Here is a 54655-nt window from a genome sequence, read left to right on the forward strand (position 1 = left end):
TGGTGGGGGACAACTTCGACCTCGCCGTGCGCATCGCCGACCTCGCCGACTCGAGCCTCGTCGCCAAGCGCCTCGCGCCCAACCACCGCCTGCTCTGCGCCACGCCCGGCTATCTCGCCAAGCGCGGCGTGCCGAAGACGATCGAGGATCTCGCCCGCCACACACTCATCGCCCACAACACCGACCACTGGCGGCTCGAAGGCCCCTCCGGGCCGGAGACCGTGCGCATCGAGGCGCCGCTGCGCACCAATTCCAGCGAAGTGGTGCGCGAGGCCGTGCTCGCCGGCATCGGCATCGCCCTGCGCTCGACCTGGGACATCGGACCTGAGCTGCAGGCGGGGCGGCTCGCGGTCGTGCTGCCGGGCTACGGCGGCTCGCGCCGCCTCGGTGTCTATGCCGTCTATCCGAGCCGCCGCCATCTCGAGCAGAAGGTGCGCGCCTTCGTCGACTTCCTCGCCGCCCTCTACGGCCCGACACCTTACTGGGACGCCGGCCTCAAGCTTGCGGCCGGTGCGTGAAGCACACGGGCGGATACGCCGGGTGGAGGCCTATTCCGCCGTGTGATGCTTGCGGATCCGCCGCACCACCAGCCAGACGAAGAGCACCGCGAGGGGGACGGCGAGCGCCGTGCCGAGCGAGGGATCGAGCGGCGCACCGGCATCCTTGGCGCCTTTCAGCACATAGCCCGCGAGGCCGACGACGTAGTAGCTGATCGCTGCCACCGACAGCCCCTCGACCGTCTGCTGCAGACGCAGCTGCAGGCGCGTGCGCTCGTTCATGGCGGCGAGCAGGTCGCGGTTCTGGTGCTCGATGGCGACATCGACGCGCGTCCGCAGGAGGTTGGCCGCACGCGTCAGCTTGCGTGACAGGTTGGCCTGCCGCTCCTCCAGCATGAGGCAGGTGCGCATGGCCGGCGCCATGCGCCGCGCCAGGAAGGCCGCGAGCGTCGGATGACCGCCGAAGGGCTGCTCATGGATGGCGACGAGCCGCTGCTGCACGATACCGTCGTAGGCGCGCGCCGCGCCGAAGCGATAGCTCGATGCCGCGGCGTCCGCCTCGAGCCTGGCGGCGAGCGCCGTCAGCTCGTCGAGGAGCCGCGCGTCAGCCATTACCCCCTCGCCCTGCGTCATCGCCCCTGCAATCCGGGTGAGCGCGTCCTCGATCGCCTTCACCGCGGGCCCGAGGCGCTGTGCCTCGGGCAGGCCGAGCAGGGCGAGCGTGCGGTAGGTCTCAACTTCGAGGAGCCGCTGGGTCAGGGCGCCGGCGCGGGCCGGGCCGAGGGCGCGGTCGAGCACGAGGAGGCGCACGAAGCCGTCCCCGCCCACGCGGAAATCCGTCGCCGCCACCGCCGCGCCGTCATCCACGAGCGAGGCGGCGAGCGAGGCCGGATCGAAGAGATCCTCCAGTGCCTGCCCTTCCGCTTCCGCAATGAGCTGCAGGTCGGCCGCCACGAGGAGCGGCCCGGGCTGCGACAGCGCGAACATGGGCGCGGCAAGCCCGGCGGCCCACCGCTCGAAGGGCGCCCGGTCGCGCCCACCGACGTCCCAGGTGTAGGTCGTGAATTCGCTGTGCTGCTCCCAACGCAGCGCGCCGCCGGGCAGCACGACGTGATGATGCTTCGCCTCCGGCAGAGGGCCGGGCCTGCCATGCGCGGCGCAGAGCGCGCCGAGCCGGGCGCGGTCCCCGGCGGCAGCAGCCACATCCGTCATGAAAGCAAAGTGCAGGAGCCGTGCCGGTGTCGCCACCGGCAGGAATGGACGGGCGTGCACCTCGCCGAGCACGGCCTCGCGCAGCGGATGCGCCGCGAGCGAGGCGACCGAGGGCGTCAGCGGCCGGTTCGTCTCGTTCATCGCCGTGCCCTCCCCCCGGAGCTCGAGACGCCCACCCGCAACCCGCCCCGCATCCGCGCATGGTGCGAGGCCTCGGAGGATCCGGGGACGAACTGGATAAAAAAGTTGACCACTTTTGGGGCGCTCTTTAGAAGGGCTCCACATGACGTTCCGCGAGATCGCCCACGAAAGCAAGGCTGAGGCCGTGGCGCACCAGATCGAGGCGCTGATCCTCGAAGGCGTGCTGCGCCCGCGCGAGCGCCTGCCGGGCGAGCGCGAGCTCGCCGAGCGCCTCGACGTCTCGCGGCCCATCCTGCGCGAGGCGCTGAAGCTGCTCGAGGCGCGCGGGCTGACCACCGCCCAGCACGGCGGCGGCACCTTCGTCGCCGACGTGGTCGGGCCCATGTTCGGCGAGCCCATGTTCGGCCTCTTCCGCACCCATGCGAAGGCGAAGGCCGACTACGTCGAGTTCCGCCGCGACATCGAGGCCGTGGTCGCGACCTATGCGGCCGAACGCGCGACCGAGGCCGATCGGCTCATCCTGACCGACATCCTCGCCGCGATGGTCGAGGCGCACGACGCCGGCGACCTGCGGCGCGAGGCAGAGCTCGACGTGGAGCTGCACTCGGCCATCGCCGAGGCGACGCACAACGTCGTCTTCATGCATGTGATGCGCGCCTGCTACCGGCTGCTCGCCGACGGCATCTTCTACTCGCGCGAGCGCTTCTATCAGCTTCCGGGCGCGCGCGACGCACTCCTCGCCCAGCACCGCGCCCTCGTCGAGGCGGTCCTGGCGCGCGATGCGGCCGCGGCCGGCGCCGCGGCGCGCGCCCACATCGACTATGTGCGTGCCTCGCTCGCCGAGGCCGAGCGCATCGCCGCACGCGAGAGCGTGGCGCAGCTGCGCCTCGAACGCCATGCCGAGCGCGGCCACCCCGGCGCGCGGCAACGACAGTCTTCAGCCGTGCGCGGGACAAGCCGCGCCACCACCGGGACGTGACGATGTCCGAAGAAGCTGCCACCGATCAGACACAACGAAGCGACGCGCCGACCAGCGAGCGGAAGGTCCGCGTCGGCCTCTTCGTCACCTGCCTCGTCGACCTGATGCGCCCGTCCGTCGGCTTCGCGGCGGTGAAGCTCCTCGAGGAAGCGGGCTGCATCGTGGAGGTGCCGGTCCAGACCTGCTGCGGCCAGCCCGCCTACAACTCCGGTGATCGCAATACGACACGCGCCGTCGCCGAGCAGGTGATCGACGCCTTCCTGCCCTACGACTACGTCGTGGCTCCCTCCGGCTCCTGCGCCGGCATGATCAGGGCGCATTATCCCGAGCTCTTCCACGACGATCCCAACTGGCTGCCGAAGGCCGACCGGCTCGCCGCCAAGACGCACGAGCTCACGAGCTTCCTCGTCGACGTGCTCGGCGTCTCCAAGGTCGCCACCCGCTATGAGGGCCGCGTCACCTACCACGACAGCTGCTCGGGCCTGCGCGAGCTCGGCGTGCAGCGCCAGCCGCGCACGCTCCTTGCCAGCGTCGAGGGCCTGACTCTCGTCGAGATGGCGGAGAACGACGTCTGCTGCGGTTTCGGCGGCACCTTCTCGGTCAAGTACGGCGACATCTCCAACGCCATCGTCGAGAAGAAGGCCGAGAACATCGAGAACAGCGGTGCCGACACCCTGCTCGCCGGAGACCTCGGCTGTCTGATGAACATGGCGGGCAAGCTGTCCCGACGGGGCAAGACCGTCGCGGTGCGCCACGTGGCGGAGGTGCTCGCCGGCATGACCGACGAGCCACCCATCGGCGTGCCGGCGGCGAAGGCCCGCTGACCCCCATTCTTCGACATGCCCCTGCGAGTCCTCGCTGTGCCCTCTCCTCCGCTCCCCCCGACGAAAGCCCAATTGCTGGGCATCGACGTCCGTGCTGCATCCATGATGGGCAGTTCTGACGCAACGGACACGCGCATCCGGCAGCCGACGCTGATACCTGCGCCTGGCACGGAGATTGCGTTAGCTTTCGGTGTGATCGTTGCGAGCCGCCCGACGGGCCGGCCGCGCACCGGATGCGAGATCAGAGGGGGAGCGGCAAACCGCCTCCAAGGCCGACGGGCAGCGACCTTGAGCAAGGTCGCTGCCCGTTCCTTTTCCCGCCTCGTCACCGGAGCGCACCTGCCATGACGCTCGTCGCCACCTCCCCGAAGTTCAAGGAAAATGCCGCACGCGCCCTCGCCGATGCGCAACTGCAGAAGGCGCTCGGCAATGTGCGCGTCGGCTTCATCGAGAAGCGGCTGAAGGCGGCCGAGCGGCTGCCGGAGTTCGAAGCGCTGCGCGATTCCGCGCGCGACATCAAGAACCACACGCTCGCCCACCTCGACCTCTATCTGGAGCGCTACGAGAAGGCGGTGACGGCGGCGGGCGGCCACGTGCATTTCGCCCGCACCGCCGAGGAGGCGCGCGACGTCATCGCCGCCATCTGCACGCGCCTTCAGGCGAAGACCGTCACCAAGGGCAAGTCCATGATCGCCGAGGAGATCGGGCTCAACGCCCATCTCGAGGCGCTCGGCATGGAGCCGGTGGAGACCGACCTCGGCGAATATATCATCCAGCTCAGGAACGAGCCGCCCTCGCACATCATCGCGCCGGCGGTGCATCTCACCAAGGAACAGGTGGCGGAGGACTTCCGCCGCGTGCACACCGGCCTCGACAAGAGCCGCGACCTCTCCGAGCCGGTGACACTGCTCGGCGAGGCCCGCCAGGTGTTGCGCCGGCGCTTCCTCGAGGCCGACGTCGGCATCACGGGTGCGAACTTCCTCGTCGCCGAGACCGGCACCTCCATCATCGTCACCAACGAGGGCAACGGCGACCTGACGCAGACGCTGCCCAAGGCGCACATCGTCCTCGCGTCGCTCGAGAAGCTCGTCCCGACGCTCGAGGACGTGAGCCAGATCCTGCGCGTGCTCGCCCGCTCGGCGACGGGCCAGGACATGTCGGTCTACACCACCTTCTCCACCGGCCCGCGCCGACCGGGAGACCCGGACGGGCCGGGCGAGTACCACGTCGTCCTCATCGACAACGGCCGCTCGGCCATGCTCGGCACGAGCTTCCAGGACATGCTGCGCTGCATCCGCTGCGGCGCCTGCATGAACCACTGCCCGGTCTATCACGCCGTCGGCGGCCATGCTTACGGCTGGGTCTATCCCGGCCCCATGGGCGCGGTGCTGACGCCGACGCTCATCGGCGTCGACAAGGCCGGCCACCTGCCCAACGCCTCGACCTTCTGCGGCCGCTGCGAGAGCGTCTGCCCCGTCCGCATTCCGCTGCCGAAGATGATGCGGCACTGGCGCGAGCGCGAATTCGAGCGGCACCTGACGCCGGCAACCGTGCGCTCGGGCATGGCGTTCTGGGGCTATTTCGCCCGTCACCCGCGGCTCTACGGCCTCGCGACCAGCCTCGCCATGCACGGCCTCGCCCTCATGGGCCGCGCCAAGGGCCGCTTCCGCTGGCTGCCGGGGGCGAGCGGCTGGACGAAGCACCGCGATTTCCCCGCGCCCCAGGGCGCCACCTTCCAGGAGCGCTGGCGCAAGGAGCGCCGCACGAGGCGGGCGAGCTAGTCTTCGCTCCGCCGGTGTCCATCATCGGATTGACCCGAACCCTCGACCCGAGCAAAGCGACATGACTTCCGCGCGTGACGAGATCCTCGCCAATATCCGCCGCTCGCTCGGCGTCACCGGCCGCGAGGCCCCGCGCATCGCCGCCGTCGACGAGCGCATCGAGCGGGCGCCCAGGGGCGTCGTTCCCAAGCGCGGGCAGCTGCCGCCGGAGGAGCGCGTCACACTCTTCAAGGCCATGGCCGAAGCCGCGCAAGCCACCGTCGAGGCTGTCCCCTCGGCCGCCGACGTCCCGGCCGCAGTCGCCGCCTATCTGCGCCGCCACAACCTGCCCGCGACCCTGCGCCGGGGTGCCGACGCACGCCTCGCCGCCATGCCGTGGGGCGAGACGGCGCTCGAAATCTCCGTCGGCCCGAGCGACGGGCACGACCTGAACGGCGTCAGCCACGCCTTCGCCGGCGTGGCCGAGTCGGGCACGCTGGTGCTGGTCTCGTGCGAGGACAACCCGACGACGCTCAACTTCCTGCCCGACAACCACATCGTCGTCGTCTCCGCGAAGGACGTGATCGGCGACTACGAGGAGGTGTGGAGCCGCGTGCGCTTCAAGGAAGGCAAGGGCCTCATGCCGCGCACGGTCAACATGATCACCGGCCCCTCACGCTCCGGCGACATCGAGCAGGTGCTCCTCCTCGGCGCGCACGGGCCGCGCCGCCTGCACATCGTCGTCGTGGACGAATGACCGCCCGGCGGGCGCCGCGGCTCGCCCGATGTTTTGGGGGACGTTAACCATTCTCGTGAGGGAATCTGTGGACGGCGGCGGCAGGTGCCGCCCTGCGTTGCGTCGCGTCCCGCGTTCCGGTCGATCTGTGATGGTCCCTGCGTCCCGCCCCATCCTCCTCGGCGCTGCCCTCCTGATCGCAGGCGGGTTCGCCCTCGCGACTGCCCAGGACGCGCCGCCGACCGGGATCGTCGAACCGGCGACCGCGCCATCGCCGAGCAACGGCGCACCGACCAACACCGCACCAGCCAACGCTGCATCGGCCAGGCCCGCATCGGCTCGGCAATTCCGACCCGTGGCTGCCTCCGCCGGCGGTTCTGCCGGTGGCATCGCGCAGGGTGCCGTGCCGGCGGGCGCTGCAGCGACGGTGCGCGAGACGACGCTGATCACGCAGGATCCGCAGCCGACATTCTCGCCGCACACCGCCGCCCTGACGGCGGCGGCGGCCGAGAAATATCTCGCGATCGTCGAGGCGGGCGGCTGGCCCTTGGTGCCCGCCGGCACCCGGCTGGCACCGGGTGCCTCGGGGCCGGCGGTCGAGGTGCTCAAGCGGCGCCTCGCGGTCACCGGGGACCTGCCGCCCGACGTGCTCGCGGGTGATGCTTACGACGGCGCAGTGGAAGCGGCGGTAAAGCACTTCCAGATGCGTCACGGGCTCGAACAGACCGGCGCGGTCGGCCCCCTGACGCTGCAGGCGCTCAACGTCGCGGCCATCGTGCGCTACGGTGAGCTCAACGCCTCCGCTGTGCGCGCGGCGAACACGGCCTTCGGCTTCGGCCAGCGCCACGTCGTCGTCAACATTCCCGGCGCGGCGGTCGAGGCGATCGAGGGCGGGCGCGTCTCGCGCCGCTACCTCGCCGTCGTCGGCAAGCCGGACCGGCCCTCGCCGACCCTCGAGACGCGCATCACCGCGGTCAATCTCAATCCGACCTGGACGGTGCCGTCCTCCATCGTCAGGAAGGATATCATCCCGAAGATGCAGGGCGATCCCGCCTATCTCGCCAAGGCGAAGATCCGCATCCTCGACCAGGACGGCAGGGAGATCGATCCCGCCGCGATCGACTGGAGCACGACGCAGGCGGCGGCCTTCACGCTCCGCCAGGATGCGGGCGCGCAGAATTCGCTCGGCAGCCTGCGCATCGACATGCCGAACAGCCGTTCGGTCTACATGCACGACACGCCGTCGAAGGGCCTGTTCAGCGCGAGCCTGCGATTCGCCTCCTCGGGCTGCGTGCGCGTCTCCGATGTCCGGGACTTCGCCACCTGGCTCCTCGCCGGCAACGGGCCGGAGGACATGCAGGCCTGGGACCGGTCCGCGATCGACGCCGCCATAGCCATCGGCAAGCGGCTCGACGTACGGCTCGCCAAGCCCGTGCCGGTGGCGTGGGTCTATCTGACCGCCTACGCCACGCCGGACGGGCTCGTGCATTTCCGCCCGGACGTCTACGACCTCGACAGCGGCGCCGAGCTCACCGCCTCGGTCTCTCCGGCGTCGACGGTCCTGCCGCCACGGCGGCCGAACGCCGCAGACCTCGCCCCGCTTCCGCCGGCACGACAGGTGGAACGCGCCGCTTCGACCGCTACGGTCGCCGTGCGCTGAGCCCGAGGCGGCAGCGGATGGACGTTGATGAAGCGAGACGCGCATCGGGAGGGCGCATGTCCGACAAGGTCGGTTCGATACCCTAAGACGAGGCTCCCGACGCCCTGCGGCGCGAGATCGCGCTCATGCAGCAGCGCGCAGCCCGAGGCCAGCCCCGAGCCGACCGAGATGCTGCCGCCGCTGCACGATGCAGCCCTCGATGCCCCGTCGTTCTTCGTCCGCGTCGACGGCGGGCTGGTGCTACGCAGGCGTGGTGCGCACGACCATCCGGCACGCCGGGCAGAGCTTCGCCATTGCCGGGCCGAGCTGCGTCGCGACCGATCCCGCCTATCGCGGCCGCGGTTTCGCGACGCGCGCGGTGGCCGCCGCCACGCGCTCGATCGAGCACAGCGACAGGGATGTCGGCATCTTCACCTGTGATCCTCCGCTCGCCCGCTTCTACGCGCGGGCGGGCGCATGGCCGGTCGTCCCGCATGTCGTGCTCGTCGGCAGCCGCGACGAAGGTGCCCTCGACAGCACGCCCCTGGGGAAGGCCGGACTCATGCGCCTGTTCTCGGCGAAGGCCCGCGCAGCGGCCGAGGAGCTTTCCCACACGACGATCGACCTCGGCCTCCCGGTCGGCCAGTTTCTCTGGGGCCCCGGTGTGAGGCCCCGGTGTGAGGCCCCGGCGCCGGACCGCGCCGCCGGCGCTACGCCGCCGCCGTCACGAGCTTCAGGCCGACGATTCCGGCGACGATGAGCCCGACGCAGGCCATGCGCACGGCATCCGCCGGCTCGCCGAGGGCGACGATGCCGAAGATCACCGTGCCGACGGTGCCGATGCCGGTCCACACGGCATAGGCCGTGCCGAGCGGCAGGCTGCGCAGGGCGAGCCCGAGCAGCGCGAGGCTCAGGACCATCGACAGCACTGTGAGAAGCGTCGGCAGCGGGCGCGTGAAGCCGTCCGTGTATTTGAGGCCGACGGCCCAGCCGATTTCGCTCGCGCCGGCGAGAAGAAGATAGATCCAGGCCATGGGACGACCCCTTGAGGTTTGCCGGGACCTCAAGTCCCGGGAAAGTGGCAGGGTCGTCCCGGCCGGAGGGCGCGGCGGCAATCGCCGCGTGGGGTCGTCCCCACGGCCCCTCTAGGTGGGGCATCGGACGGGAAGGTCAAGAGCCGCGGGCGCATTCGGCCCGCCGAGGCTCCGCTTTCGGGTGGCGCCGGCGACGGCCGGGCGGCAGGATGGGCCATGCCGCTCGAAAACCGCGTGACCCCCTTCGGCGATCTCGTCGCGAGCCCCGCCCGCGGGCTTTTCCTCGGCAATCGCGGCGGACGCATCCATGATCCGGCGACGCGCCGTCTCACCGGCCGGCGCTGGGCGTCGCATCACTGGATCACCTGCGTCCTCGCCTTCAAGAATCGGCACCGCAGGGTCTGGGGCCGCGGCTATACGGAACTCTTCTTCTGCGACGAGGTGACGGCGCTCGCCGCCGGTCATCGGCCATGCATGGAATGTCGCCGCACCAATGCCGTCGTCTTCCGCGCCGCGGTCGCCGGCGGCCTCGGCCTTGGCGCACCGCCGTCCTGCGATGGGCTCGACCGCCTGTTGCATGCCGAGCGCCTCGACGGACGGGTCAAGCGCCTGCACTGCCGGGAGGCCGATACACTTCCCGACGGTGCGGTGATCGTCGGGGAGGACGGGGCCGCGCTCGCGCTCCTCGCAGCGCGCGCCCTGCCGTGGACGCCCGCGGGCTACGCAACGCCGAGACCCCGCCCGTCCGGACCGGTTATGGTGCTTACGCCGCCGGCGACGCTCGCGGCACTCGCCGCCGGCTACCGGCCGCATTGGCATCCGAGCGCAGCGCGCGACGGCTGATCGTCGGGTACGCGTCAGGCGATGCCGCGCCGCGCGCGCAGGAGCCAGACGGCAAAGGCGCCGCCGAAGGCGGAGGTGAGGATCCCGAGCGGCAGCTCCTGCGGCGCCGTCAGCGTGCGTGCCAAGGCGTCGACGCCAACCAGGAAGCAGGCGCCCATCAGCGCCGCGGCAACGAGCAGGCGCGAGGAAAGGGGGCCGACGAGTATGCGCGCGACATGCGGGATCATCAGGCCCACGAAGCCGATGGCGCCCGTGAGGGAGACGAGCACGCCGCTGACCAGCGCCGCGCCGGCAAAGAGAATGAGCCGCAGGCGTCCCGGCGAGACGCCGAGCGTCTTCGCCGTCTCCTCCCCCAGGAGCAGCGCATCGAGCGAGCGCGCCTGGGCGAGGAAGAGGACAAGCCCGGCCGCCGTGGCAGCGACGGCGATCCAGATATTGTCCCAGCGCGCGAGGCCGAGGCCGCCGAGCATCCAGAAGACGACCGAATGCGCCGCCCGATGGTCGCCGATGAAGATGAGGGCGTTGGTTGCCGCCATCAGCATGAAGGAGACGGCCACGCCGGCGAGCACCAGCCGGTCCGGACGGCGCTCCTCGTCCGTGCCGCTGACCGCGAGCACCAGCACGAAGGAAAGCGCCGCGCCCAGGAAGGCCGCAAGCGGCAGCGTGGCGATGCCGATGACATCGCCGATGCGCGTGATGACGGTGACGGCGCCAAGGGCGGCGCCGGCCGAGATGCCGAAGAGATAGGGGTCGGCCAGCGCGTTGCGCGTCGTGCCCTGCAACACCGCGCCCACCGCCGCAAGGCCGGCGCCCGTCACCGCCGCAAGCAGCGCCCTCGGAAAGCGGATGTCCCAGACGATGCGCGCCACGCCCTCCGGCCAGTCGCGCGCCACCAGGCCGGGCGAGAGGCGCTCGAGCGCGACGCCCCAGACAGTCCGCAGCGGAATGGGCACCGCCCCGACCGACACGGCGACGGTGACGAGCGCGACGAGCAGGACGAGGAGGCCCCCGACGAGCAGCACCGCAGGCGGCCGCGCCGAGACGTGCAGGGGCTCGTTCATCGGCTGCCCGCCGCGTGCAGGGCCTCAGCGAGCTTCTCGACGGCGCCGACATTGGCCGGGCCCGGCGTGATCTCGGTATAGAGCAGTGGCAGGAAGCGCCTGTTCTTCACCGCGTCGGTCGTCGCCATCGCCGGGTGCTTCTCGAGCACCTCCCACAGCCGCTTCCACCCCGCCTCGTCCTGATAGTCGAGAAGGATGATGAACTCGGGATTGCGCGCCGCCACCGTCTCCCACGAGACCTTGCCCCAGCTCGTCTCGAGGTCGTCCATCACGTTGCGGCCGCCGGCGGCCTCGATGAGCGCCGTCGGCATGGCGAACCTGCCGCCGGTCAGGGGCACCTCCTCGCCCGAGTCATAGAGGAAGACGCGCGGCGCGGGCTTGCCCTTCACCGCCTCCGCCACCTTGGCGAGCCGCTCGCGCCAGCCGTGCACCAGCGCCTGCGCTTCCTCTTCCTTGCCGAAGATGGCGCCGAGGTTGCGGATGTCGGTGTAGAGGAGGTCCATGCTGGCGCGCGGGCGCATCTTGTCCACGCGGATGCAGGACTCGGTGAGCACGTAAGTCTTGATGCCATGCACGGCGAGCGTGTCGGGCGTCACCTCGCCGCCAGGCTGCATGCCATAGCTCCAGCCCGCGAAGAAGAAATCCGGCTCGGCGGCGATGAGCACCTCCATCGACGGGTTCTTCGGCGCGAGCTCCGGCAGCGATCCCATCGCGGCCTTGAAGCGCGGCGTCATCTTGTACCAGCCGGTGATGCCCGTGATGCCCACCATGCGTGGCTGCAGCCCGAGCGCGAACATCATCTCGCTGATGTTCTGGTCGTGCGACACGGCGCGGCTCGGGGGCCGGTCGAAGGTGATGTGGCGGCCGCAATTGTCGATCGTGACCGGAAAGGCCGATGCGCTCGCCGCCGCAGCGAGGGCGGCCACCAGGGCCAGGCCAAACAGGACGTGTCGGTGCCGGACGGATCCAAGGGTCATGCGGTCGATCTCCTCAAACGATCGGGGAAGCAAGACGGAAGCGATAGGGAAAGGGGCGGGCGGCCGGGTCGTCCCGCACGGCCTCCACACCGAAGGCGGCCGTCAAGAGCGCAGGCCGCAGCACCTCGGCCGGCGTTCCCTGGGCGACGAGACGTCCGCCCTGCATCAGCGCGAGTTGGTCGCAGGCCTCCGCCGCGAGCGCGAGATCGTGCAGGGTGACGAGGATCGTCTTGCCGTGCCCCTCCGCCAGGCGGCGCATGAGCGCGGCGAGCTCGAGCTGGTGGCGGATGTCGAGATGGTTGGTGGGCTCGTCGAGGACGAGCAGGTCCGGCTCCTGCGCCAGTGCACGGGCGATGGCGATGCGCTGGCGCTCGCCTCCGGAGAGCCGCGCCACCGGCCGCTCGGCGAGATGAATCGCATCGACCGCTGCAAGGGAGGCCTCGATCGCGTCGGCGTCGCGCCGGCCGGATCTGGCGAAGCGACCGCGATGCGGCGTGCGGCCCAGCGCCACAACCTCGCGGGCAGGCAGATCCGGTGGCGCCGCACCGTCCTGGACGACTGCGGCGATGCGGCACGCCGCCTCGCGCGGCGTCAGGGTCCACACATCCCGCCCGCCGAGGCGGACCACGCCGGTGCGCGGTCGCAATACCCGGTAGACGCAGCGCAGGAGGGTGGACTTGCCGGCGCCGTTGGGACCGACGATGCCCTGCACCACTCCGGCCGGCACGGTGAAGGATAGGCCTTGAATCACGGGCGCCGCCCCTGGCGGCCCCCAGGTGAGCGCGTCGACGGCCAGATGCGTCATGCAGCACACCGCGCCGCCGAAGGACAGCAGTCACGACAATGGCGAGACTCGAACGGCCGACGACGCAGAACGTCGGGTTCCATGCTCTTCTCCCTCACGCGCCCACCGCGCGCCGGATGCGAATGCCATCACGAGGGAGAAGACGGCCCGCCCGCAGAGTGCAGGCGAGCAGCCGGTCGCCCTCCGCGACGGCGGTTGATGCGCGGGCAGGTTTCCTGGCTCGCGGATCTTCGCGCCGGTCGAACCTTCCCGGTTTCCCAGTGGCCATGCATGACCGGCGCTCACCGCTCACAGTTGCGGGGGCAGCCACGGCTGACGGCGATGCCGCTTCCGTGTTCCCTTTTAACCCGACTCGCCGTCGGGCACCCGAGCCCACCCACGCTGGCATTGCGCGGTGCATCTTTCAAGTCGCCTCGTGTCCCATTTAATATGCAATGTTGTAACATTACATATCTGGATTGCGTCACGCCGCAACGACCGCTTGCCAGAGCACGTTCCACGCTTATCCACAGGCGATATCCGGCAACCGCATCCATGCACTACCCCGCCACCATGCGACCTTCGATGCCTTGAAGGGCCCGCTTTCCGCATGTAAGTTCTTGATAAGAAAGGTATTTTTGAATCTCTCTAAACTGGCTCGCGCATGATCGTCTGCTCCTGCAACGTCCTCTCGGACAGGCAGATCCTCTCGACTCTCGACAGCGAGGAGGCCGGCAAGCCCCGCTCACCGGCCCAGGCCTACCGCTGTCTCGGCTGCAGCCCCGACTGTGGCCGCTGCCTCGTGACCGTGCGGCGCCTCCTCGCCGACGCACGTGGCGCCGCCTGCGATCTCGGCTGCCCGATCTGCCCGAGCGCGCCAGACGAGGTGCCTGGCGAAGCGCGCCTGGCCGCGGTAATCTCCCGATCAGAGCCGGCGAACGTGGACCTTCAGCCTCTGATGGCGGCCGAATAACGTCGGGTCAGCCCACCTCTGGACGTCTTGCCCGCGAGCTGCGAGCCTGCAGCCAGGGGCGGAAGTTGTATCGCATGGGCCCTCTCGTGCAGCACGGCCCGGCCCACGCTGGCGTATGGCGGTAGTGGTTGCCTCTTGATCCGACCGACACTCAGTTTATAATTATTCTAATTCCGCAGCCGGAATCGGACAGGAGCGATTGCCATGAAGGGGGACGCGAAGGTCATCGAGTATCTTAACCGCGGCCTGCGCAGCGAGTTGACTGCCATCAACCAGTACTGGCTGCATTATCGCATGCTGGACAACTGGGGCTACAAGGACCTTGCCAAGAAGTGGCGCGAGGAGTCGATCGAGGAGATGCGCCACGCCGACCGCTTCGTGGACCGCATTCTGTTCCTCGAGGGGCATCCGAACCTCCAGGTGCTCGACCCGCTGCGCATCGGCGAGAGCGTCAAGGAAGTGATCGAATGCGACCTCGCCGCCGAGGTTGATGCGCGCGCCCTCTACCAGGAGGCGGCGACCTACTGCCATTCGGTGAAGGACTATCCGTCCCGCGACCTCTTCGAGGAGCTGATGACGGACGAGGAGGGCCACATCGACTTCCTCGAAACCCAGCTCGATCTCATCAAGCAGCTCGGGCCGCAGCTCTACGCGCAGCACCACATCGGCAAGCTCGAAGACTGAGCGGCGGCGGCATGATGCCAAGCCAGGCGGCCGGCGTTACGCCGGCCGTTCGCATTTCGGCCGTACACAGCCTTGCGCTACCAGCGCAGCACGCGGCGGCCGATGGCGGCGCCTGCGACGACGACGAGGGCGACGGCCAGCGTGTACCAGGTGGCCACGAAGAGCGGCGAGTCGTCGGTGCAGTGCGCGGCATAGAGTGTTGCCCCGATGCCGCCAGCCGCGAGCCCGGCAACCGCGCCTGCGACGCCGGGCGCAGTTGGCGCGCCGTGCCGCAGGGCGACCAGCAGCGCGGCGAGCGGCGCGAGCGAGAGCGCGGGAATGCTCACGAGACAGACGGCCAGGTTGCGTCCGACGAGCCTTGGCCACCATTCCGCCGCCGGCAGGAGGATGAGCTCCGTGGCGACGGCCCCCGCGAGCAGGAGCGGCGCAAGCAGCAGCACCCTCCCCCGCCCGCGCAGGTCCCGCCCCGGCTGCGCAAGCCTCGGCAGCAGGGCGAGCGCCGTGACGGTGAGACCGAACGCGACGACGAACTTGAAGAGGAAGCGCGGTGTTTCCGCAGCCGCAGCAATGTCCGGCCGCGGCCCGAGCGCCATCATGAAGAGCACCGTCGCGGTCACGACGGCGGGCACCAGGGCCACCGCGCAGACGGTGGCGACCGGAGGGGAGCGCGTCGCCTGATCCTGGACGAGGGCGTCGATCAATTGCGTCGTCTTCATTCCCCCACCCTCCCGAAGCGCGCCGCCAGCGCCTTGAGCCCCCGGTGCAGGGCGACGCGCACGGCGCCGTCGCTCATGCCGAGGCGCCGCGCCGTTTCCTGAATGCTCGCGCCCTCGACGGAAACCGCGCGGACCACGGCCCGCTGCCCCTCGCTCAGAACGGCCAGGAGGCGATCGATCTCGCGCCCTGACAGTTCCTCCCCCTTGGCGCCGTCCGGCAGGCTGTCGGCGACTTCCTCGATGGGAACTTCAACACCCTGCTTGCGGCGGCGCAGGTTGTCGATGAGCTTGTTGCGAGCGATGGCGGCGACCCAGGGCCCGATCGGGGCGGAGGGATCCCATGTGTGCCGCTTGATGTGGATCGCCAGAAGCGCCTCCTGCACGACATCCTCCACCTCGCCTGCCGAGGTCATCCCGACACGTGCGAACCCGCGGCGGACGATGCTGCGCAGAACCGGCGCGAGCCCCTGCAGCAATCGGCGATAGGCGGCCGGATCGCCCACGTTCGCCGCGCGCATCAGCGCCGCCCATTCGTCCTCGCGGTCTTGCACGATCCCTCTGTATCCTTGTTCGGCACGCCGCAGCTTGCTGTTACGCCGATGTGAGATCAATCACACAGCCGTGAGACGCAAAACCCGCCCGGACACAGCTGCGTGAGCGGCGTAACGGCGCGTCCCCTCCCCGCGAAGAAGTGGACATGGGCTGCAGTCGCGGTCCGCATCAGGGAGACAGGACGATGAATCGCCGCTCAGTCACCATTGCCCTCGCCGGCTCCATCGCAACCGCACTCGCCATGATCGGCGCACCGGCGCGGGCGCAGGATGCCGCGATGGAGAAAATGATGAGGGACACCGGAGAGGCCATAAAGGCCGGCAAGGTTGAGAAGTGTTACGGCATCGCCCTCAAGGGGCAGAACGACTGCAAGGCGGGAGCCGGGACCACCTGCGCTGCGACCAGCAAGGTCGACTACCAGGGCGACGCCTTCAAGATCGTGCCCAGGGGAACCTGCGTGACCGTCCAGACGCCGCACGGCCCCGGATCGCTCGAGCCGATCAAGCGGCCCTCGTGACACACGCCCCGCCGACCACCCCGCAACCGCAAGCGTCCGGGAAACGCTCCATGATCAAGTCTGCCACCGCCCTCGCGCTGGCCAGCGCCGTCACCGCCATGCTCGCCGCCGCTGCGTCCAGCTCCGGCGCCGCCGAAGGGAAGGAGAAGTGCTATGGCGTCGCCCTCAAGGGGCAGAACGATTGCGCAGCCGGGCCCGGCACGACATGCGCCGGGACGGCGAGGATCGACTACCAGGGCAACGCCTGGAAGTACGTCGCCAAGGGCACGTGCGTGACGATGGAGCTGCCGGGCGGCCGCAAGGGCGCGCTCGAGGCACTGAAGCGCGACCTGCCCAAGGTCTGAGACGCCGCTCCCTTCCCCCCGCATCCTGAGGCGAGGGGAAGGGCCCGTCGGATCGAAGGAGATGCCGCCATGCTGCCGACCTCGATTGCCGCGGCCATTCCCGCCCGCGCCGGCGTGGGGCTGAAGCCCGAGCACTATCGTGCCATCCTCGAGAGCGCGCCGGATGTCGCTTTCTTCGAGATCCATGCCGAGAACTACATGGGCGCAGGCGGGCCGCCGCACCGCTATCTCGAAGCGATCCGCGCCCGCTATCCGATCTCGCTGCACGGGGTTGGCCTGTCGATCGGCGCCGACCGCGCCCTTGATCGCGAGCACCTGGCGCGGCTGCGCGGCCTCGTCGAGCGCTACGAGCCCGGCCTGTTCTCCGAGCACCTCGCCTGGTCGACGCACGACACGGGATTCCTCAACGACCTTCTGCCCGTGCCCTACACGAGGGCGACGCTCGAACGCGTCTGCGACCACGTGGACGAGGCGCAGGAGGCCGTCGGGCGGCGCATGCTGCTCGAGAATCCGTCGACCTATCTGGTCTTCGCCGAAAGCACGATCCCCGAGGTCGATTTCCTCGCCGAGGTCGCCGCCCGCACCGGTTGCGGCCTGCTCCTCGACGTCAACAACGTCGAGGTCTCGGCGACCAACCATGGCTACGACCCGACGGCCTATCTCGATGCCTTTCCCGCCGAGCATGTCGGCGAGATCCACCTCGGGGGCTTTGCCGCGACCACCGACGACAGGGGCGCGCGCCTGCTCATCGACGCGCATGGCTCGCCGGTCGACGACAGGGTCTGGGCGCTCTATCGCCATGCCCTCGGCCTCTGCGGCGCCGTGCCCACCTTGATCGAATGGGACAACGATGTGCCCGCCTGGCCGATCCTCCACGCCGAGGCACGCCGGGCGGACGCATTGCTCGCGCGGGTGGCGGCGCGGCCGCACGGCGAGCGTCGGGCAGCGGAGGATCTCCATGGCACCCACGCTCTCTGAGATCCAGGCGGCCTTCGCCGCAGCCCTCGTCGATCCCGCATTGCCGGTGCCGGACGGGCTCTGTGGCCCCGGCGGCGGGCCGGCCGCGCGCCGCTTCGCCGTCTATCGCAACAATGTCGTGGTCGGGCTGACGGAGGCACTGCGCGCGCGCTTTCCCGTGACCGACCGTCTCGTCGGGCCGGAGTTCTTCGGCGCAATGGCGCGAGCCTATGTCGCGGCTCACAAGCCGGCGTCGCCGCTGCTCATGCACTACGGCGACGACCTTCCCGACTTCATCGCCGCCTTCGAGCCGGCGGCCATCATCGTCTATCTCGCCGATGTCGCACGGCTCGAAGCGGCCTGGTCGCAGGCCTACCATGCGGCCGAGGCGGTCCCGATCGGAATCGCGGCGCTCGCGGCGATCCCCACGGACGAACTCGCATCCGTTCACCTGACACTCCACCCTTCGCTGCGCCTCTTGCATTCCGCGCATCCCGTGGCCTCAATCTGGGCCGCCCACCAGACGGATGGGCCGGTCATGCCGCCCGAACCGTGGGAGCCGGAGGACGTCCTCGTGGTGCGGCCGGAGGCGGAGGTGCTGGTCCATCGCCTGCCCGCGGGCGGTCTCGCCTTCCTCGCGGCGCTCGAGGCCGGCGCGCCCCTTGGTGTCGCGGTCGAAAGGGCGACTGCCGCCGCACCGGCCTTCGACCTCCCCCGCAATCTCGCCGGCGCCTTCGAAGCCGGCGCAGTGATCGCCGCCAGCATCAGCGCTGCTGTGCAAGCCCTTGCGGAGACATGTCCATGACAGATGCCATTGATCAGGCGACGCACCGTTCGGCCGCCGACGCGGTGGCTCGGTTCATCGCCCGTGCCGACGTGCTTCTCGGGCGTTTCCCGGCGGCGCTCGTGCAGCTCGTCCTGCGTTTCACCGTCGCCCTTCCCTTCTGGCGATCCGGCCTGACCAAGTGGGACGGCTTCCTTGAGCTGTCGGACGGCGCCGTCTTCCTCTTCCAGGAGGAGTTCCGGCTGCACATCCTCGGCAGCACCTACCCCTTCCCCTTCCCGACCGCGGTCGCCTTCGTCGCAGGTTGCGTGGAGATCGTGCTCCCCATCCTGCTCGTCCTCGGCCTCGGGACACGCTTCGCCGCCCTCGGCCTCCTGGTGATGACCGGCGTGATCCAGCTCACCGTGCCTGACGGATGGGCGACCTATCACCTCCCCTGGGCGGCGATGCTGCTGGCACTTGTCGCCTATGGCGCGGGGAAGGTCTCGCTCGACCATTGGATCGGCGCCCGGCGCATGAAGGCGGCGGCCGACCGCAGCGGACCGGCCTGACCGCCGCGTCACTCCAGGTGAAGCGTCACGACGCGGATGTCCGGGTCCTCGGGATCGAGCGAGATGCGGAAGCCGAGCTTCTCGCACATGGCGAGCATCATCGTGTTCTCGCGCAGCACCTGCCCCTCGATGATCTTGAGCCCCTCCGCCCGGGCATAGTCGATCATCATCTCCATCAGCACCCAGCCGAGACCGCGGCCCTTCAGGTCCGAGCGCACCATGATGCCGTACTCGCCCTTGTCGTAGTTGGCATCGGCGTGGAGGCGCACCGCGCCCAGCATTTCGCCGCTCGCCTCCTCGATGGCGACGAAGGCCATGGCGCGGGCATAGTCGAGCTGGGTCAGGCGGGCGATGAAGGAATGGCTGAACTCCTTCACGGGCGCAAAGAAGCGCAGGCGCAGGTCCTCGTCGGTCTGACGCCCGAAGAAGGCGCGGAACATGTCTTCGTCTTCCGGCCGCACGGGCCGGATGAACACGGATGCACCGTCGTTGAGCGCCGTGCGCCGTTCCCATTCCGCCGGATAGGGGCGGATGGCGAAGCGCGGATGGCCGGCCGGCCCCTTGCGACCGGCGGCGACCGGCGCGACGACGACGCGCGCATCGACGGCAATGACGCCGTCCTTGTCGGCGAGCAGGGGGTTGATGTCGAGCTCGCGCACCTCAGGCAGGTCGGCGGCGAGCTGCGCGAGCTTGACGAGCACCAGCCTGATCGCGTGCTCGTCGGCCGCCGGCACGTCGCGATAGGCCTTGAGGACGCGCGAGACGCGCGTGCGCGCGATCAGCGTCTCCGCGAGCTTGAGGTCGAGAGGCGGCAGCGCCAGCGCCTTGTCGTTGATGACCTCGACCGCCGTGCCGCCCCGCCCGAAGACCACCACCGGCCCGAAGGTCGGATCGTCGGCAAGGCCGGCAATCAGCTCGCGCGCCTTGGGCCGGAGGATCATCGGGTGGACGGTGAGACCGGTGATGCGCGCGTCCGGCCTCGCCTCACGCGCACGAGCAAGGATCCCGGCCGCGGCCTCGCGCACCGCCTTCTCGCTCGTGAGGTTGAGCCGCACGCCGCCGACGTCCGATTTGTGCACGATGTCGGGTGACAGGATCTTCACGGCGACAGGAACGCCTTCGGCAAGGAACGGCGCGGCAGCCACCGCCGCCTCATCCGTGTCGCGCGCGAGAACCGTCGGCGTGATCGGGATCTGATAGGCGGCAAAGAGCCGGTCGATCTCGACGGGATCGAGCCAGGTCCGCCCCTCCGCCACGGCGGTCTCGACGATTGCTTTGGCCGCGGGCACATCCGGCACGAAGTCCTTCGGCAGGCTGGGCGGCGTCTCCATGGAGAGATCGCGCGCCTCGCGATAGCGGACGAGATGCATGAAGCCCTGCACCGCATCCGCCTCGGTGGCGAAATGCGGAATGGCGGCGGTCTCGAACAGATCGGACGCCGCTCCGTCCTCGCCGATCCATACGGCGAAGACCGGTTTCGACCGGAAGGATTTCTGCCGCTCGCGGCGCGTCGCCTCGACGACGGCCTCCGCCGCCTCGACCGAGGAGGCAAGAGCCGTGGGCACGTTCATCACCAGGATGGCGTCGTTCTCCGGATCGGCGAAGAGGGCCTCCAGGGCGAGCCCGTAGCGCCCCGCATCGGCGTCGCCGACGATGTCGATGGGATTGGCCCCCGACCAGGTGGGCGGCAGCACGGCGTCGAGGCGCGCGCGCGTTTCGTCGGAGAGCGTCGCGAGCGCCCCGCCGAGGTCGATCAGGCGGTCGACGGCCAGCACACCGACCCCGCCGCCGTTGGTGAGGATGGCGAGCCGCCCGCCCGGGAAGGGCTTCAGGCGGCCGAGGGTTTCGGCCGCGGAGAAGAGCTCGTCGAGATCAAGGACGCGCAGAAGGCCGGCGCGTCGGAACGCGGCATCGTAGACCGCGTCGGAACCGGCGAGAGCGCCGGTGTGCGTCATCGCCGCCTTCGCCCCCTGGGCATGGCGCCCCGACTTGACGACGACGACCGGCTTGGCACGCGCGGCGGCGCGCGCCGCCGACATGAACTTGCGCGCGTCGTTGATCGACTCGACATAGAGCAGGATGGCGCGCGTGCCGCGGTCGAGGGCGAAATGGTCGAGCAGGTCGCCGAAATCGACGTCGAGCTTGTCCCCCAGCGACACGACCGCCGAAAAGCCGACGGAGCGCGCCGCCGCCCATTCGACGAGCCCCGCGGCGATGGCGCCGGACTGCGACACGAGTGCGAGATCGCCGGCCCGCGGCATGCGTGCGGCAAAGCTCGCGTTCAGCCTGGCGGCTGGCGCCATCACGCCGAGACAGTTGGGGCCGACGAGGCGCAGGCCGTGTGCGCGCGCAGCCTTCTCCGCCTCCGCCGCCAGCGATCCCGGCCCGTGCCCGAGGCCGGCGGTGATGACGACAGCGGCAGCCGCCCCCTTGGCGCCCGCCCGGGCCAGGATCCCCGGAACGCTGTGCGGCGGCGTGGCGACGATGACGACGTCCGGCGCCTCGGGCAGCGCCTCGATGTCCGGCACCGCTGCGCAACCGTCGAGTTCCGTGTAGCGCGGATTGACGAGACGGATCGTGCCGGCGAAGCCACCCTGGCGCAGGTTCTGCAAGACGGTGCGGCCAAGCGAGCCCGGCCGGGGACTTGCGCCGACGAGGGCGACCGAACGGGGGGCGAAGAGCTTGTCGAGGCGATAGGTGCTCATGGTGTCGGCGGCCTCCGGGCGGTGGCAGAATTGAAGGAGGTTGCGTCGCGTCTCATGAGTGACCGTATCTGGTGACGCCACCATGATCGAGCGCAAGGACGCGCTCGCGGGGATCGGCGACGCTCGAGCTCTCTCCCCTGCGACACGCGCGACGGAGGTGGCGGCCGCGAGCTCATTCGGCGTCCTGCCAGTTCGCGGTGACGCATATGCCCTTGCAATTGCCACGCTCTGCCCCCATGTTGTCGCGATCGACTTGTGGCCGGACGACTGGGCCGACACGCTCTTTGGACCCGTAGGTCCATGACGAGCGCACGTTTCAGAACCCTCCCCCTACATCGACGACCGGATCGGGCCGGTGCTCGCGCGCGGCTCCATCCTATCTTCGTTCCCACGCGCGAGCCGTGAAGGACATCCCATGGAAACTGGCACCGTCAAATGGTTCAACGACCAGAAGGGCTACGGCTTCATTCAGCCCGACAACGGCGGCAAGGACGTCTTCGTCCACATCAGCGCCGTCGAGCGGGCCGGCCTGCGCGGCCTGGCCGAGGGGCAGAAGGTCACCTTCGATCTCGTCACCGACCGGCGGACCGGCAAGACCGCCGCCGATAACCTCAAGTCCGCATGAGGCACTCCCGGAAGGCGCGGGCCCCCTCCGCGCCTCTCCCCGCAAGGGGACCTTACGGGGGCGCCGCATGCCCTCCAAGAAGAAGAAACATGCATTTCGAATTCACTGCACGACGCTCCGAGACCGGCATGGAGCCGGCGCGGTTTCAGGTCGAGCGTCTGTTCACTGGTCGCCCCGGAGAGCTCATCGACGTGAGCCACCTGATCGACCGCAGTTACGACTACCACTCTGTCCGCGAGCTGCACTGGCACCTGGCCGAGCGCTTCGGCCTGCCCGTCCAGCACGTCGCCGTCCGCCGCGCTGGCTGCGCCCGCCCGGCAGTCGCGAGGACCTGAGGATCAAGGAGCGACACGATGGCGAAGGAAGAGCTGATTCAATTCGAGGGGCGCGTCGTCGAGGTGCTGCCGGACGCCCGCTTTCGCGTCGAGCTCGAAACGGGCACCGAGGTGATCGCCTACACCGCCGGCAAGATGAAGCGCCATCGCATCAAGACACTCGCCGGCGATCGCGTCACGGTCGAGATGTCGCCCTACGACCTCGGCAAGGGCCGCCTCGTCTTCCGGCATCGCGAAGACCGCGGCCACGCCGCACCACTGCCCGCCGGGAGGGGCCCGGCGCGGCGCCGGTAGCCACTTGCCGCGACGAGCCCACCTCGACGCCCGGTCACGCGTCGCCGAACGAAGGAACACAAGGCCCTTCGCGACGAAATCTGCACGCTGACGCTGCCGCGCATCCGCGTGGCCGCTGATTCGATACCTCGGGCCGGGGGAACAAACCGATCGGTCGACGCGTTGGGGAGCAACGCGGAGGTGAGAGGGAGGCTGCCATGCTCTCTGGCGATCTCGCCCTCTACATCGCGTTGGGCTTCACGGCTCAGCTGATCGACGGCGCGCTGGGTATGGCCTACAGCCTGATCGCCACATCGGCGCTGCTCGCATTGGGTACGCCGCCGGCCTTCGCGAGTGCCAGCGTCCACGCGGCCGAGACGGTGACGACGGGGTTGGCGGGCGCATCCCATGCCTGGCATCGCAATATCGACTGGTCCGTGGTCGGCCGCCTTGCGCCGGCCGGCGTCATCGGCGGCATCATCGGTGCCCACGTCCTCACCGAGCTGCCCGAGGGCATGGTCAGGATCTTCGTGACGTTCTACCTGATGGCGATGACCCTCTCCATCGTTCGCTGCCTTCTCACGGGGCGAACCGGAAACCGCGAAATCCTTGCAACGGTACCCATCGGGCTGGGCAGCGGTTTCCTCGATGCGATTGGCGGGGGCGGGTGGGGTCCGCTTGCGAACTCGGCCCTGATCGCGCGGGGCGACCGCCCACGCCACAGTATTGGCTCGGTCGGCCTCTCCGAATTCTTCGTCACCGTGGCGATCTCGGCGACCTTTGTCGCCACCCTTGATCCGCCGAATACGGGCGCGTCGTGGTCGGGTTGATCGTCGGTGGCGCGCTGGCCGCCCCCCTTGCCGGCTGGCTGAGCCGCGTGCTCCCGCTATCGGAGCTCATGACCCTGGTCGCCTTCATCCTCGCCGGCATGAGCATCTACAACTTTGCCCGGCTCGGCGCCGCATGAGACCCGCCGGCTGACGCGTCAGAGGATCTCGCGATGACGTCTCAGCCGCCCTAGAGCATTTTCCGCCGACGTGGTCGCCGGTTCGGCGAAGAAAATGCTCTATTCTCAAGAAGATAGACGCACTTCCCGATTCAATTGAATCGGGAAGTGCTCTAGCGCAGGGTCTCGCGCGCGATGATGAGCCGCTGGATCTCCGAGGTGCCCTCGTAGATGCGCGTGATGCGGGCGTCGCGCGCGTAACGCTCGACGGGGAAGTCCCTCACATAGCCCGCGCCGCCGTGGAGCTGGATGGCGGTATCGGTCGCGCGATGCGCCGCCTCGGATGCGAAGAGCTTCGCCATCGAGGCCTCCTTGGCGAAGCTCTCGCCCCGGTCCTTCTTCGCCGCAGCATTGAGGATGAGCAGGCGCGCCGCCTCGATGTCCACTTCCCGATCCGCGATCATCCACTGGATGCCCTGGAAATCCGCGATGCGCTGGCCGAACTGGCGGCGCTCCCGCACGTAGGACTTCGCCGCGTCCATGGCGGCTCGGGCGATGCCCAGTGACAGCGCGGCGACGCCGATGCGCCCGCCGGCGAGCTCGGCCACCGCGATGCGGAAGCCGTCGTTCTCGCGGCCCATGAGAGCGGAGGCCGGAACGCGGCAGCCGTCGAAATGCACGACATTCGTCGGCGAGCCGTGCTGGCCCATCTTGCTCTCGGCCTTGCCGACGGCGAGGCCCGGCGTGCCGGCCTCGACGAGAAAGCAGGAGATGCCCTTGCCCTTCGGCGCCTCCGGGTCCGTCACCGCCCAGACCACGAAGACGCCCGCGAATTCGGCCGAGGTGATGAAGAGCTTGGCGCCATCGATCACATAGGCGTCGCCGTCGCGCCGTGCCCGCGTCTTCATGCCGGCCGGGTCGGAGCCCGCCCCCGTCTCGGTGAGGCAGAAGGCCCCCGCCCGATAGCTGCCGTCGGCGAGCCGCGGCAGGTGCCGCCGCTTCTGCTCCTCCGAGCCGATGGCCTGGATGACCTCGCCGACCATGTTGGTCACGGACGTGGCGACCGCCGTCGAAGCGCAGGCATAGCCGAGTTCCTCGATGGCGAGGGCGAAGGCGACGGTGCCCGCTTCGGTCCCGCCGTAGGCGCTCTTCACGTTGAGCGCCATGAAGCCGTTCTCGGCGAGAAGCTTCAGGTTGGCGAGCATCTCCGCCCGTCCCTCGCCGCGATCGAGCTTCTCGGCGAGCGGCGCCAGGCGATCGGCCGCCAGCCGCCGCGCCGTCTCGCGGATCATCTCCTCCTCGTCCGTGAAGGCGAAATGCATACGCCGCTCCCTCCCGATTGTTCGCAGGAGGCTAGGCCGCGGCAGGCCGCACGGCAACGCGCGCCGGCTGGGAACCCACCGTGCGTTTCTGCAGGAGGCTCACTCCGCGAGCACACGCGTCGGCGGCAGCACGATCTCGACCAGCGTGCCCTCGCGCTTGGCGCTCGTGATGACGAGCGAGCCGCGGTTGGCCTCGACCAGCGCCTTGGTCAAGGGCAGCCCGAGCCCCGTGCCGCCGGGGCGCCGGGCGGTGGCGAGCTGGCGGAAGGGCTCGAGTGCGGCCTCGACTTCCTTGTCCGTCATGCCGATGCCCGTGTCACGGATGCGCAGGGCCACCTCGCCCCGGTCGGTCAGCGCCGTCGAGACGATCACCTGCCCGCCCGCATCGGTGAACTTGACGGCGTTCGACAGCACGTTGAGCACGATCTGGCGCATGGAGCGCTCGTCCGCCACGACCGGCGGCAGCTTGGCGGCGAGGCTGGTGCGCAGGACGATGCGGTCGCGGTTCGCCTGCGGCTGCATGAGCGCGACGCAGTTCGACACGATCTCGTTCAGATTGACGCTGGTGAACGACAGGTCCATTCGCCCCGCCTCGATCTTGGCGAGATCGAGGAGATCGTTGACGAGACTGATGACGTGCCCGCCGGACGCGTGAATGTCCGCAAGGTATTCCTTGTAGCGCTCGTTGGCGAGAGGGCCGAAGCGCTCCTCCAGCATCACCTCGGCGAAACCGATGATGGCGTTGAGCGGCGTGCGGATCTCGTGGCTCATCTTGGCCAGGAAATCCGACTTCTGCGCGCTCGCCTCCTCCGCCGCCTTCTTGGCGGCGAGCAGCTCGGCCTCGGCCTTCTTCGCCGCCGTCATGTCGCGCAGCACGGCGCAGAACTTGCGCGCGCTCGCGTCGCCGATGCGGCCGATGGTCATGGTCAGCGGGCACTTGCCGCCCTGGCGGACGCGCCCCGTCACCTCGCGGCCGTCGTTGAGCACGCTCGCGACACCGCCGGCCTTCAGGCCCTCTAGATAGTCGAAGGCCACGGCGTGGCTCTCCGGCGCGAGGAGGAGCGTGAAGGCCTCGCCCGCCACCTCCTTCTCGTCATAGCCGAAGAGCGCCTCCGCCGAGCGGTTGAGCGAGACGATGCGGCCGCGCTCGTCGAGCACGATGACACCATCCGTCGCGGTGTCGAGAATCTCCGTCAGCTCGCGAGAGCGGGCGATCTGCGCCTCGAGCGCGCGGTGGAGCGATAACGCGTCCTGCTGCTCCGCCGCCCCGAGCGCCCGCCTGAAGCACATGAGCGTCGCGGCGCTGCCCTGCCAATCGATGGCCGCGAGCCGCGCCTCGACGGGGATCGTCTCGCCGTCCGCGGCCCGCAGCACGACAGGCGCCTGCTCGGCAGAGATTGCTCCACCCTCGAACAGGGCATCAAGCCCTCCCGCGGCCGCGAGGGCAGCGAGATCGACAAAGCCGAGGAGGTCGAGCAGCGTCCGGTTGGCATAGACCGGGGTGCCGTCGCGGCTGATGAGGATGCCGATCGGCAACCGATCCGCCAGAGACGCGAAGGCATCGCCGGACGGGCGTTGTCCGCCCGTGTCGTTGGATGCCGGCGGCGCTGCCGGTACGAACGGCGGCGCAAAGGGGATGACGACGGGCTCGGCCACCGGCGCGGCTTCAGTCCGCTGCGGCGCGTCGACGGCCTCGGCGGCACGGGGCCTGCTCTCCTCGTCCGCCAGGCGGGCGCCGAGCGCACGCGCGATCTCGCGAAAGGCGTTGCGCTCGCTTGAGGAGAGCTCCGGCCTGCCGTCGCCCACCCCCGACGCCGGCGGTCGCGCCGCATCTGGGCCTGCCGGAGTGCGCCCTCTCTCGGGACCGGGCGCTTCGCCCCTCACCTCCACGACACGCAGCGGCACGACCTTGGGCGCGCCCAGCGTCGCGGCGACGGCGCCACGCACGGGTGGGAACGGCCCGCTCGGCGGTGGTTCGGCGCGGGATGCGCGATCGGCCGGTGCGGCAGCTGCGTCCCGCGCCTCATCCGGCGGCTGCACGGGGCGCGCGCCCGTCTGGAGCGGCGTGACGCCCTCCTCGGCGCCGATCTCCCCGATACCGGCCTCCCCGGGACCCGCCAGCGTCGGCTCGGCGATGTCCGTCGCCGCATACGAGCGCGGCTCCGGCGCCGGCACATCGGTCACGCCCGCCGCGGCGTCGGGTGCACTCTCCGCCGAGATCGGCGTCAGGATATCGACACCGGCCTGCGGCTCGCCCTCCTCCCCATCCTCCACAGGCTCTTCGGTCAGGCTGTCGAGCCGGCAGAGGCCGAAGCCGCGAAAGCCGGTAAAGCGGCGGTCACGATCGTGCAGGGGGATCGCCGCGAGCTCCACGGGCACGCGCAAACGTGTTTCCCCGATGCGCCACAGCACCGTGCGGCCGCTCCACGTGTCCCGCTTGGCAAGGGCGCGCTCGACCGCACCTTCCGGATCGAAGGCGAAATCCCCTTCGATATCCTCCCACTTGTAGCCGATGATCCCGGCCGGCTCCCGGCCCACCACATCGGCGAGCTCGGGCGACACGCGGGTGAACACCCCCTCCGCATCCATTTCCCACAGGAAGCGCACGGTGGCGCGCCGGGCGGCGAGTGCCCGCACGGCCTCGGCGGGGTCGAGAGCCGGCGATGCGGCGTCTCCCGCTGCCGGTGTCGGAACGGCGATCGGCGCCGAGGACGTCGACGCCCAGTCCTTCGGCTGGCCACCAACGATGGACGTCATCAGCGCCAAGCCACCCGCGCGCAGGTGGACCAGCCGGCAGGCGCAGGTCAGCAGGTCGACGCGCGTCCCCGCCGCGATGCGCAGGCGCTCGAGGCGCAGGCCAGTGAACGGAGCGAGGCCCGCCGCCAGCTTGGCGATGCGCTCGCGGACGAAGGAACGCTCGGGCGCCGCCATGACGCGTGCCACGAAAGGAGCTGCCGCATCCGACGCCCAGAGCGCACGGCCTTCCGGCGACCAGAGCACGGTCGCCGCTTGCGGCGTCAGGAAGGACGCGAGCGATGCATCCTGCCGCAGGGCGGCAAGATCCTCGCGGAGGTCCGGCGCGGACGGCGTCATCACCGGTTGCTCTGGTTAACGGTTGACGGGGTCATGGCTAACGAAGCCTTAATATAAGCACGTCGGAAGCCCGTCACGAGATGCCGACATCTTGTCCCAAGGGAGCTCGCCATAGGGTTAATGCGGCATGCGCCGCCGCCCCGGTCGCGAGGGGCGCAGTCTATGCGAGACCTTGATTTGTGCAATGCACAATGTTATATCGCAACGCACAAGAGTACGGCGCCACCACCAGGAGGACGACCATGAGCAAGGGCATTCCGAACTACGAGATCCCCACCGAGATGCGCGACTTCGCCGAGAAGAGCGTCGAGCAGGCGCGCAAAGCCTTCGACGGCTTCATCGGTGCCGCGCACAAGACCGTCGACACCGTCCAGAACTCCACCCTGAGCGCACAGACGAACGCGCAGGACGCGGCTCGCAAGACGCTGGCCTATGTCGAGCAGAACATCGGCGCGGCCTTCGATCTGGCGCAAAAGCTCGTCCGCTCGCGCGATCTGCAGGAAGCGCTGCAGCACCAGGCCGACTATCTGAGGGCGCAGTTCGCCGCACTCCAGGAGCAGGTCAAGGACTTCAACGCGAGCGTCCAGGCCGCCGCCCAGAAGGCCGCCGCCGAAGCGACCAGGCGCAAGGCCTGACATGACGGCCGGAGCGTCCTGCGAAGTAGCGGCCGCCGGTTCGACGGAGAACCGCGGGCCCGCGCACCGGGAGGACGCGCCGGCCCTTCGTTGGGATGTGGCCCAGATCTTCCGAGGTCGGGCACATCGGAAGATGGTCTGGAGCATCATGCCGAGAGGTGTGAAGCGGTTCTCGGACGGACGCGCGCTCCAGGTCGCTGAAATCGATCGCGACGGGTCTGGTCTGTTTCAGGCCGGGCCCCTCGCGCTCTAGCCGGGCTCCCGGAAGGGGCGCCCGCGGTTTCGGACTCCGCGAAGGAGGAAGCGATGAGCAACAAGGCGAACGGCACGCCGCCGACGGTGAAGAAGGTGGAGGAAGCCAAGCCGGTGTCCCCCGCCCCGACGGCGCCCTTCAAGATCGCGCCCGTCGTCGAGGCGCCGGGTCCTGTCAAGCAGGCGTCCGAGGCTGAGAAGCCCGTGCCGACCGCTACCGAGGCGAAGTCCGTGGTGACGAGCCTGCCGCCGGTGAAGCCGGACATCGTGGCCCCTGCGGCGGCGGCGCCGGTCAAGCCCGCAACCGCCGTCAAGTCCCCGGGCAAGACGCCGGCCGGCTCGGCAACCCGCACCACGACGAAGCCTGCCGGCAAGGCTGCCAAGCCCGCATCCCGTCCGGCGGCCAAGCCGGCCGCAGCGGCAGTGGCAGCCAGGGCGCCGACCCCGCCGGTCGCGCCGGCCAAAGTCGTGGTCGCCGTTTCCACAACCGCCCAGGAAAGCCCGAAGGCTGAACCGCGACCGGCAGCAGACATCGCCAAGACCGTTCAACGGATGCTGCCGCAAGCCAGACAAGCCGCGGAGGCGATCGCCACGCCGGTCGACGTTCTGCTGACCGAGGGCCTGGCGCAGGCGCGCAAGGCCTATGAACTCGCCCGCGCCTCGCAGGAAGCCTTGAACGAGCGCTTCATGGCGAGCGCCGCGGCGACCTCGAAGGGCCTCGCCGAACTCAATGGCCAGATGTTCGATCTCGTGCGCAGCCAGTCCGACATCGCGCTCGACCTGTGGCGGCGACTGATGGACGCGCGCACGCTGTCGGAGGCCGTTCAGGTGCAGACACGCGAGGTGCGCCGCCATTACGAGGCGACGGCCGAGCAGGTGAAGGACATCGCCGAGACTGCGAGCCGGGTGGCGAACGACGCTCTCGCCCCGGTTCAGGCCGCCTTCGCCGACCTTCGCAAGCAGCTCTCCTGAGTTGCGGCCGCCGATCCGACCGGCGGCCCCGGCACGCGGGCAGCGGGCCACTCGACACCGCACCCCTTTCGTGGTGGAGGGGCCCGCCTGACGTCTTGCAATCGCCGCTCTTTGCGCTTAGGAGGATCGCGTCGCGCCTGATGATGCCCCGAGCGGTGGACCGTCGGTGCGGGACGCCCGTGGGCAGCTGTAGCTCAGTTGGTTAGAGCGCCTGATTGTGGATCAGGAGGTCCCCCGTTCGAGCCGGGGCAGCTGTACCATCTCCTTCTCCCGAAGACATTGATGTGGACCGTCGGCATCGGCAGTGCACGCCTGTAGCGCGCCGCGACCTTTCGCAGCGATCGGCGCGAATTCGTGCAATGGCGGCGGCCGGCTTTGCTGGCGTTCCCGCTCGACGGGGTCGATTGCAGGGGACGCCTCGCGCGGTGCTGACGACGTTGCACCGTAGGCCATCAACCGCCCTTTGCCGCACCGCCCCGGGGACCAGGCCCAGGGACAGGAGGCGGCCAACGGTACGCGCCCTGCCCCGCCTTTCCGCCTCCCCCGGGATAGTGCAACGTGGCTCTCGCAGCGACATCGTCGTCTTGCCAGAGCACTTCCCGCTTCAATTGAATCGGGAAGTGCGTCAATCTTCTGAGAACAGAGCATTTTCGCTGGTGCGGACCTTCGGTTCTGCGTCAAACCGGCGTCCACTTCCGCGGAAAATGCTCTAGAGACCTGGAGTTCGACGTAGGCGCCGTCAGCTCGCCGGCGCGTGACAGCCGTCCCAACAGCCAGATCGACGAGTTCCTCCCCCAAGTACCTACACCCTGCCGCCGAACCTCAACGCCCCGGCCTGTAAACAGCGCTTAGCGCGGGATGCCAACCTCCTCATTCTCTCCGCCCAATGAGCCTTGCTAGATTTTCTTCCGATATTCCTTTTTGTCAAACAGGCCACGGAGTATGATCCATCAAAGGAGAAACCCAATTATGGATAATCTCACATTCCCAAAATCGGTACGATTGAATATCTATCGTACTCCAATACGTAGGATAACAGACGCAAACTTTGTCCTGAGCAGCAGATGGCCAGTTGAACATATTCTCGGAAACGATGGGCGCGAGCCGGAAGTATTCAGGAATGCTCGTAACGCCTGCACGCTGGCGCTGATCAAGAGAACGCAGGAGGCCGTGGCGGAAGCGCGCAGCGCATTCGTCGATGCTGCAAGGGCAGCCGGCATTCTCGCTGTCAGGTGACATGATCTGCGTCAGAAGGCGGCTCTTGAGGCGGCTCTTGCGGAAATACCACCCCGGGAGCCTGAGCTCTCCTTCCGCGCGAGGAGTGACAATACGATCGCGCGTCCTGATGTGGGGGCCCCTGCCTCAGACGAAGACGGCGGGCAGAAGCCCGCCGCCCGTCGACGTCACCGGTGATCCGTCAGGGCGCAGTCACCCCTTCCCCGCGGACATTGCCGCTGGCCGCGGACCGACCGGCTGTGAAGGCGGCTTAGTTCGCGGTCGCGCCCGCCGCCTTGAGCACCGGCGTCCAGCGCGCCACCTCGCTCTCGACAAGCTTCTGCAGCGCCTGCGGCGAGCGCCCGGCCTTGTCGGGAATGACGCCGCCGAGTTCGAGGAGACGCTTGCGCGTGTTCTCGTCGTCGAGCGCCTTGACCAGGGCATCGTTGAGCTTGGCGACGATCTCCGGCGACGTGCCCTTCGGCGCGAAGACGGCATTCCAGGCGCTCACCTCGTACTCGGGCAGGCCGCCCTCCTTGGTGGTGGGCACGTTCGGCAGCGAGGGCGAGCGCTCGGGCGTGGCGATGGAGAGCGCGCGGATGGTGCCGGCCTGGATCTGCGGCACGAGATTGACGATCTGGTCGCAGGCATAGTCCACCTGCCCGCCGACGAGGTCGTTGATCGCCGGGCCCGTGCCCCGGTAGGCGACGCGCGACGGCTTGGCGCCGAGCAGCGAGTTGAGAAGCGTGCAGGTGGTGAAGGACACGGAACCCACACCCGCGTGCGCCTCGTTCACCTTCTCGGAATTCGCCTTCATGTAGGCGATGAATTCCTTGAGATCCTTCGCCGGGAAGTCCTTCCGCGTGACGATGAGGATCGGCGTGCCGGCCGCGAGGCCGACGGGCGCGAAGTCCTTCGTCGGATCGTATTTCAGGTTCGGATAGAGCGCGGGCGCGGCGCCGTGCGTGCCCATGTGGCCCATCATGATGGTGTAGCCGTCCGGCGCTGCCGCGGCGCCGCGGGCGATGCCGGTCGTGCCGCCGGCGCCGGCCACGTTCTCCACGACGATCTGCTGGCCGAGCGTCTTCGACATGTGTTCGCCCACGATGCGCGCAACGACGTCGGTCGGACCGCCGGCGGCGAAGGGCACGATCATGGTGATCGGCCGCTCGGGATAGGCCGCCTGTGCGGAGCCGGCGGCCAGGCCGACCGCCGCCGCAAGGGACACAAGAAGCTTCTTCATGCTGTTCCTCCCGGAGTAATGCGCCATTGCAGGCAAGCTAGAACATGATCCGCAAAAGTGGGAACCGGTTTCGCCAATGCCTCATGCCTGAACAAGAAGCTGGAGCGTGAGTCCGAAGGCCTTCGGGGACAATCGCGCTCCAGCCCGACCATCCCCGACGTTCACTCGGCGAAGGCCTCGTTGCGGCTCTTGCGGACCGCCGGCAGCACGGCCACGACGAGCAGCGCCAGGGCAACGAGAAGCAGCCCCGCGCTGACGGGGCGCTCGGCGAAGGTCATGATGTCTCCCCGCGAGATGATCAGCGCCCGGCGCAGGTTTTCCTCCATCAGCTTGCCGAGCACGTAGCCGAGGAGCAGCGGCGCCGGCTCGAAGCCGAATTTGATGAAGGCGTAGCCGACGATGGCGAAGGCCGCGGTGAAGATGACGTCCGCGGGCGAATTGTTCACCGAATAGATGCCGATGCAGGAGAACACCAGGATCGCCGGGAACATGAGACGGTAGGGCACCTTGAGCAGCCGGACCCACATGCCGACCAGCGGCAGGTTGATGACGAGCAGCATCAGGTTGCCGATCCACATCGACGCGATCATGCCCCAGAACAGCGTCGGGTTCTTGGTCATGACCTGCGGACCGGGCACGATGCCGTGGATCGTCATGGCGCCCACCATCAGCGCCATCACCGCGTTCGGCGGAATGCCGAGGGTGAGCAGCGGAATGAACGAGGTCTGGGCGCCGGCATTGTTCGCCGATTCGGGACCGGCGACGCCCTCGATCGCGCCCCGCCCGAAGCGCGACGGATCCTTGGCGAACTTCTTCTCGAGCGTATAGGAGGCGAAGGGGCCGAGCACGGCGCCGTTGCCCGGCAGGATGCCGAGCGCCCCGCCGAGGAGCGTGCCGCGCAGGACAGGCGCCGCCGACTGCTTGAGGTCCTCCCAGGAGGGCAGGAGCCGGCCGATGCGCTGCTTCACCACATCGCGCGCTTCCGGATGCTCGAGGTTCCGCAGCACCTCGGCGAAGCCGAAGATGCCCATGGCGAGCACGGCGAAATCGATGCCGTCGGCGAGCGGGGCATAGCCGAACGTCATCCGCTCGGCGCCTGTCTCCAGGTCCGTGCCGACCATCGACAGGAGGAGGCCGACGAGGATCATGGCGACGGCCTTGAGGATCGACCCGCGCGCGAGCACGACGGCGAAGACGAGGCCCATGACCATGAGCGAGAAATATTCCGCCGGGCCGAAGAGAAGGGCAAGCCCCGTGAGCGGCTTGGCGAGGGCCGCGATGATCAGCGTCGCCACGCAGCCCGCGAAGAAGGAGCCTATGGCCGCGATGCCGAGCGCGATGCCGGCACGGCCCTGTTTGGCCATCTGGTGGCCGTCGAGGGTCGTGACGACCGCGGTCGCCTCGCCCGGAATATTGACGAGGATCGCTGTCGTCGAGCCGCCGTACTGGGCGCCGTAATAGATCCCCGCGAGCAGGATGAGCGCGCCCACCGGGTCGAGGCCGAAGGTGATCGGCAGGAGCATCGTGATGGTGGCGATCGGCCCCACGCCCGGCAGAACGCCGATGAGCGTGCCGATGAGGCAGCCGACGAAGGCGAGGCCGAGGTTCTGCAGCGTGAGGGCCGTCGAGAAGCCGAGCGCGAGATTGCTGAAGATGTCCATCGCGCGCCCTCAGAGATAGAGGCCGGCAGGCAGGCCGGGCAGCACGCCGGGCGGGATGATGAGCACCGGCAGCGGCAGATTCAGCACATACCTGAACAAGCCGATGCAGAAGGCCGTCACCACCAGTGCGAAGGCAAGGAGTTCCCTCAGCCGGGTCTCGGGCGACGCCACGCCGGAAACGATGGCCACGAGCGGCCCTGCGACGGCGAGACCGACAGAACGGATCGTGAAGGCGAAGGCGAGGATCCCGAGGCACACGAAGAACGGCCCGCGCAGATGCCAGCGCTCCAGCGGATCGCCGTCCTTCACGAAGGAGACGGCGACGAGCGCGGCGCCGCACAGCCCGATCAGCACGGCGATGGCGCGCGGCAGCATGCCCGCCCCCATGGCACGCAGGGTCCCCTGGTCGAGGTCGCGGCCGGCCCACAAGGCGAAGACCATCAGGGCGACGAGGCTGAGGCCCGCTGCGAAGTTCTGCGGTGAACGGATTGCGTGACTCCCCTCATCGGAGCGGGCCGTGGGGCCCGTTGGATGTTCCGACATTGCCTGTCCTCCCCCCTCGCCATCTTTCGGCGTGCCGCTGCCGGGTTCCCCGGCGCTTCTTGCACCATGCGGCGAACGGATCAAGCCGAGCCGTGGCCGGCGTCCCACCCGCCTTCGAGCTTCCCTGCAACGCGCGGACCGTCAGGCCTTGAACCGCGTGCGCCCCGGCGGGCGCAGGAAGGGCAGGAGCTTCTCGTCGTCCATCAGGGTGACACGATCGCGCAGGATCTGCAGGAAGGCGTCGCGAACCCCGAGCCGCTGGTGCGGGCGCCAGGCCACGCCGACCAGGGAGCCGGGCGGCGGCGGGTCGAGCAGAAGGCCGGTCAGACGCCGCACGGCCACACCGGGACGGCTGAACCGGGCGATCCAGTCCGGAGCGAGCGCAAGCCCGATGCCGGCCGCGACGGCCGCCATCATGGCCGGCTTCTCGGTCGTCTCCTGAACGACGTTGGGAACGGTGCCGACGCTTTCGAAATAGGCCATGACGAGATCATAGGCATAGGGACGGACGCGCTTCGACGGCACGATGAAGGGTTCGCCCACCAGCTCCTCGATCCCGATCGTCTCCCGGGCCGCGAGCCGATGCCCCTCGGGCAGGAGCACGGCTGGCAACTCCACGCGCAGGATCTCGAAGGCGCAGTCCGTCGACCGGCGTGGCGGCCGGATAAGGCTGATGTCGAGGCGCCCCGTCTCCAGCATCTGCAGTTGCGGCGCCGTCATGGCCTCGACGAAACGGATTTCGGTGTCCGGATGGCGGGCGCGGAATTCCACGATGATCTCCGGCAGGAAGCTCGCGGACGCGCTGTCGATGGCGCCGACCCTGAGCACCTTGCTGGTGGTCAGCGCCGCTTCACGCACGTTGCGCGCGGCTCGATCGGCGCGCGCGAGAATGGCCTTGGCTTCCTCGAGCAGCAGGAGGCCTGCGCGCGTCAGCGTCACGTGGCGCGTCGTGCGCGTGAGCAGCGGCGCGCCGAGCTCGGATTCGAGTGCCCGGATCTGGCGGGATAGCGCCGGCGGCGCCAGGCCCACGCGCTCGGCGGCGCGGCCAAAATGCAACTCTTCGGCGACGGCGATGAAGCACCGCAGCTGACGCAGGTCCATGCCTTCGTCCCCCCTCGGGTTCGTTCTGCCGGATTTCTGGAAGCCTTTCCCGAAATATCGAGTGCGACGCCCCACGATCGAGATCACGCCAATTCATAATTTAATAGCACCAATCAACCTGATCCGACAGGAGACGTTCGTCCGATTATGCAATTTCGCGATGGCGCCAGCGCCGCCATTGCGCGCTAAGAGAGTGGTCGAGCACAGCCCGGACGGGGGTGACCGGCCTTCTTCGCCATGACCGTGACCGAAATTCCGACGCACGACGAGCTCTTCCCGGGCTTTCGCGCCTTCGACATCACCACGCCGGAGGTCCGTATCCGCGCGCGCGTCGGCGGCGAGGGTGCGCCGCTCCTCCTTCTGCACGGCTATCCGCAAACACACGTGATGTGGCATCGGATCGCGCCGCGGCTGGCCGACCGCTTCGCCGTCGTCTGCGCCGACCTGCGCGGCTATGGCGACAGCGGCAAGCCGGCCACGGCCAGCGACCATGCGCCCTATTCCAAGCGCACCATGGCGGCGGACATGGTGGCCGTGATGCGCGCACTGGGTCACGAGCGCTTCTTCGTCGCCGGGCACGATCGCGGCGGGCGGGTCGCACACAGGCTCGCCCTCGACCATCCCCAGTGCGTGCTCAAGCTTGCAACGCTCGACATCGCGCCAACGCGCGAAATGTACCGCAATACGACGGAAGCCTTCGCCCCGGCCTATTGGCACTGGTTCTTCCTGATCCAGCCAGCCCCCTTCCCCGAGCGCATGATCGGCGCCGATCCGCAGGCCTACTGGCTGAAGAAATGCGGCTCCGGCAGCGCTGGCCTCGCCCCCTTCCTGCCGGAAGCTCTTGCCGAATATCTGCGCTGCTTCCGGGACCCGGCCGCAATCCACGCCAGCTGCGAGGACTATCGCGCCGCGGCCGGCATCGACATCGCGCATGACGACGCCGACGGCGGACGCAAGGTGGCGGCGCCGCTGCTCGCGCTGTGGGGCGCGCACGGCGCCGTTGGACGCTGTTTCGACGTGCTCGGGCTCTGGCGCGAGCGCGCCATCGACGTGCGCGGCCATGCCCTGCCGGGCGGCCACTATCTCGCCGAGGAGCTGCCGGACGAGGTCGGGGCGGCCCTCTCCTCCTTCTTCCTCGCGGACCGAGCGAGTTCTCCAGGACGGGCCCCATCCCCATGACGAAGACCTATCGGATCGCGGTCATCCCCGGCGACGGGATTGGCAAGGAGGTTGTGCCCGAGGGCCTGCGCGCTCTCGAGGCGGCGGCGAAGCGCTTTGGCTTCGAGCTCGCGCTCGACCATTTCGACTTCGCCTCGTGCGACTATTATGCCCGCCACGGGCGCATGATGCCGGAGGATTGGAAGGAGCGGATCGGCGGCCACGACGCGATCTTCTTCGGCGCCGTCGGCTGGCCGGCGACCGTGCCCGACCACGTGTCGCTGTGGGGCTCGCTCCTGCTCTTCCGCCGGGAGTTCGAGCAGTATGTCAATCTGAGGCCGGTGCGGCTGATGCCGGGCGTGCCCTCTCCGCTCGCCGGGCGACGGCCGGGCGATATCGACTTCCATGTCGTGCGCGAGAATACGGAGGGCGAATATTCCTCCGTCGGCGGCCGCATGTTCGAGGGCACCGATCGCGAGGTCGTCATCCAGGAGACCGTCATGACGCGCACAGGCGTCGACCGCATCCTGAAATATGCATTCGAGCTTGCTGCCCGGCGTCCCATGAAGCACCTGACCTCCGCCACGAAGTCGAACGGCATCTCGATCACCATGCCCTACTGGGACGAGCGCGTGGCTGCCATGGCGAAGGCCTATCCGGGCGTGCGCTGGGACAAGTATCACATCGATATCCTCGCCGCGCATTTCGTCCTCAACCCGGATCGCTTCGACGTGGTCGTTGCCTCCAACCTCTTCGGCGACATCCTGTCCGACCTGGGACCTGCCTGCACCGGCACGATCGGCATCGCCCCCTCCGGCAACATCAACCCCGAGCGCCGTTTCCCGTCGCTGTTCGAGCCCGTGCACGGCTCGGCGCCAGACATCGCCGGCCAGGGCATCGCCAATCCCGTCGGCCAGATCTGGTCCGCCGCCATGATGCTCGATCATCTCGGCGAGACGGCCGCCGCGAGCGCCATCCTGGGCGCCGTCGAACGCATTCTGGCCGAGCCGGCCGCACGCACGCGCGACCTCGGCGGCACGGCCGATACCGAGGCCTGCGGCAGCGCGATCGCCGCGGACATCTGACACGACCAGTGGCTGCACCCCGGCGCCCCCTGGCCCCGGGTTGCGCATAGCGAGAAAAAGGATTACGCGCCCCCGATGACCCTCGACGCCCAGTTCCTGACCTCCATCCTCCAGATCATCTGGATCGATATCCTGCTGTCCGGCGACAACGCCGTCGTCATCGCGCTCGCATGCCGTTCGCTGCCGGAGCGGCAGCGTCGTCTCGGCGTCGTCCTGGGCGCGGGAACGGCGGTGCTGTTGCGCATCATCTTCGCCTTCATCATCTCCCAGCTTCTGGCCCTGCCGCTCCTCAAGCTCGTCGGCGGTCTCCTCCTGCTGTGGATCGCCGTTAAGCTGGTGACGGAGGAGGAAGAGGACGGGCACGACATCAAGGAGAGCGGACATCTGTGGGGCGCGGTGCGCACCATCGCCATCGCCGATGCCGTGATGAGCCTCGACAATGTCGTGGCCATTGCCGCGGCGGCGAAGGGCCATGCCGAGCTCTTCATCTTCGGCCTCATCCTCTCCATTCCGCTGGTCGTCTTCGGCTCGACGATGATCATGGCGCTCATCGCGCGCTTCCCCGTCTTCGTCTGGGCGGGCGCGGCACTCCTCGGCTGGATCGCCGGCGAGATGATTATCTCGGACCCGTGGATCATCGGCCACATCGGCGAAGTGTCCAAGACGATGCACTACGTGGCCGCCGCGGCGGGCGCCGCCCTCGTGATCGTCATCGGCTGGGCATTCCTGCGCCTCGCCGGCCGCCGCGAAGTCTCCGCCTGACGCGCTCACCGGAGAAGCGTGGCGGTGACGGATCCGTCGCCGCCACGGCTCGGGCGATGGCTGTACCATGCGCCACCGAACCGCGGGCGAGGGGAGCAATGTTGGTCCCCTCGCCCGCGTGGCCTTTGCGGGCAAACTGCCGCGCCGTGCCGCCCAGGGCAGCGTGGAACATGTACGACCGGCGGGAGAGCGGGTCCCTCGCCGCTCCCGATCGCTCAGTGCATGCCCGGTTCCTCGATCCTGCGGATCCGGCTGCCTGCCACCTGCCGGACCCGGTCTGACCTGCCATGCCCAGGGCGCATTTGACACGCCGCAGCGGTCCCGGTCTTGTCGCGCTTCGCGGAACGGCGGTTACCGCACCGCCACCACGGGGTGGCCCATGACGAAAACCACGGAAACGCAGCTCGCGCTGACGCGCGCGGGCCTTGTCGAGGGCATGCGGCTCATCCTGCCCTTCGTGCCCGGGGTCGTCATTTTCGCCTCGGCCTTCGGTGCCGCCGCGGTGCAGAAGGGGCTGACACTCGGGCAGGCGCTCTTCATGAGCGGCGCCGTCTATGCCGGTGCGGCCCAGCTCGTGTCCCTCGAGCTGTGGACGCGCCATTGGACACTCGCCTCGCTCCTCGCCATCACCGCCGTGGCCGCGACGGTCAATGCACGCATGGTGCTCATGGGCGCCGCGCTGCAGCCCTGGCTCAAGGGGACACCGACGCCCCTCAACGCCGTCAACCTCTTCTTCTTCACCGACGCCAACTGGATCACGGCGACGCGCTACCAGATGAAGGGGGGCACCGACCTGGGCGTCATGCTCGGCGGCGGCTTGTTCCTTTGGGTGGTCTGGGTGGCGGCGACACTGCCCGGCTATCTCCTCGGCAGTCTCATGCGCGATCCGAAGGTCGTCGGCTTCGATCTGGTCATGCCGATCGTCTTTACCGCCATGGCCATTCCGCTGTGGAAGGGGCGCCGCGACAGCATTGCCTGGGGGGTGGCCGGGGTGGTCGCGCTCACCGTCTCCCAGCTCTTCTCCGGCTATGCGTTCATTGTGGCGGGGGCGCTCGCCGGCGCACTGGCCGGGGCCTTCATCGATGACTGAACAGTGGTCCGCCGGTGAGGCCGGCCCGTTTCTCGCCATCCTCGCCATGGCCGCAGTGACCTACGTCTGCCGCATCCTCGGCGTGGTGCTCATGAGCCGCGTGCCGCTGACGCCGCGTGTGCGCCGTGGCCTCGCCGCCCTGCCGGGCTCCATCATCGTCGCGACCGTGCTGCCGCTCGCCCTGCGCTCCGGCCTCCCGGCCGCACTCGCCCTCGTCTGCGCCGGGCTCGTCATGCTCTGGCGGCGCAACGAACTCCTCGCGCTCGCCGTGGGCCTCGGCGTCGTCACGCTGGCGAGGGCGCTCGGCTCCATGATCACGGCGCCTTGAGGCGCTCCTTGATGCGTTCGACGAGAGCGTCGCGCACGCTGCGATAGGCGTTGAGCATCTGCTCGCGCGAGCCCTGCACGGCGGTCGGATCGGGGGTCGGCCAGTATTCCACGTCGACGGCGAGCGTGCGCGTGAGGTCGAGGGCGCGGTGATGCGCCTCGGGCGACAGGGTAATGATCAGATCGAAGCCCGTGTCCTCGAGATCCTCGATCGCCGTCGGCCTGTGCCTCGTGATGTCGATGCCGATTTCGTCCATGACGGCGACGGCGAAGGGGTCGAGTTCGTCCGGCCGCACGCCGGCGGAGGCGACATAGAGCGAGCGGCCGAAATAATGCCGTGCGATGCCCTCCGCCATGGGGCTGCGCACCGCATTGAAGCCGCACATGAAGAGGACCGCCTGGACGCGACGCGGATGGGCGGGGGCCTGCGGGGCCACCATCCGTTCAGCCCTTCCAGTGCAGCGCGAAGATGAGGGTGAAGAGGCGGCGCGCCGTATCGAAGTCGATGACGATCTTGCCGTCCAGTCGTTCGCGCAGCAGTTCGGCCGCCTCGTTGTGCAGGCTGCGGCGTCCCATGTCGATCGCCTCGATCTGCGACGGCGAGGCCGTGCGGATGGCGGCGTAGTAGCTTTCGCAGACGAGCTCGTAGTCCTTGATCACGCGCCGGAGTGGTGTGAGCGACAGGTAGTGCGTGACGACATGCCCGCCGCCCGCGACGCGCACGTCGAAGACGAGCTTTCGGTCGGCGAGCCCCAGTGTCAGCGCATAGGGACCGCCGTCGTGTTCGGCCACGGCGAAGCTGTTCTTTTCCAGGATGTCCCAGATGGCGACGGCGCGCTCGTGCTCCTGGTCCGGCGTGCAGCGTCCGAGCGACGCCTCGTCGAGCATGACGAGGGTCAAGCGGCGGCGCTCGGATTCCTCCATCATCCGTCTCGGGACTCCCTTCCCCGCATCCATAGCCCGAACCTCAGAGGTTGAGCCGGATACCGACCGAACCCGCGTGGGCGGCCAGCCCCTCGGCCTCGGCAAGCGCAATGGCGGCCGGGCCCAGGGCGCGCAGGCTCTCCGGTCCGCATTTGAGGATGGACGTCCTCTTCATGAAATCGAGCACACCGAGCCCGGAGGAGAAGCGTGCGGAACGGGCCGTCGGCAGCACGTGGTTGGGTCCGCCGACATAGTCGCCGATCGCCTCCGGCGTATAGGCGCCGAGGAAGATCGCCCCCGCATTGCGGATGCCGGCGGCGAGGCCCTCGGCACCCTCGGCCTCGATCTCGAGATGCTCGGGCGCCAGCCGGTCCACGAGGGGCACCGCCTCGGCCAGCGACGGCACGAGGATGACGGCGCCGAAATCCCGCCAGCTCGCGCGGGCGATATCCGCCCGCGGGAGCGTCGCCAGCCGGCGCTCGACGGCTACCTCGACGGCATCCGCGAGCTCCGCGCTGTCGGTGATCAGGATGGCCTCGGCCGCCGTGTCGTGCTCGGCCTGGGCGAGAAGGTCCGCGGCGAGCCACTGGGGGTTGGCGCTCGCATCCGCAAGGATCAGCACCTCCGACGGACCGGCGATCATGTCGATGCCCACCTGGCCGAAGACGCGGCGCTTCGCCGCCGCCACATAGGCATTGCCGGGCCCGACGATCTTGGCGACCGGAACAATGGTCTGCGTCCCGTAGGCGAGGGCAGCCACGGCTTGCGCGCCGCCGATCCGATAGACCTCGTCGACGCCGGCGAGCCTGGCGGCGGCGAGAACGAGCGGATTGAGCTCGCCCCTCGGCGCCGGCACCACCATGACCACCCGGGGCACGCCCGCGACCTTGGCGGGCACGGCGTTCATGAGCACGGAGGACGGATAGCTCGCCGTGCCGCCCGGCACATAGAGCCCGACGGCCTCCACCGCCGTCCAGCGCCAGCCGAGCGTCACGCCGAGCGCATCGGTGTAGAGGGCATCCTCCGGGCGCTGGCGCAGATGATAGGCCTCGATGCGCGCCTTCGCCTCCCTGAGGGCGTCAAGCACCCCGGGCGCGCAGGCGCGCACGGCCGCATCGATCTCGGCCTCATCCACGCGCAGGCTCTGCGCCGTCAGTTCGAGGCCATCGAAACGGCGGGTGAAATCGATGACCGCCTGGTCGCCGCGGGCGACGACATCGGCGATGATCGCAGCGACCGCCTGGTCGACGTCCTCGGACACCTCCCGCTTCATGGCGAGGAGCCGCGAGAACGCATCGGAGAATCCGCGAGCACGGGCATCGAGGCGCAACGGCATGTCAATCGTCCTTGTCGGTTGACGGGTGCGCCGGACGGCCGGCCGCTTCCCACGCGGGGCCGAGATCCTTGAGCTGAGCCTCGATGCACTCGACATCGAGACGCACGGCCGCACCGCCCGAGAAGACGAGGGTGAGGGTGCCGGACGGCGCGTCCGTTTCCTCGAAAGTGATGGCGAGCAGATTGAGAACCTGGTCCTCGCGGCCCGGGTCTATGCCGAGGCGCCGCACCGCCGAGACGCGCTCGAAGTGAAGGGCTGCGAGACGTCGGCGCGGCGGCTCGCCCTCCGGTGCCTCCCAGTCGAAACGTCGCAGGGCGAGGAGGAACCGGCGCTGCCTCGGCACGTAGACGAGATCGTCGGCCCGCACCACTGCATCCTGCAGATGCGCGGAAATCACACCGAGGTCCTGACTGTCGAGCGCGATGAGCCTGAGAAGCTCCATGGCCGTTCCGATGAAATGACGTCGCCCGTTGTTATCGGCGCCGGGCCCGCCACGCAACCGCGCTCGATCCCACGGTGGACACGCCTGGAACAATGGCTTTCATGCAACGTTCAGGCTTATGGAGCTTTTCTCGCAGGGACCGCTTTCGTGCGGATGCGACTTTTCATGACGGCCTTCGGGCCGGGAGGCTTGAGATGAACCTTCGCTCCCTCGTGCTCGCCGTGGCCACTGCCGCGAGCGCCCTCGCAGCGAGCGGCGCCGCGCAGGCACAGTGGTACCCGTCGCCGGGCTACGACGACGGCTACTACGAGCGTCGTTACTACCGTGAGCGTCCCCGCTACGACTACGACGACGATTACTACTACGAGCGCCGCTACTACCGGCCGCGCGCCCGCTTCGGCAGCATGTGCGTGACTGCCCGCGGGAACTGCCCGGCCTCGGGATATGTCGGCGCAAGTTGCAGCTGCTACATTCCTGGCTTCGGCCCGAAGCGCGGCAACATCGTGCGCTGACGACCGTCCGGGCGCGATCCCCGGCTCACCCGGATCGCGCTCGAACAACCGGGAAATATGGTCCGCTCCGGCGTGGCTGAGCCCGTGCTCAGCCCGAGAGGCGTTCGATGATGGCCCCGCAGCGGGCGAGCTTGGTTTCGAGCGCCTCGAACCCGCGATCGAGGTGGTAGACCCGGTTGACCACGGTCTCCCCTTCCGCCGCCAGCGCGGCGATGACCAGCGACACGGAGGCGCGCAGGTCGGTCGCCATGACGGGCGCGCCCTTCAGCCGCTCCACCCCGTCGACATAGGCAACGTCGCCATCGAGGCGAATGCGCGCGCCGAGCCGGGCAAGTTCCTGCACGTGCATGAAGCGATTCTCGAAGATCGTCTCGCGGATGCGCGCCGTACCCCTCGCCCGCGTCATCAGGGCCATCAGCTGAGCCTGCAGGTCGGTGGGAAAGCCGGGGAAGGGCTCGGTGGTGACATCGACGGGCGCGATGCCCGCTCCATTGCGGGCAATGCGCACGCCCTCGTTCGTCGCTGATACCTCTGCACCGGCCTCTACGAGCACGTCGAGCGCCGATTGCAGGAGTTCCGGCCGCGCGCCCTCCAGCATGACGTCGCCGCCGGTCATCGCCACCGCCATGGCATAAGTGCCCGTCTCGATGCGGTCGGGCAGCACGCGGTGGGACGCACCCGACAGGCGCGGCACGCCCTCGACCACGATGCGCGACGTGCCCGCGCCCGTGATGCGCGCGCCCATCTTGACGAGGCATTCGGCAAGGTCGACTACTTCCGGCTCGCGCGCCGCGTTCTCGATCACGCTCGTTCCCCGCGCCAGGACGGCAGCCATGAGCGCGGTATGGGTGCCGCCGACGGTCACCTTGGGGAAGACGATGTCGGCGCCCTTGAGGCCGCCCGGGGCGCGCGCCACGGCATAGCCCCCGTCGATCTCCACCGTGGCGCCCAGGCGCTCGAGCGCCATCAGCAGAAGATCGACGGGCCGCGTCCCGATGGCGCAGCCCCCGGGCAACGACACGCGTGCCTCGCCCATGCGCGCCACGAGCGGCCCGACGACCCAGAAGCTCGCGCGCATCTTGGCCACGAGCTCGTAGGGCGCGGTCGTGTCGATGATGGTCGCGGCCTTGAGGCGGATGCTCTGCCCCGTCTCGGCCGTCTGGCCCGGGCGCTTGCCGGCGATGGCGTGGTCGACGCCGTGGTTGCTCAGGATACGCAGGAGCAGCGACACGTCGGCGAGCCGCGGCACGTTGTGCAGCTCGAGCGTCTCGTCCGTGAGCAGGCTCGCGATCATCAACGGCAGCGCGGCGTTCTTGGCGCCGGAGATCGGGATGGTGCCATTGAGCTTCTCGCCACCGACGATGCGAATGCGGTCCATCGGGTCATCCTTGTTCTTGCGGGCCGCAGGGCGCGGCCGTCAGTTGCGCTCGCGATCCGTCGCAGACGTCTCGCCGGCATCAGCTGTGCCTTGCGTCACCTCGCCGGCGGCGTGCGCCGCCGCACGGCGGCCGCGATCCTGCTGCTTGCGGCGCCTGAGATTGTCGCGCAGGGCCGCGGCAAGCCGCTCCTTGCGCTGATCCTTGGTGTCCTTCGGCATCGCAGCGGAAGTTGGTTTTCTCTCCGGCGATGGTTAGCCGCCCGTAAAGCGTATCACAAGCCGGCGAAAAGGGGGGCCGGCTCGCAGCGAGCCGCCCGTGCGGCGATGGGGCGCCTTGCTCCCCCCTGGCGGGCGTGAGACGTCACCTGTCGTTGCCGTGTCGGACAGGCTATTCTCTCGAAGAGCTCGGCGGGCATCGGACCGCCGACGGGACGCCCATGGACTACGATCGATTCTTCCACGATGCGCTCGAGACCCTGCATCGGGAACGCCGTTATCGCGTCTTCGTGACGCTCGAGCGCGACGCCGCCCGCTTTCCCCATGCCGTCTGGCACAGCCCGGACGGACCGCGCGACGTCGTGATGTGGTGCACCAACGACTACCTCGGCATGGGCCGCCATCCGGACGTGATCGAGGCGATGGCGGCGACCGCCCGGCGCATGGGTGTCGGTGCCGGCGGCACGCGCAACATCGCCGGTACCAGCGAGCCGATCGTTGCCCTGGAATGCGCGCTGGCTGACCTCCACGGCAAGGAGAGCGCGCTTGTCTTCACCTCGGGCTATGTCTCCAACGAGACCGGCATCGCCACCATCGCCAGGCTCCTGCCCGACTGCCTCATTCTGTCGGATGCGGACAACCACAATTCGATGATCGAGGGCGTGCGCCGCTCGGGCGCCGAGAAGAAGATCTTCCGCCACAACGACCTCGAGCATCTCGAGGACCTGTTGCGCAGCGCCGGGCGTGAGCGGCCGAAGCTCATCGTCTTCGAGAGCGTCTATTCGATGGATGGCGACGTCTCGCCCATCCACGCCATCTGCGACCTCGCCGACCGCTACGGCGCCATGACCTACATCGACGAGGTGCATGCCGTCGGCCTCTATGGTGAGCGCGGCGCCGGCTATGCCGAGGAGGTCGGCGCGCTCGACCGGCTCGACGTGATCGAGGCCACCCTCGCCAAGGGCTTCGGCTGCGTGGGCGGCTACATCGCTTCGCGCCGTGCCGTGATCGATGCCGTGCGCTCGAACGCTCCGGGCTTCATCTTCACCACCGCCATGCCGCCGGCGGTGGCGGCCGCTGCGCTTGCCTCGGTCACCTATCTGAAGGGCGGCATCGAGGAGCGCCGGCGCCACCGCACGCAGGTGGGGCGCACGAAGGCGTCCCTCGCGGCGGCGGGCATTCCCGTCAAGCCCGGGCCCACGCACATCGTGCCCGTCATGGTCGGCGATCCGGAGCTCGCCAAGGCGGCGAGCGACCTGCTCCTCGCCGAGCACGGCATCTACGTGCAGCCGATCAACTATCCGACGGTACCGCGGGGCACCGAGCGCCTGCGCGTGACGCCGACGCCCTTCCACGATGACGGGCTCATCGAGGCGCTGACCGAGGCGCTGATCGCCGTGTGGCGCAAGCTCGACCTGCCCTTCGCGACGCGTGCGGCCGCAGCCTGAGGAAGCTGCGGCCGGGGCGCCTTCCGCTGCCCGCTCGGCCCGTCGTCCACAGCGACAAAACGCCATCCATCGCAGCTTGCGCCGACTCGCCGCTTGTGGCAGGTTCCGCGCGCTTTCGGACCCTGACCGGTCCGCGGGCTGCCGTAGCTCAGTGGTAGAGCACTCCCTTGGTAAGGGAGAGGTCGAGAGTTCAATCCTCTCCGGCAGCACCATTTTCTCAAGCAAAAACAATCACATACAGGAAGCCGCCAATTGGCGGCTTTGGCCGTTTCTGCGCGATTGCACGGACATCATGCGAACAGCCGTGCAAAAGCGTGCAAAATCCGTGCATGCCCGTTCGCTAGTCGTTCTCATCTAGCACCAGACTCGACTCTCTCCCCCTCCCGCGCTTTGTTCCTATTTCGTTCTCAAAAGGAACAAGGACATGCAGGCCTTCAGGCACGGCGAGAACCTTCACGCGCCGACCGTGCGTGGCGCCGTTGGGCGTCCGGTGACCAAGCGGTGCCCCGCTTCGGAGCCCGCGGCCTCCGCTCGCCGCGCACCGGATGACAGTCATTCGCACAAAGCCGCCGGGGTGCCACCCCGGCGGCTTTGCATCTGCGACAGAGGACAGGGTCAGAAATCGCGCTGCAGGCGCAGGCGTGTCTCGATGGCATCCGCCGAACCGACGAGACGACCGGTCGCGTCGTTGTTGGCGTAGACGCGGCCGCGCGGATCCACCCGGCGGTAGAGCGCCTCGACGCCGATGTAGAAGCCGCTCACCGGAATCCACGAGACATTGGTGCCGATGCGCCAGTCCGTCGTGTCCACGAAACCGGTGGTGGCACCGGCCGCGTTCACCACCGAGCCGCTCGCGGCATAGTCGATGCGGCCGTAGGAGCCGAACACCGCCTGGCGCACCTGCGGCGTCCAGTAGTGCAGGAAGAGCGCGGTCACCGCCCACGCCTTCGAACGCTTGGCGTCACCCGTGCCATCGACGTAGACGTCGGTCTGATTCAACGTGATGTCGCCAACCGACGTGTTGCCGAGCCCGAGGTAGCTCATGGCACCCTCGGCATAGCCGCCCTGCAGCCAGAGCTGGTCGCCAGAGGCGATCATCGGCAGCTTGAGCTGCAGGCCGCCCTGGACGGCAAAACCGTAGTCCGTGTCCACGAACGGCTGCGGCGCGAAACCGGGGACGAAGTTCGTGCTGCGCATCTGGTGCAGCGCAGCCGACATTTGCACCATTCCCCAGCTCTGGTCGACGCGCAGCTGGCCGACGACGTCCGGCAGGCGCTCGCCACCGGAGGTGAAGTTCTGGTCGCCGGGGGGCACCGCGACATTCGCGTTCTGGATCTGCCGGCGCGCGTTGCCGTCCTCGAGCGACAGCGTCGCCATGAAACCGCTGCCGAAAGTCGCGGTGTAGGCGAGTGCGTTGGCGGAGAAGTCCGAAACCAGGATCGCGCCGAAGTTGTAGTCGTTCGTGTAGAAGTCGAAGAACGACTGCGTGCGGCCGGCGGTGATGCCTGCGAACTGAATGAAGGCCCGCTCGAGATTCGTCGTATCCGCGCCGAAATTGCCCGTGTTGCTGGTGAATTCGTAGCGGATGAAGGCGCGCAGGGTTCCGTAGGTCGTCGCCGTGCGCGTGTCGATGTTCAGGCGGGCCCGGGCGCGGAAGCCGATGGCGTCGTCCGTCCGCTTTCCGGGCTCGAGATAGCGCACTTCCGCACGCAGGCGCCCCCCGATGCGCAGGCAGGTATCGGTGCCCGGAATGTAGAAGAAACCCTCACCCTGGGCGGAGCACACGCGGACATATTCGACCGGCGCCGCCTTTTTCATGGGCAGATCGGCCGCCCCGGCGGCTCCAGCCGCGACGAGACCGGCCGTGCCGACGAGAAGACCATGCTTGAGCAAAACCATGGAGCCTCAATCCTTCCGATACGACCTGCCCGAGCGAGCCGGAGAATCTCCAACACGGGTAAAGTATCACGCGCCCCCTTGCAGATGGGGACGCGCGGAAGACCCGTTCGCCTGTGTGTCCTTGAGGCCACGTCCGACAAGCTGCGGCCGCGCCCGAGCAGCCCCGTGAAATGCCGGCGACACCCCGTACGCCACGCCGACGGATTCCCTGATGGTCGTCTCGCGGACGACGGCAGGTGCGCTTGAGCACATCGCATCACATTCGAATCACGATCGCGGCACATGCGTTGCCTTCCGGCCACGATCAGGACGCAACCGTGCTATCGGCCGACCGACTTGACGGCTTTCGCGGGCGCGGCGAGCCTCCGCCTTGACTGTCCGTTCATGACGACCGATCCGGTGGCCAATGACCCTCGACCAGGCGCTCGCCTTCGCCATCGTCATCGCCATGATGGGGCTCTTCGTCTGGGGCCGCCTGCGCTACGACGTCGTGGCGATGATCGCGCTCCTGGCGGCGGTCGCCGCGGGCGTGGTGCCGGCGGACAGGGCCTTCGCCGGCTTCGGCGACGACATCGTCATCATCGTGGCGAGTGCGCTCGTCGTGAGTGCCGCGGTGGGACGGTCCGGCATGATCGAGCTGGTGCTCAGGCGCGTCGGACCATACCTGAAGACCACGGGCCAACAGGTCTTCGCCCTCGTGGCGGCGGTGACCCTCATGTCGGCCATCGTGAAGAACATCGCCGCACTCGCCATGCTCATGCCCGTGGCGTTCCATCTCGCCCGGCGCACGGACACGTCACCCTCCTATCTCCTCATGCCGATGGCTTTCGGCTCGCTGATCGGCGGCATCATGACACTCGTCGGCACCTCTCCCAACGTCATCGTCTCGCGCGTGCGGGCCGAGACCATGGGCGAGCCGTTCCGGATGTTCGATTTCACCCCCGTCGGTGCGAGCATCGCCGTCGCCGGCGTCATCTTCCTCACCGTCGGCTATCGGCTTCTCCCGGCGGCGCGCAAGGGCACGGCGTCGATCGAGGCTGCCTTCAACATCGAGGACTACACGACCGAGGCGAGCGTCCCCCCCGATTCCAGCATCGTCGGCAAGACCGTCGGCGATCTGGAGAAGCTGGCGGAGGGCGAGGTCGAGGTCACGCGCATCATCCGGGGGCATCTGCGCCGCTTCTCGCCGTCGGTCCGGCGCATCATCGAGGCGGGCGACATCCTGCTTCTGGAGGGGGAGCCCGCCGCACTCGAGCGCGTGGTGGCGCGGGCCAAGCTGAAGCTCGCCCGCGAGGATGCCGCCCCCGGAAAGGCCGAGGCGTCGGACGAGATCGGCGTCATGGAGGCTGTGGTCACGGGCGACTCGCTTCTCATCGACCGCACGCCGCTGGACCTGCGTCTCTACGAACGCTTCCAGATCAACGTGCTCGCCGTCAGCCGACGCGGGGAGCGCATCAAACATCAGATGCGTGCCGTGCAGTTCCGCGCCGGCGATGTGGTCGTGCTGCAGGGCAACCTCAAGTTCATGCCCGAGATCCTTGGCGAACTGGGTTGCCTGCCGCTCGCCGAGCGCGAACTGCGCCTCGGCGCGAGCCGGCGCAGCCTCCTGCCCGTGGTCATCCTGGGCGCCGCCATGGTGCTGATGGCGCTCAACATCGTGCCGGTCGCCGTCGCCTTCTTCGGAGCGGCCGTGGCGCTGCTCGTGACCAACGCCATCTCACTGAAGGAGGCTTACGGCGCCATCGAATGGCCGATCCTTGTCATGTTCGGCGCGCTCATCCCGGTCAGCGACGCGATCCGCACGACAGGCGGTACGGACCTGATCGCCGGTTGGCTGTCCATGGCGGCTGAGGCCATGCCGCCCCTCGGCGCACTGGCGCTCATCCTGGTGGCGGCGATGGCGGTCACCCCGTTTCTCAACAACGCTGCGACAGTGCTCGTCATGGCTCCGATCGCCGCCGGCTTCGCCTCGAAACTGGGCTACAGGCCAGACCCGTTCCTCATGGCGGTCGCCATCGGTGCCGCCTGCGACTTCCTAACCCCTATCGGGCATCAGTCGAACACGCTCGTCATGGGACCAGGCGGCTATCGCTTCGGCGACTACTGGCGCCTTGGCCTGCCCCTCTCGATCATCGTCGTGATCGTCGGGGTGCCTCTCATCGCCTTCTTCTGGCCCCTCGTCGGACGTTGAGGCGACGCGGGCGCACCGATGCCGTGGCGTCCGCTCGGTTGACGCCCCGGCCGGCTCGCGCTCTTGCAAGGGGTGAATCAGATGGCCGGGCCGCCGCGCCGGGCGAGCCAGCTCGCGGCGAGTGGCAGGGCGACCCCGATACCCAGGAAACGGGCGAGATGGTGGGCGCCGACATAGATCGGATCGAGCCCGAGCACGAGCGCGAGCACCGTCATCGCCTCCAGCCCTCCCGGCGCGAAGGCAACGAGGGCGGCTCCGAACGGCACGCGCGCGAACTCGGCGGCAGCGACGGCGAACAAGGCTGCCACGACACCGGAAACCGCGAAGGAACCCAGCGCCGCCGGCAGGCTCGCCACGAGGGACGGCCGGTCCACCGTCCTGAAGCGGGTGCCGATGAAGGCTCCGAGGAGGATGAGCGCGAAGATGCCGAGGTCGCCGGGCAGCGCCCCGCGCACCCAGCCGCAGGCGTGGGCCACGGCACTGACCAGGGTCGCGCCGAGCAGCATGGGCGCCGCCATGCCGATCCGCTTCAGCAGGGTGCCGAAGATAAGGCCGCCGAGAAGGACGAGCCCCAGCGCCGCCGGGCTCATGTCCCCATTGTGCACCGCCGCGAGGGGCCGCCCGCCATCGATGGCGAAGACGACGCTCGGCAGCACCACGACGAGGACCGCGAGGCGAAAGGACTGCACGACGGCGATGGGGCCGATGCGCGCCCCGCGATCGGCCGCAACGGCCATCACGGTCGAGAGCGCCCCCGGCGCCGAGCCGAGCATCGCGTCGATGCGCGACCAGCCGGCGAGGCGCGTGAGCCAGGCGCCGGACAGGAGGACCACGACGACGACCGATAGCGCGAGTAGACCAAGGCTCGCGGGATAGCGCGCGAAGGCGCCGAGCGCCTCGGGTGTCGCCGCGCCCCCCATCGACACGCCGGCGAGCAGCATGGCCGCGTCCGAGAGGCCGGGTGGCATCGCGACCGCGCGGCGGACGGCGCAGAGCAGCGCCACAGCCACCACCGCCCCCGACAGCCAGGCTGCCGGCACCCCGGCGAGGGAAAAAAGGTAGCCGCCTGCCGCCGCCACGGCGGTCTGAACGACCTGACGCAGGAGCGACGAGCTGTTCGGACCGGGACCTGCCATGAATCGATCGCGCGGGAAGCGGCGCAGCGCACCTGGAAACCACCGCGATGAATGCCGCCTCGCCGCCGGCCGGTCAAACCGTGCCGGCGCAAGGCGGCCCTGCGCGGCGAGCAGGGCGCCGGTCAGGCTGCCGCCCGGCCGAGGACGCCGGCGAGCCGGCGCACCGCCTCCTCGAGATCCTCCGCCTTGCGCGCGAAACACAGGCGCAGATAGCGCTCGCCGCCCTCGCCGAAGGCCGTGCCCGGTGCGAGGCCCACGTTCGCCTCGTCGACGAGGCGGATGGCGAGGCGGCGCGTATCCGCCACGCCGTCGACCGAGAAGAAGAGATAGAAGGCTCCCGCCGGTTCGGCGAAACGCACGCGCCCCGTCGCGGCGAGGCCGCGGCAGACGATGTCGCGCCCGCGGCGGGCGCGCTCGATCTGATGCGCGACGAAACCCTCGCCGTGATCGAGCGCGGCGATGCCTGCCCGTTGCATGAAAGTGGCGACGCCGGAGGTCGAATATTGAATGAGATTCTCGATGACGTCGCCCAGCGCGGGATCGGCCTCCAGCCAGCCGATGCGCCAGCCCGTCATGGCCCAGTTCTTGGAGAAGGTCTGCACGAAGAGGATGCGATCGCGCTCCTCCATCACATCGCGGAAGGAGGGCGCACGGACCGAGCCGTCATAGACGAAGCGGCCGTAGATCTCGTCCGCGATGATCCACAGGCCGTGCTTGCGGGCGATGGCGAGGATGGCGGCGAGTTCGTCCTGCGTCGCCGTCCAACCTGTCGGATTGGACGGAGAGTTGACGACGATCGCCTTGGTGCGCGGTGTGATCGCCGCCGTGAGACGATCGAGATCGAGGAACCAGCCGGAGGGCTGCAGCGACATCGGTACGGCGACCGGTCGCGCGCCCGCGATGCCGATGGCCGCGGCGAAGTTCGGCCAGCCGGGGGTCGGCACGATCACCTCGTCGCCGTCCCCCGCCAGCATGCGCACCGCGATCTGCAGCGCCTGCATGCCGGAGCCGGTCACGAAGAAGCGTTCGTGGGAACAGGTCCGTCCGTAGACGCGACCGATGTAGCGCGCCAGCGCCTCGCGCAGTTCCGGAACGCCGCGCTGCCAGGTGTAGAAGGTCTCTCCCGCGGCCAGAGAGCGCGTTGCCGCCTCCGAGATGAAGGAAGGGGTCGCGAGATCGCCCTCGCCGACCCAGAGGGGGATGAGGCCGGGCCTGGTGCGGCCGTGGTTCACCACCTCGACGATGCCGCTTTCGGGCGCCTCGCGCGCCTCGCGGCGCAGGGTGGAGAGAAAGTCGGTTGCATTGTCGGTCTGCATGGCGGTGCCGGTGCGTCCTCGCTTGGGGTCCCCTTCCTGAACCCTTCTACCGCACGCCGGCATGCGTCATCATGAAATGTCCCGATAAATCGATGAAATGTGGTGGTGAATCGCGCTATCGGAGAACGTGTTTGGGACATCCGGGCCGGATACACCGATGGCGCCGGCCCGAGCAGCAGCCGACAGACGATGGACATACGCGATCTCGGACAACTCGACCCGATGGTGGCGCTGCGCCGCCTCGCCGGCCGGCCGCATGTCGTCTTCCTCGACAGCGCCATGCGGCACGAGGCGCTCGGCCGCTGGTCGTTCCTCGCCTGTGATCCCTTCGCGGTCTTCAGCGTCGAGGGCGGCCGCCCCTCCTGGAACGGAACGGCCCTCGACGAAAGTCCTCTAGCCGCGCTGCGCCGGCTGCTCGCCAAGCACCGCGCGCCGGGCAATCCGGACCTTCCGCCCTTCCAGGGCGGCGCGGCGGGCTATGTCGGCTATGATCTCGGGCATCGCCTCGAACCGCATCTGCCTCCCCCGACGGGTGGCGGCCTCGGCTGCCCCGAGGCCTTCCTCGGCTTCTACGACGTGGTCATCGCCTGGGATCATGTCGCAGGCCGCTGCCTCCTCCTCTCCACGGGACAGCCGGAGCGGGATCCCGCGCAGCGCCACCGCCGGGCCGGCGACAGGGCGGAGGAGGCCCTCGCGCGACTGCGCAGCCCGGAACCCGCGCGCCGGGCAGCCCGAACCGGCGCGCTCGACTGGCGCTCCAACTTCACATCCGTTTCCTATCGCAGCGCCGTCGAACGCGTCATCGCCGCCATCCTCGACGGCGACATCTTCCAGGCCAACATCGCCCAGCGCTTCTCCGCGATGCTGCCCGGGGGCTTCGATCCGCTCGCCTTCTACGAGCGCCTGCGCCACGTCAATCCGGCTCCCTTCGGCGCCTTCCTCCGCCTCGACGACGTCACCATCGCCTCGAGCTCGCCCGAGCGTTTCCTGGCCTGCCGGGACCGTCGCGTCGAGACGCGGCCGATCAAGGGGACCGCGCGCCGAGCGGCGGACCCCGCGGAGGATGCGGCGCGCGCCGCCGCGCTCATGGCGTCGGACAAGGATCGCGCCGAGAATGTCATGATCGTCGATCTCCTGCGCAACGACCTCTCCAAGGTCTGCCGCCCCGGCAGCATCGAGGTGCCGATCCTCTGTGGTCTCGAGAGCTACGCCTCCGTCCACCATCTCGTCTCGGTGGTCACCGGCACGCTCGCCGAGGGCGAGGACGCGGTGTCGCTCCTCGGCGCCTGCTTCCCCGGCGGCTCCATCACGGGTGCCCCGAAGATCCGTGCCATGGAGATCATCGCCGAAATCGAGCGGCTGCCGCGCGAGGTCTATTGCGGCGCCATCGGCTATATCGGCTTTGACGGCAGCATGGACACGAACATCGCCATCCGCACGGTGACCATGAAGGACGGGCAGGCGACCTTCCACGCCGGCGGCGGCGTGACCGCGCTCTCGCATCCCCAGGCTGAGTACGAGGAGACGCTCGCCAAGGCGCAACGCCTCTTCGCGGCCTTCGGCGCGGGGGAGCCCGACCTGCCATGATCGTCGTCATCGACAACTACGATTCCTTCGTCTTCACGGTGGCGCGCTATCTGCGCGAACTCGGCGCCGAAGCGCAGGTGATCCGCAATGACGCGATGGGCATCGACGATCTCCTGCGGCTCTCACCGGCGGCGATCGTGATTTCGCCGGGTCCGGGCACGCCGGACGACGCGGGCATCTCGACGGGCCTCGTGAGCCGCCTCACCGGCCGTCTGCCGATCCTCGGCATCTGCCTAGGCCATCAGTGCATCGGCGCAGCCTTCGGCGGCCGGGTCGTACGGGCCCGGCGGCCGTTGCACGGCCGGGCATCCGCGATCATGCACGGTGGCACGGACATCTTCGCCGGCCTGCCCTCGCCCCTG

At 69.1% G+C, this 54655-nt stretch carries 54 protein-coding genes, 2 tRNA genes, 1 pseudogene and 1 riboswitch (2 of these 58 only partly in view); of the genes and pseudogenes, 34 read left to right on the forward strand and 23 right to left on the reverse strand.

Annotated features, from left to right (window positions below; translation table 11 throughout):
- Positions 1-518, forward strand: the 3' portion of a protein-coding gene (locus tag QNA08_RS06680; RefSeq protein ID WP_283739908.1) for a LysR family transcriptional regulator. It extends 400 nt beyond the left edge of the window; the window shows 518 of its 918 coding nt (coding positions 401-918); its start codon lies off the left edge, out of view; it ends in the stop codon at positions 516-518.
- Between the two features lie 30 nt (positions 519-548).
- Here the strand turns inward: QNA08_RS06680 and QNA08_RS06685 are convergent, their stop codons facing one another.
- Positions 549-1850 carry a DUF3422 family protein gene (locus QNA08_RS06685; RefSeq protein WP_283739909.1) on the reverse strand — a complete coding sequence of 434 codons (1302 nt, stop codon included), beginning with the start codon at positions 1848-1850 and terminating at the stop codon, positions 549-551.
- Positions 1851-1992: 142 nt separating this feature from the next.
- Between QNA08_RS06685 and QNA08_RS06690 the strand changes: the two genes are divergently transcribed.
- The 6 genes from QNA08_RS06690 (at position 1993) to QNA08_RS06715 (ending at position 8548) form a co-directional block, all read left to right on the forward strand.
- Entirely contained in the window at positions 1993-2829 is an 837-nt protein-coding gene (locus QNA08_RS06690) for a FadR/GntR family transcriptional regulator (protein ID WP_283739910.1), read from the forward strand.
- A 2-nt stretch (positions 2830-2831) separates the two neighbouring features.
- On the forward strand, positions 2832-3653 hold the full coding sequence (locus QNA08_RS06695) for a (Fe-S)-binding protein (RefSeq protein WP_283739911.1): 822 nt from the start codon (positions 2832-2834) through the stop codon (positions 3651-3653).
- A gap of 344 nt (positions 3654-3997) precedes the next feature.
- Positions 3998-5434 (forward strand): LutB/LldF family L-lactate oxidation iron-sulfur protein, encoded by a 1437-nt coding sequence (locus QNA08_RS06700; protein ID WP_283739912.1) that lies wholly within the window; start codon positions 3998-4000, stop codon positions 5432-5434.
- A gap of 61 nt (positions 5435-5495) precedes the next feature.
- On the forward strand, positions 5496-6170 hold the full coding sequence (locus tag QNA08_RS06705) for a LutC/YkgG family protein (protein ID WP_283739913.1): 675 nt from the start codon (positions 5496-5498) through the stop codon (positions 6168-6170).
- A gap of 334 nt (positions 6171-6504) precedes the next feature.
- Positions 6505-7809: a L,D-transpeptidase family protein gene (locus QNA08_RS06710; RefSeq protein WP_283739914.1), complete on the forward strand. Its 1305-nt coding sequence runs from the start codon at positions 6505-6507 to the stop codon at positions 7807-7809.
- A 199-nt stretch (positions 7810-8008) separates the two neighbouring features.
- The gene (locus QNA08_RS06715; protein WP_283739915.1) at positions 8009-8548 is read left to right on the forward strand and encodes a hypothetical protein; all 540 of its coding nucleotides are present in this window, start codon (positions 8009-8011) and stop codon (positions 8546-8548) included.
- On the opposite strand, the gene sugE is transcribed toward QNA08_RS06715, so the two are convergent.
- Positions 8499-8822 (reverse strand): quaternary ammonium compound efflux SMR transporter SugE, encoded by a 324-nt coding sequence (gene sugE, locus QNA08_RS06720; protein ID WP_283739916.1) that lies wholly within the window; start codon positions 8820-8822, stop codon positions 8499-8501. The two genes, QNA08_RS06715 and sugE, sit on opposite strands and share 50 nt — an antisense overlap.
- Positions 8823-9038: 216 nt before the next feature.
- On the opposite strand from sugE, the gene QNA08_RS06725 reads away from it, so the two are divergent.
- Positions 9039-9665, forward strand: a complete 627-nt coding sequence (locus QNA08_RS06725; RefSeq protein ID WP_283739917.1) for a hypothetical protein — start codon at positions 9039-9041, stop codon at positions 9663-9665.
- A 14-nt stretch (positions 9666-9679) separates the two neighbouring features.
- Here QNA08_RS06725 and QNA08_RS06730 read toward each other — a convergent pair whose 3' ends face one another.
- Genes QNA08_RS06730 through QNA08_RS06740 form a run of 3 tightly spaced genes read right to left on the reverse strand, consistent with a single transcriptional unit; the run spans position 9680 to position 12508 of the window.
- On the reverse strand, positions 9680-10726 hold the full coding sequence (locus QNA08_RS06730; RefSeq protein WP_283739918.1) for a FecCD family ABC transporter permease: 1047 nt from the start codon (positions 10724-10726) through the stop codon (positions 9680-9682).
- Positions 10723-11703, reverse strand: a complete 981-nt coding sequence (locus QNA08_RS06735) for an ABC transporter substrate-binding protein (RefSeq protein WP_283739919.1) — start codon at positions 11701-11703, stop codon at positions 10723-10725. Before QNA08_RS06735 ends, QNA08_RS06730 begins: the two co-directional genes overlap by 4 nt.
- Positions 11704-11716: 13 nt before the next feature.
- Complete coding sequence (locus QNA08_RS06740; protein WP_283739920.1) at positions 11717-12508, reverse strand: ABC transporter ATP-binding protein; 792 nt, start codon at positions 12506-12508, stop codon at positions 11717-11719.
- 188 nt (positions 12509-12696) lie between these two features.
- Positions 12697-12893, reverse strand: a riboswitch (cobalamin riboswitch).
- Between the two features lie 771 nt (positions 12894-13664).
- Here QNA08_RS06740 and bfr point away from each other — a divergent pair.
- Entirely contained in the window at positions 13665-14144 is a 480-nt protein-coding gene (bfr, locus tag QNA08_RS06750; RefSeq protein WP_283739922.1) for a bacterioferritin, read from the forward strand.
- A gap of 77 nt (positions 14145-14221) precedes the next feature.
- Here the strand turns inward: bfr and QNA08_RS06755 are convergent, their stop codons facing one another.
- Entirely contained in the window at positions 14222-14860 is a 639-nt protein-coding gene (locus tag QNA08_RS06755) for an NrsF family protein (RefSeq protein WP_283739923.1), read from the reverse strand.
- Positions 14857-15411 carry a sigma-70 family RNA polymerase sigma factor gene (locus QNA08_RS06760; RefSeq protein WP_283739924.1) on the reverse strand — a complete coding sequence of 185 codons (555 nt, stop codon included), beginning with the start codon at positions 15409-15411 and terminating at the stop codon, positions 14857-14859. Before QNA08_RS06760 ends, QNA08_RS06755 begins: the two co-directional genes overlap by 4 nt.
- Before the next feature lie 185 nt (positions 15412-15596).
- On the opposite strand from QNA08_RS06760, the gene QNA08_RS06765 reads away from it, so the two are divergent.
- From QNA08_RS06765 to QNA08_RS06785, 5 genes are all read left to right on the forward strand, one after another.
- Positions 15597-15929: a BufA1 family periplasmic bufferin-type metallophore gene (locus QNA08_RS06765; protein ID WP_283739925.1), complete on the forward strand. Its 333-nt coding sequence runs from the start codon at positions 15597-15599 to the stop codon at positions 15927-15929.
- A 50-nt stretch (positions 15930-15979) separates the two neighbouring features.
- Positions 15980-16273: a BufA1 family periplasmic bufferin-type metallophore gene (locus QNA08_RS06770; RefSeq protein ID WP_283739926.1), complete on the forward strand. Its 294-nt coding sequence runs from the start codon at positions 15980-15982 to the stop codon at positions 16271-16273.
- A 69-nt stretch (positions 16274-16342) separates the two neighbouring features.
- Positions 16343-17251, forward strand: coding sequence for an MNIO family bufferin maturase (gene bufB, locus QNA08_RS06775; RefSeq protein ID WP_283739927.1), 909 nt, complete (start codon positions 16343-16345; stop codon positions 17249-17251).
- Complete coding sequence (locus QNA08_RS06780) at positions 17232-18035, forward strand: HvfC/BufC N-terminal domain-containing protein (RefSeq protein WP_283739928.1); 804 nt, start codon at positions 17232-17234, stop codon at positions 18033-18035. The genes bufB and QNA08_RS06780 overlap by 20 nt, the downstream gene beginning before the upstream one ends.
- A complete protein-coding gene (locus QNA08_RS06785) occupies positions 18032-18565 on the forward strand; it encodes a DoxX family protein (protein WP_283739929.1) in 534 nt (177 codons plus the stop codon). Before QNA08_RS06780 ends, QNA08_RS06785 begins: the two co-directional genes overlap by 4 nt.
- An 8-nt stretch (positions 18566-18573) precedes the next feature.
- Here QNA08_RS06785 and QNA08_RS06790 read toward each other — a convergent pair whose 3' ends face one another.
- Positions 18574-21270: a bifunctional acetate--CoA ligase family protein/GNAT family N-acetyltransferase gene (locus tag QNA08_RS06790; RefSeq protein ID WP_283739930.1), complete on the reverse strand. Its 2697-nt coding sequence runs from the start codon at positions 21268-21270 to the stop codon at positions 18574-18576.
- Between the two features lie 415 nt (positions 21271-21685).
- Here QNA08_RS06790 and QNA08_RS06795 point away from each other — a divergent pair, with 415 nt between their 5' ends.
- From QNA08_RS06795 to QNA08_RS06815, 5 genes are all read left to right on the forward strand, one after another.
- Positions 21686-21895 (forward strand): cold-shock protein, encoded by a 210-nt coding sequence (locus tag QNA08_RS06795; protein WP_283739931.1) that lies wholly within the window; start codon positions 21686-21688, stop codon positions 21893-21895.
- 89 nt (positions 21896-21984) lie between these two features.
- Entirely contained in the window at positions 21985-22230 is a 246-nt protein-coding gene (locus QNA08_RS06800; RefSeq protein ID WP_422679867.1) for a hypothetical protein, read from the forward strand.
- Between the two features lie 18 nt (positions 22231-22248).
- Positions 22249-22524 carry a translation initiation factor IF-1 gene (infA, locus tag QNA08_RS06805; RefSeq protein ID WP_283739932.1) on the forward strand — a complete coding sequence of 92 codons (276 nt, stop codon included), beginning with the start codon at positions 22249-22251 and terminating at the stop codon, positions 22522-22524.
- A 197-nt stretch (positions 22525-22721) separates the two neighbouring features.
- Positions 22722-23333: a sulfite exporter TauE/SafE family protein gene (locus QNA08_RS06810; protein WP_283739933.1), complete on the forward strand. Its 612-nt coding sequence runs from the start codon at positions 22722-22724 to the stop codon at positions 23331-23333.
- Positions 23321-23470 carry a hypothetical protein gene (locus QNA08_RS06815; RefSeq protein WP_283739934.1) on the forward strand — a complete coding sequence of 50 codons (150 nt, stop codon included), beginning with the start codon at positions 23321-23323 and terminating at the stop codon, positions 23468-23470. The genes QNA08_RS06810 and QNA08_RS06815 overlap by 13 nt, the downstream gene beginning before the upstream one ends.
- 152 nt (positions 23471-23622) lie before the next feature.
- Here QNA08_RS06815 and QNA08_RS06820 read toward each other — a convergent pair whose 3' ends face one another.
- Positions 23623-24771, reverse strand: coding sequence for an acyl-CoA dehydrogenase family protein (locus QNA08_RS06820; protein WP_283739935.1), 1149 nt, complete (start codon positions 24769-24771; stop codon positions 23623-23625).
- Positions 24772-24870: 99 nt separating this feature from the next.
- Positions 24871-27864, reverse strand: coding sequence for a PAS domain S-box protein (locus QNA08_RS06825; protein WP_283740089.1), 2994 nt, complete (start codon positions 27862-27864; stop codon positions 24871-24873).
- Positions 27865-28106: 242 nt separating this feature from the next.
- On the opposite strand from QNA08_RS06825, the pseudogene QNA08_RS06830 reads away from it, so the two are divergent.
- The 4 genes and pseudogenes from QNA08_RS06830 to QNA08_RS19035 form a co-directional block, all read left to right on the forward strand.
- A pseudogene (locus QNA08_RS06830) lies at positions 28107-28481 on the forward strand (phasin); the annotation flags it as partial.
- A 324-nt stretch (positions 28482-28805) separates the two neighbouring features.
- Positions 28806-29723 carry a phasin family protein gene (locus QNA08_RS06835; RefSeq protein ID WP_283739937.1) on the forward strand — a complete coding sequence of 306 codons (918 nt, stop codon included), beginning with the start codon at positions 28806-28808 and terminating at the stop codon, positions 29721-29723.
- 183 nt (positions 29724-29906) lie between these two features.
- Positions 29907-29983: transfer RNA gene (locus QNA08_RS06840), tRNA-His, on the forward strand.
- Between the two features lie 709 nt (positions 29984-30692).
- Entirely contained in the window at positions 30693-30959 is a 267-nt protein-coding gene (locus QNA08_RS19035) for a DUF982 domain-containing protein (protein ID WP_422679868.1), read from the forward strand.
- A 250-nt stretch (positions 30960-31209) separates the two neighbouring features.
- Here QNA08_RS19035 and QNA08_RS06845 read toward each other — a convergent pair whose 3' ends face one another.
- From QNA08_RS06845 to QNA08_RS06860, 4 genes are all read right to left on the reverse strand, one after another.
- The gene (locus QNA08_RS06845; RefSeq protein ID WP_283739938.1) at positions 31210-32181 is read right to left on the reverse strand and encodes a tripartite tricarboxylate transporter substrate binding protein BugD; all 972 of its coding nucleotides are present in this window, start codon (positions 32179-32181) and stop codon (positions 31210-31212) included.
- Between the two features lie 161 nt (positions 32182-32342).
- Positions 32343-33842 carry a tripartite tricarboxylate transporter permease gene (locus QNA08_RS06850; protein ID WP_283739939.1) on the reverse strand — a complete coding sequence of 500 codons (1500 nt, stop codon included), beginning with the start codon at positions 33840-33842 and terminating at the stop codon, positions 32343-32345.
- 9 nt (positions 33843-33851) lie between these two features.
- Complete coding sequence (locus QNA08_RS06855) at positions 33852-34385, reverse strand: tripartite tricarboxylate transporter TctB family protein (RefSeq protein WP_283739940.1); 534 nt, start codon at positions 34383-34385, stop codon at positions 33852-33854.
- A gap of 141 nt (positions 34386-34526) precedes the next feature.
- Positions 34527-35486, reverse strand: coding sequence for a LysR family transcriptional regulator (locus QNA08_RS06860; RefSeq protein WP_283739941.1), 960 nt, complete (start codon positions 35484-35486; stop codon positions 34527-34529).
- A gap of 237 nt (positions 35487-35723) precedes the next feature.
- Here QNA08_RS06860 and QNA08_RS06865 point away from each other — a divergent pair, with 237 nt between their 5' ends.
- From QNA08_RS06865 to QNA08_RS06885, 5 genes are all read left to right on the forward strand, one after another.
- Positions 35724-36665 carry an alpha/beta fold hydrolase gene (locus tag QNA08_RS06865; protein WP_283739942.1) on the forward strand — a complete coding sequence of 314 codons (942 nt, stop codon included), beginning with the start codon at positions 35724-35726 and terminating at the stop codon, positions 36663-36665.
- Positions 36662-37729 (forward strand): tartrate dehydrogenase, encoded by a 1068-nt coding sequence (locus QNA08_RS06870; RefSeq protein WP_283739943.1) that lies wholly within the window; start codon positions 36662-36664, stop codon positions 37727-37729. The genes QNA08_RS06865 and QNA08_RS06870 overlap by 4 nt, the downstream gene beginning before the upstream one ends.
- 75 nt (positions 37730-37804) lie before the next feature.
- On the forward strand, positions 37805-38491 hold the full coding sequence (locus tag QNA08_RS06875) for a TerC family protein (RefSeq protein WP_283739944.1): 687 nt from the start codon (positions 37805-37807) through the stop codon (positions 38489-38491).
- Between the two features lie 379 nt (positions 38492-38870).
- On the forward strand, positions 38871-39581 hold the full coding sequence (locus QNA08_RS06880; RefSeq protein WP_283739945.1) for an AzlC family ABC transporter permease: 711 nt from the start codon (positions 38871-38873) through the stop codon (positions 39579-39581).
- Positions 39574-39909, forward strand: coding sequence for an AzlD family protein (locus QNA08_RS06885; RefSeq protein WP_283739946.1), 336 nt, complete (start codon positions 39574-39576; stop codon positions 39907-39909). The genes QNA08_RS06880 and QNA08_RS06885 overlap by 8 nt, the downstream gene beginning before the upstream one ends.
- Here QNA08_RS06885 and QNA08_RS06890 read toward each other — a convergent pair.
- The 4 genes from QNA08_RS06890 to QNA08_RS06905 are packed head-to-tail and all read right to left on the reverse strand — an operon-like array spanning position 39896 to position 42610.
- Complete coding sequence (locus QNA08_RS06890; protein WP_283739947.1) at positions 39896-40348, reverse strand: arsenate reductase ArsC; 453 nt, start codon at positions 40346-40348, stop codon at positions 39896-39898. The genes QNA08_RS06885 and QNA08_RS06890 overlap by 14 nt on opposite strands.
- Positions 40349-40352: 4 nt before the next feature.
- Positions 40353-40832, reverse strand: coding sequence for a UPF0262 family protein (locus tag QNA08_RS06895; RefSeq protein ID WP_283740090.1), 480 nt, complete (start codon positions 40830-40832; stop codon positions 40353-40355).
- Between the two features lie 43 nt (positions 40833-40875).
- Positions 40876-42168, reverse strand: coding sequence for a histidinol dehydrogenase (gene hisD, locus QNA08_RS06900; RefSeq protein WP_283739948.1), 1293 nt, complete (start codon positions 42166-42168; stop codon positions 40876-40878).
- 1 nt (position 42169) lies between these two features.
- Positions 42170-42610: a DUF2948 family protein gene (locus QNA08_RS06905; RefSeq protein ID WP_283739949.1), complete on the reverse strand. Its 441-nt coding sequence runs from the start codon at positions 42608-42610 to the stop codon at positions 42170-42172.
- A gap of 194 nt (positions 42611-42804) precedes the next feature.
- Between QNA08_RS06905 and QNA08_RS06910 the strand changes: the two genes are divergently transcribed.
- Positions 42805-43122 carry a hypothetical protein gene (locus QNA08_RS06910; RefSeq protein WP_283739950.1) on the forward strand — a complete coding sequence of 106 codons (318 nt, stop codon included), beginning with the start codon at positions 42805-42807 and terminating at the stop codon, positions 43120-43122.
- A gap of 88 nt (positions 43123-43210) precedes the next feature.
- Here QNA08_RS06910 and murA read toward each other — a convergent pair whose 3' ends face one another.
- On the reverse strand, positions 43211-44500 hold the full coding sequence (gene murA / locus QNA08_RS06915) for a UDP-N-acetylglucosamine 1-carboxyvinyltransferase (protein ID WP_283739951.1): 1290 nt from the start codon (positions 44498-44500) through the stop codon (positions 43211-43213).
- A 39-nt stretch (positions 44501-44539) separates the two neighbouring features.
- Positions 44540-44719, reverse strand: a complete 180-nt coding sequence (locus QNA08_RS06920; protein ID WP_283739952.1) for a hypothetical protein — start codon at positions 44717-44719, stop codon at positions 44540-44542.
- 218 nt (positions 44720-44937) lie between these two features.
- Between QNA08_RS06920 and hemA the strand changes: the two genes are divergently transcribed.
- Positions 44938-46164, forward strand: coding sequence for a 5-aminolevulinate synthase (gene hemA, locus QNA08_RS06925; protein ID WP_283739953.1), 1227 nt, complete (start codon positions 44938-44940; stop codon positions 46162-46164).
- Between the two features lie 137 nt (positions 46165-46301).
- A tRNA-Thr gene (locus QNA08_RS06930) sits at positions 46302-46376 on the forward strand.
- Positions 46377-46779: 403 nt separating this feature from the next.
- Here QNA08_RS06930 and QNA08_RS06935 read toward each other — a convergent pair.
- Positions 46780-48063, reverse strand: a complete 1284-nt coding sequence (locus QNA08_RS06935; protein ID WP_283739954.1) for a porin — start codon at positions 48061-48063, stop codon at positions 46780-46782.
- Positions 48064-48469: 406 nt separating this feature from the next.
- Here QNA08_RS06935 and QNA08_RS06940 point away from each other — a divergent pair, with 406 nt between their 5' ends.
- On the forward strand, positions 48470-50254 hold the full coding sequence (locus QNA08_RS06940; RefSeq protein WP_283739955.1) for an SLC13 family permease: 1785 nt from the start codon (positions 48470-48472) through the stop codon (positions 50252-50254).
- Between the two features lie 77 nt (positions 50255-50331).
- Here the strand turns inward: QNA08_RS06940 and QNA08_RS06945 are convergent, their stop codons facing one another.
- Entirely contained in the window at positions 50332-51390 is a 1059-nt protein-coding gene (locus QNA08_RS06945) for an AbrB family transcriptional regulator (protein WP_283739956.1), read from the reverse strand.
- Positions 51391-51512: 122 nt separating this feature from the next.
- Positions 51513-52706 (reverse strand): pyridoxal phosphate-dependent aminotransferase, encoded by a 1194-nt coding sequence (locus tag QNA08_RS06950; RefSeq protein ID WP_283739957.1) that lies wholly within the window; start codon positions 52704-52706, stop codon positions 51513-51515.
- 189 nt (positions 52707-52895) lie between these two features.
- Here QNA08_RS06950 and pabB point away from each other — a divergent pair, with 189 nt between their 5' ends.
- Together pabB and QNA08_RS06960 are read left to right on the forward strand one after the other, a co-directional pair.
- Positions 52896-54293: an aminodeoxychorismate synthase component I gene (gene pabB / locus QNA08_RS06955; protein ID WP_283739958.1), complete on the forward strand. Its 1398-nt coding sequence runs from the start codon at positions 52896-52898 to the stop codon at positions 54291-54293.
- Positions 54290-54655, forward strand: the 5' portion of a protein-coding gene (locus QNA08_RS06960; RefSeq protein WP_283739959.1) for an anthranilate synthase component II. It continues 222 nt past the right edge of the window; the window shows 366 of its 588 coding nt (coding positions 1-366); the start codon lies at positions 54290-54292; the stop codon falls past the right edge of the window. The genes pabB and QNA08_RS06960 overlap by 4 nt, the downstream gene beginning before the upstream one ends.

The sequence above is a fragment of the Chelatococcus albus genome, from assembly GCF_030067675.1.
In the GTDB taxonomy this organism is placed as follows: domain Bacteria; phylum Pseudomonadota; class Alphaproteobacteria; order Rhizobiales; family Beijerinckiaceae; genus Chelatococcus_A; species Chelatococcus_A albus.

What these genes read in the sequence shown, in the direction of transcription:
- QNA08_RS06845 (WP_283739938.1), bottom strand. Translation starts at nt 32,181, where the DNA reads ATGAAGAAGCTTCTTGTGTCCCTTGCGGCGGCGGTCGGCCTGGCCGCC.
- QNA08_RS06685 (WP_283739909.1), bottom strand. Translation starts at nt 1,850, where the DNA reads ATGAACGAGACGAACCGGCCGCTGACGCCCTCGGTCGCCTCGCTCGCG.
- QNA08_RS06860 (WP_283739941.1), bottom strand. Translation starts at nt 35,486, where the DNA reads ATGGACCTGCGTCAGCTGCGGTGCTTCATCGCCGTCGCCGAAGAGTTG.
- pabB (WP_283739958.1), top strand. Translation starts at nt 52,896, where the DNA reads ATGGACATACGCGATCTCGGACAACTCGACCCGATGGTGGCGCTGCGC.
- murA (WP_283739951.1), bottom strand. Translation starts at nt 44,500, where the DNA reads ATGGACCGCATTCGCATCGTCGGTGGCGAGAAGCTCAATGGCACCATC.
- QNA08_RS06875 (WP_283739944.1), top strand. Translation starts at nt 37,805, where the DNA reads ATGACCCTCGACGCCCAGTTCCTGACCTCCATCCTCCAGATCATCTGG.
- hisD (WP_283739948.1), bottom strand. Translation starts at nt 42,168, where the DNA reads ATGCCGTTGCGCCTCGATGCCCGTGCTCGCGGATTCTCCGATGCGTTC.
- QNA08_RS06800 (WP_422679867.1), top strand. Translation starts at nt 21,985, where the DNA reads ATGCATTTCGAATTCACTGCACGACGCTCCGAGACCGGCATGGAGCCG.
- QNA08_RS06890 (WP_283739947.1), bottom strand. Translation starts at nt 40,348, where the DNA reads ATGGTGGCCCCGCAGGCCCCCGCCCATCCGCGTCGCGTCCAGGCGGTC.
- infA (WP_283739932.1), top strand. Translation starts at nt 22,249, where the DNA reads ATGGCGAAGGAAGAGCTGATTCAATTCGAGGGGCGCGTCGTCGAGGTG.
- QNA08_RS06920 (WP_283739952.1), bottom strand. Translation starts at nt 44,719, where the DNA reads ATGCCGAAGGACACCAAGGATCAGCGCAAGGAGCGGCTTGCCGCGGCC.
- QNA08_RS06715 (WP_283739915.1), top strand. Translation starts at nt 8,009, where the DNA reads ATGCCCCGTCGTTCTTCGTCCGCGTCGACGGCGGGCTGGTGCTACGCA.
- QNA08_RS06935 (WP_283739954.1), bottom strand. Translation starts at nt 48,063, where the DNA reads ATGGTTTTGCTCAAGCATGGTCTTCTCGTCGGCACGGCCGGTCTCGTC.
- QNA08_RS06905 (WP_283739949.1), bottom strand. Translation starts at nt 42,610, where the DNA reads ATGGAGCTTCTCAGGCTCATCGCGCTCGACAGTCAGGACCTCGGTGTG.
- QNA08_RS06700 (WP_283739912.1), top strand. Translation starts at nt 3,998, where the DNA reads ATGACGCTCGTCGCCACCTCCCCGAAGTTCAAGGAAAATGCCGCACGC.
- QNA08_RS06785 (WP_283739929.1), top strand. Translation starts at nt 18,032, where the DNA reads ATGACAGATGCCATTGATCAGGCGACGCACCGTTCGGCCGCCGACGCG.
- QNA08_RS06850 (WP_283739939.1), bottom strand. Translation starts at nt 33,842, where the DNA reads ATGGACATCTTCAGCAATCTCGCGCTCGGCTTCTCGACGGCCCTCACG.
- QNA08_RS19035 (WP_422679868.1), top strand. Translation starts at nt 30,693, where the DNA reads ATGGATAATCTCACATTCCCAAAATCGGTACGATTGAATATCTATCGT.
- QNA08_RS06770 (WP_283739926.1), top strand. Translation starts at nt 15,980, where the DNA reads ATGATCAAGTCTGCCACCGCCCTCGCGCTGGCCAGCGCCGTCACCGCC.
- hemA (WP_283739953.1), top strand. Translation starts at nt 44,938, where the DNA reads ATGGACTACGATCGATTCTTCCACGATGCGCTCGAGACCCTGCATCGG.
- QNA08_RS06865 (WP_283739942.1), top strand. Translation starts at nt 35,724, where the DNA reads ATGACCGTGACCGAAATTCCGACGCACGACGAGCTCTTCCCGGGCTTT.
- QNA08_RS06725 (WP_283739917.1), top strand. Translation starts at nt 9,039, where the DNA reads ATGCCGCTCGAAAACCGCGTGACCCCCTTCGGCGATCTCGTCGCGAGC.
- QNA08_RS06765 (WP_283739925.1), top strand. Translation starts at nt 15,597, where the DNA reads ATGAATCGCCGCTCAGTCACCATTGCCCTCGCCGGCTCCATCGCAACC.
- QNA08_RS06690 (WP_283739910.1), top strand. Translation starts at nt 1,993, where the DNA reads ATGACGTTCCGCGAGATCGCCCACGAAAGCAAGGCTGAGGCCGTGGCG.
- QNA08_RS06880 (WP_283739945.1), top strand. Translation starts at nt 38,871, where the DNA reads ATGACGAAAACCACGGAAACGCAGCTCGCGCTGACGCGCGCGGGCCTT.
- sugE (WP_283739916.1), bottom strand. Translation starts at nt 8,822, where the DNA reads ATGGCCTGGATCTATCTTCTTCTCGCCGGCGCGAGCGAAATCGGCTGG.
- bufB (WP_283739927.1), top strand. Translation starts at nt 16,343, where the DNA reads ATGCTGCCGACCTCGATTGCCGCGGCCATTCCCGCCCGCGCCGGCGTG.
- QNA08_RS06740 (WP_283739920.1), bottom strand. Translation starts at nt 12,508, where the DNA reads ATGACGCATCTGGCCGTCGACGCGCTCACCTGGGGGCCGCCAGGGGCG.
- QNA08_RS06870 (WP_283739943.1), top strand. Translation starts at nt 36,662, where the DNA reads ATGACGAAGACCTATCGGATCGCGGTCATCCCCGGCGACGGGATTGGC.
- QNA08_RS06950 (WP_283739957.1), bottom strand. Translation starts at nt 52,706, where the DNA reads ATGCAGACCGACAATGCAACCGACTTTCTCTCCACCCTGCGCCGCGAG.
- QNA08_RS06780 (WP_283739928.1), top strand. Translation starts at nt 17,232, where the DNA reads ATGGCACCCACGCTCTCTGAGATCCAGGCGGCCTTCGCCGCAGCCCTC.
- bfr (WP_283739922.1), top strand. Translation starts at nt 13,665, where the DNA reads ATGAAGGGGGACGCGAAGGTCATCGAGTATCTTAACCGCGGCCTGCGC.
- QNA08_RS06855 (WP_283739940.1), bottom strand. Translation starts at nt 34,385, where the DNA reads ATGTCGGAACATCCAACGGGCCCCACGGCCCGCTCCGATGAGGGGAGT.
- QNA08_RS06910 (WP_283739950.1), top strand. Translation starts at nt 42,805, where the DNA reads ATGAACCTTCGCTCCCTCGTGCTCGCCGTGGCCACTGCCGCGAGCGCC.
- QNA08_RS06735 (WP_283739919.1), bottom strand. Translation starts at nt 11,703, where the DNA reads ATGACCCTTGGATCCGTCCGGCACCGACACGTCCTGTTTGGCCTGGCC.
- QNA08_RS06940 (WP_283739955.1), top strand. Translation starts at nt 48,470, where the DNA reads ATGACCCTCGACCAGGCGCTCGCCTTCGCCATCGTCATCGCCATGATG.
- QNA08_RS06695 (WP_283739911.1), top strand. Translation starts at nt 2,832, where the DNA reads ATGTCCGAAGAAGCTGCCACCGATCAGACACAACGAAGCGACGCGCCG.
- QNA08_RS06885 (WP_283739946.1), top strand. Translation starts at nt 39,574, where the DNA reads ATGACTGAACAGTGGTCCGCCGGTGAGGCCGGCCCGTTTCTCGCCATC.
- QNA08_RS06825 (WP_283740089.1), bottom strand. Translation starts at nt 27,864, where the DNA reads ATGACGCCGTCCGCGCCGGACCTCCGCGAGGATCTTGCCGCCCTGCGG.
- QNA08_RS06945 (WP_283739956.1), bottom strand. Translation starts at nt 51,390, where the DNA reads ATGGCAGGTCCCGGTCCGAACAGCTCGTCGCTCCTGCGTCAGGTCGTT.
- QNA08_RS06795 (WP_283739931.1), top strand. Translation starts at nt 21,686, where the DNA reads ATGGAAACTGGCACCGTCAAATGGTTCAACGACCAGAAGGGCTACGGC.
- QNA08_RS06835 (WP_283739937.1), top strand. Translation starts at nt 28,806, where the DNA reads ATGAGCAACAAGGCGAACGGCACGCCGCCGACGGTGAAGAAGGTGGAG.
- QNA08_RS06705 (WP_283739913.1), top strand. Translation starts at nt 5,496, where the DNA reads ATGACTTCCGCGCGTGACGAGATCCTCGCCAATATCCGCCGCTCGCTC.
- QNA08_RS06810 (WP_283739933.1), top strand. Translation starts at nt 22,722, where the DNA reads ATGCTCTCTGGCGATCTCGCCCTCTACATCGCGTTGGGCTTCACGGCT.
- QNA08_RS06730 (WP_283739918.1), bottom strand. Translation starts at nt 10,726, where the DNA reads ATGAACGAGCCCCTGCACGTCTCGGCGCGGCCGCCTGCGGTGCTGCTC.
- QNA08_RS06790 (WP_283739930.1), bottom strand. Translation starts at nt 21,270, where the DNA reads ATGAGCACCTATCGCCTCGACAAGCTCTTCGCCCCCCGTTCGGTCGCC.
- QNA08_RS06895 (WP_283740090.1), bottom strand. Translation starts at nt 40,832, where the DNA reads ATGGAGGAATCCGAGCGCCGCCGCTTGACCCTCGTCATGCTCGACGAG.
- QNA08_RS06755 (WP_283739923.1), bottom strand. Translation starts at nt 14,860, where the DNA reads ATGAAGACGACGCAATTGATCGACGCCCTCGTCCAGGATCAGGCGACG.
- QNA08_RS06820 (WP_283739935.1), bottom strand. Translation starts at nt 24,771, where the DNA reads ATGCATTTCGCCTTCACGGACGAGGAGGAGATGATCCGCGAGACGGCG.